The organism is Nonomuraea sp. NPDC049695, assembly GCF_040674955.1.
Taxonomy (GTDB): Bacteria; Actinomycetota; Actinomycetes; order Streptosporangiales; family Streptosporangiaceae; genus Nonomuraea; species Nonomuraea helvata.
The window spans coordinates 1-55,559 of record NZ_JBFANV010000035.1 but is presented as its reverse complement, the minus strand read 5'-3'; the positions used below and the strand labels follow the sequence as shown (position 1 = coordinate 55,559).

The following is a 55,559-nucleotide window of genomic DNA, read 5'->3' as shown; positions in this document are numbered from 1 at the left end:
CCCAGACCGGCTCCTGGGCGACGACCGCCTTCAGGCTGGGCAGCTTGAGGTTGTTGCCCACCAGGCCGGTGACGGCGTCGTACGACTTGCCGTACATGCCGACCTTGCCGGTCGACCACGGCTGGCCGGCCGCCCACTCGACGGCAGCCTTGACGTCGGCCTGCTCACCCGGGCCGACCCAGTCCAGGCACCCGGTGCTGCCGCCGAAGCCGCGCAGGTCGACCATCACGAAGGTGTAGCCGCGCGCCATCAGCTTGGCGCCGTCGACGAAGTCCCGGAAGCGCGCCGACGGCCCGACCCGGTCCCACCCCTCGGGCGACGTCTGCCCCACGTGCGCGAAGTAGGGACCCACCGAGACGATCACCGGCGTCTTCGCCTCAGCCGGCAGGTGTGCCGGCCGCAGCACGTCGGCGTGGAGCTCGACACCGCTGCCGTCCGAGGAGGGGAAGTACGCCTCCGTCCACGCGGCGCCCTCGGGAACCCGTGGGTTCTGCTCGTGCGTGACCGGGCCCTCGGCTGCCGCAGCGGGTAAGCCGCCCGCGGCGAGGGTGGCGGTGGCGACCAGTGCACCGACAGCCACGGCCGTCGATGCCTTACCACGAAGATTCATTTACGCTCCCGTGATCAGTGACTGCCACGGGAAGGGTAACGATTTTCGGTGGATTTGTCGCTACTTTACTTTCAGGTGCGGGCCGGGAATCCCCGTTTGGGAATTTCCGATAAAATATTCAGAATTGTACGGTTATTCGATGATCTCGGACAGCGGGCGGCGGATCGAGTCCTTGTCGTCGAAGGTGACGCCCAGCCTCATGATCATCTGCGGATATTCGCCCGAGCAGAGCTGGAGCCGCAGGAACTCGCGGAGCGGCTCCATCTCCAGCGCCTGCGTGTGGAAGGCGGCGCTGACGCCGTACGCCGAGGCCTCGAGCAGCACGTGCTGCAGCGCCTGGCCCGCGTCGATCCAGTCCTGGCGGCTGTCGCCCCGTGTGGTGAGCAGCGCCACGACCCCGACAGCCGTCGCGCCCCGCTGGTCGGCCTCGCTGCCCCAGCCGTGCTGCCAGGCGTACGCGCGCTGCGGGAACTTCGGGTCGGTACGCGCCGCTTCGCGCGGGTAGCCCTGCGCGGGCACCCCGTCCGTACGGCTGCTGTCGGGTGGCCGCGCCCAGCGGATCATCTCCAGGCTGAAGCGGCGATCCTGCGCCTGTACGCCCTGCGCGGCCTGGGTGAGCCCGGCGATCACCCTGATCGCGTCCGGGGAGCGGACGGGCGTCAGCTTGGCGCACTCCTCCATGGCCGCGAGGACCAGCCGCTCGACCACTGCGTCCGGGACGGGCACGTCGGCGAAGCCCGCCCGGTGCGTGCGCCGGCGTTCGATCTCGCCGCCCAGTGCCTTGATGGTTTCGTCCGCTTGCGCTTCGGCGCCCGGGCGGAGCGTGGCCAGCAGCGAGGGGCGGTCCGGGTCGGGGAGAGTACGCACCACCGGCTCGAAGCCCTCGCACCGCATCGCCGTACGCATGGTGAACAGGGCCGCTCCGCAGCTGATCAGCAGCTCACGGCCCGAGACATCGCTCTCGCGCAGCTTCCTGTCCGGGTCGGCCCGCAGGCCGATCTCCTGCTCGGACACCACGAAGGTCCAGGGCTGCGTGTTGTGCACGGACGGCGCCCAGCGCGCGGCCTCCACTGCGGCTTCCAGCGCGTGCTTCGCGGAAACGACGGTCATGACCACCACCTCCACAGCCCAGCGCATCATGCCGAGGGCGGTCCGGTCAGGGCCGAAGGTCCCATGCTGCCAGGGGCATCGGCCCTCCTTACGCACCCTTGTCCGTGTTGCCCCATCGGCTCACGGCGACGCTCTGCACCCTCCCGTCCGCCGCGATGACGTGACGCTGACGCGTCTTGCCTGCTCCTGCGCGGTAGCGGTCGAACCCGTGCACCGGCAGCGAGCCCAGACCGGCGTTCGCGGACCAGACGAATCCCTCCATCGGCAGCAGGATCCGCGCGGCTCGGGACGGCATGCAGGACCTTGGCCTCTGGCGGGGGCTCGGTGGCTGACGTGCGCTGGAGGTGTCGAACTCCACGGGAGGCCTGTCATGAATCTGCCGGTCGCGATCGTCGTCATCTCCGTGATCCTCGCTGCCGTGATCGTCATCACGACTTTCATCGCACGCCCCCGGAAGTAGCGCGCACCACCGCCACCGGGCAGCGGACGTGGTGCAGGACGCTCCGGCTGACCGAGCCGAGCAGCACCGAGCTCAGCGCGCCGCGCCCGTGTGAGCCCACCACCAGCAGGTCCGCTCGTTCGGACGCGTCGGCGAGCGCGTCGACCGGATGCGCGGATTGCACGTCCTCGACCAGCTTCACCTGCGGATAGTCCCTGCCGAAGATCGCCGTCCGGTCGCGGACGACCTGGTGCTGCGCCGTACGTACCTCGTCCATGTCGTAGGAGGCCTCCGGGGCGAAGGCATGCACCGGCAGCTGCCAGGCGTGTACCACCCGCAGCGCGCTCCCCCGGAGCCTCGCCTGCTCGAAGGCGTAGGCCAGCGCGGGCTCGCATTCCGGCGAGTCGTCGACGCCGACCACGACCTCCCCGTACGCCGGCCGATGTTCGGCCCGGACGACCACGACGGGACAGTTCACGTGGCCGGCGACGTGCATGCTGACGGGGCCCAGCAGCGCGCCGGCGAACCCGCCGAGCCCGCGGCTGCCGACCACGACCTCGGTGGCGTCCTTGGCCTGCGCACGCAGGACCTCGGCCGGCGCGCCCTCGAGGTCCTCGGTCATGACCTCGACGGCGGGCCGCCGCTCGCGCACGAGCGCCTCCGCCTCGTTCAGGATCCTCTGTCCCTCTCGCAGCAGCACGTCCGGAAGGATGGCGTTGGGGTATTTGCCGATCTGGTACGGCGAGCGGTCCACGGCGTGCACGATCCGCAGCGGCACCCGCATGCGGAACGCGTCCTGGGCCGCCCACTCCACCGCGGCTCGCGCGGCCACGGAGCCGTCCACGCCTACGATGATCATGATGTCCTCCTTCGTCACCTCCATCGGACCGCGCTCGGCCCGGTCGCAGCAGGGCCGGAGGTCGGTCACGGCAGGGACGAAGGGCCCTGTCTGCTGCGGAAATACGCGGGTAGCTTCATGGGCACCAGCAGCCAAGGAAGGACGCGCCCATGACCGGCAGTGGTGACTTCGGCCGTCGCATCAGCTATCACCGAGACCGGCTCGGTCTCACCGTCGAGCAGGTCGCCGACCGGGCGGACATGTCCACCGGATACATCCAGTACCTGGAGAGCCATCTGGACATGCCCGACATGGGGACGGTGACCCGCCTGGCCGCCGCTCTGGAGACCACGATCCAGGACCTGCTGGGCGGCGGGCGCGATCGCCCGCCCGGCCCCGGTCCTGCCGCGGCCCATCCTGTGCTGGAGGTCCTCGAACCCGAGGAGTGCCTGCGGCTGGTCGAGCCGGGCGGCATCGGCCGGGTGGCGTTCAACGGCCCGGACGGGCCCACCGTGCTGCCCGTGAACTACAAGCTGCACGAGGGCGCCGTCGTCTTCCGTACGGCCCGCGGCGGCCCCATGGACCAGGACCTGCGCACCGGCCTGCAAGGTGTAGAGATCAAGATCGGCTTCCAGGTGGACCGGATCGACGAGGCCCAGCGGGCCGGCTGGAGCGTGCTCATCCAGGGCCCCGCCCACCACGTACCGGAGGACGAGGTGGAGAAGGTGACCCACGCCGACGTCACCCCATGGGCGGGCGGCGAGCGCCAGCTGTACATCCGCATCGTCCCGCACAAGATCACCGGCCGCCGCATCCACGGTCTCTGACCGATCCACGACCCGGCCCACCGGCCGGTGCCGCACGACTGCGCCCGGCGGGCCGGAGCCCGCCGGGCGCTCACGGAGCAGGCGCCTTCATCGCGCCCCTCTTGGCGAGGGCATCCGGGGCAGGACGGGCTCGAGGTGGAACATCCCGGTGACCACTTCACCGGGCGTCTGGGTGGACCGGACACGACCGGCGACGGCCGCCAGCACGTCACGGGCCGTGACCAGGCCGATCAGTCCGCCCGCGTCGACCACCGGCAGGGCGTCGCATCCGGCGTCGAGCATCGCCGCCGCGACCCGGGCCAACGGGGTGTCCGGGCGGATCACCGGCCTGCGCTCGCCTTGCAGCAACGTCCTGACCTGGCGGCTGGACTGCTCCTGCGGCCCGCCCGACCAGGATGCCGCCACCCGCTCGCGCGTCAGGATGCCCAGCACGTGCCGTCCGTCGAGGACCGGCAGGTGATGCACGTCGGCGCGGCGCATCAGCTCCCAGGCCATCAACGGTGACTCGTCCGGCTTGATGGCCACCAGGACCCGGCTCATGACCTGTTCGGCGGTCAGTGTTTCGATGGTCATGACTCCTCCTTCGCGCGTGGCCGCACGACGGCGACCGGGCAGGCCACGTGGTGCAGTACGCCGTGGCTGACGGAGCCGAGCACCGCCGAGGCGAAGCCGCCGAGGCCGCGCGAGCCCACCACGACCAGATCGGCCGTCCCAGCCGCGTCGATCAGTGCTTTGACCGGGTGCTCGCACGGCTGCTCGTCGGTGATGACGAGATCGGGGTTCCTCTCGCGCCAGGGAATGACGCGCTCCCGCGCCGCGCGGGCCTCCTCCCGCATGAGATCCTCGATCAGGCTGCCGTAGGCGACGGCGTACGGCGAGAACGCCGGAAGCTGCCAGGCGGAAACGGCGTGCAACCGGGCCCCACGGGCTCTGGCCTGCTCGACGGCGTAGGCCATCGCGGCCTCGGAACACTCCGAACCGTCGTAGCCGACGACGACCCTGTCGTGCCGCAACGGGCTGGGAGCCCGGACGATGACGACCGGTCCGGCGGCGTGCCCGGCCACGGCCGTGCCGACCGACCCGAGCACCATCCCGGCGAGCCCGCCGAGCCCTCTGCTGCCCAGCACCAGGCTGTCCGCCGACGCCGACTCCGCGACCAGATCGTTGATCACGTCGCCGCTGAGCAGTTCCGTCGTCACCTTGACATCCCTGGTGAGTTCATGGGCTCGAACCGCGGCGGCCTCCAGCGCACCGGCGCAGTACTCGGCGCTCTCGCTGTGCGGCCGCTGCTGGCACACGTGCACGATCCGCAGGGCCAGGCCGCGGCGCTGCGCGTCGGCGGCGGCCCACTCCACGGCCGCGGTCGCCGGCATGGACCCGTCCACACCGACCACGATGTGACCTGCCATCACGCCCTCACTTTCCTCTGTCCTCTCTCACCTCCACTTTCGCGACAGCGCGCTTGTCGCGCCCGGGGACGAAGTCCCGAATCGGGGGTGACGTTGGTCCTCAACCCGAACGGCTGTGGCGTTGGTCACGGAGAGCGCCCTGCCCGCCACCAGCAGCGTGGGGCCAGGTCAGGACAGCAGCTTGGCATAGCAGCGGCTGAGCGGTTCGTGCTCGTAGGGCGGATAGTTGGGGATGATCGTGTAGCCGGCACGGGTGTACAGCGCGATGGCCTCGGGCTGGCGGACACCGGTCTCCAGGCGGATCTCGGGGTGGCCGTGTGCGGTGGCGATGCGTTCGGCCTCGGCCAGCAACCGTCTGGCGACACCGCGGCCGCGGGCCGCAGCGGTCACATACATGCGCTTGAGCTCGGCGGCACCGTCGGGCAAGGGCTGGATGTTCGGCCACCAACCGCCGGATTCTGGGGTCGTCGCTCGCGGCGACGGTGATGGACACGTCGGCGGTTGTCATGAATGCGCGGTTCCTTCCGGGGTTGCCAGGACCAGATCAAGGTGAGTCGCAAGAACGCGGCGCAGGAGCTCGGGCGGGTAGGCGTCGGGATCGGTCACAGCGTTCAGCGCCAGGCCGTCCAGGCAGGCGACCAGACTGTGGACCCGCTCTTCCAGGTCCGCGGGCTCCGGCCGGCCGAGCGCGGCGCGCATGGCGCCGGTGAGGCGGTGGACCCAGGAGGCGTGAGCGGACGCATGCAGGTGCAGCAGCTCGGCGTCGGTGCGGGCGGCGAGCTGGAAGTGCATCCACACGACGGTCTCCAGACGCCGCTCGGCATCCAGCGGCAATGCCTGCTCGCACACCGACCGCAGTGTCTCCCGGGCGGTGCTCTGGGCGGCGAGTACGTCGGCACGGTGGGCCATGCGGTGGTGCATGACAGATCTGGCGTGGGCCATCAGCGCCTTCTTGTCGCGGAAGTAGTGGGTCACCATGCCCGTCGTGCATCCGGCCGCGTCGGCGACCGCCCGCATGGTCAGCCCGTCCATGCCGCGCTCGGCGACAACCCGCCACACGGCCTCGGACATCGCCTGGCGGCGCTCATCCTGATCGACCTGCTTGGGCACTTGCCCCCCCCGGGATACAGAACGCTTGTTACGTAACGAGCGTTATGGTACACCAGCCGCAGGTCAGGACGGTGACGGGCGCCACTGCGGACCCGCCGGTCAGTCGGGTTCCATCTGAGATCTCTGAAAACGCCACGACACCTTCCGCTCAGGCGGGTGGACGGCGGCCAGCGCACGTGCCAGCGTCTCTTGCGGGGAAGCGCTGGTGTCGATCTCGATCGCGCCCGCCCACGGCGGCATGGCCGCGGTCATGGCGGCGCCGACGGTTTCGTCCGCGTCGGAGAGCTCGGGCCGGCGGGTGGCGAGCCGGGCGGAGGCGATCTGAGGCATGACGGTGCACAGGAGCGCGACCATGTCGCTGGAGGTCCGGCCGGCCACCTCCGCGGCCGTCGCACGATGCCCCTCATCGCTCCAGGAGGCGTCCAGCACGACCGGCTCGCCCTGCCGGAGCAGGAGTTCGGCGCGCGCCAGCAGCTCGGCGTAGGTCCGGGCGGTGTGCGCGGGATCGTAGATCCCCTGCCGGTACGGCGCGCTCGCGGACCGCGCCGGATCGAGACCGGCCAGCTCCTTGCGGATGCGGTCACTGCGCAGCAGCGTGTACCCGAGCCGATCGGCCAACGCGCCGCCCAGCGTCGATTTCCCGCTCGCAGGCGGGCCGCCGACGAGAACCAGCGTGACCGCTCCCGCGTGCAGATGGCGGAGCGCGAGCTCGGCCAGCCGCCGCGCCTCCCACCCGGCGTCCATGTCGCCTTGCCGGTGGCGCAGGCAGGCGACCTTGGCGCGGACGAAAGCGCGATACGCGACATAGTGGTGCCACAGCGCCGTCGGCGCCGGATCGCCGCTGAACTCGACGTACCAGCGCAGGAACAGCTCGGCCAGCCGCGGCGCGCCGAGCCACTCCAGGTCCATGGCGAGGAAGGCGGCGTCGTCCAGGCCGTCCACGAAGCGCAGGCGCTCGTCGAACTCCAGGCAGTCGAGAATCCGCGGCCCGTCGTCCAGGCAGAAGATGTCCTCGGCCAGCAGATCGCCGTGGCCGTCGACGATGCGGCCCTCGGCGATGCGCGCATCGAACAGGGACGCTCTGCCGGACAGGAAGCGCAGCGCGAGGCGCTCGATCTCGTCCAGCACGCCGGGCTCGATCGTGGCGCCGGGCAGGCCGCGTACCTGCCGGAAACTGTCCGTCCAGCGCCCGCGCAGCATCTCACGAGTGCCTTCCCGGTCGATCTGCGGGCCGCGCCGGGCCCTGGCGTGCAGCCCGGCGAGCTGCCGCGCCACCGAGCGCACCTGCTCGTCCACGGGCTTGCCCACCCGAACGAGCGTGGCCAGGCGGCGCTCGTCGGGCATGCGGCGCATCACGACGAGATGCTCGCAGACCGTGCCGTCCGGGCCGAGCACGTCGGCCACGCCCTCGTAGACGTCGGGGGCCAGCCTGCGGTTCAGCTCCACCTCACGGCGGCAGGCCACCTGCCTCGCGCGCACCGTGCGGAAGTCGAGGAAGCCGAGGTCGACGGGCTTCTTCAGCTTGTACGCATGCTCGCCGAGCAGGAACACCACCGCGGCATGCGTCTCCTTGATCTCGGTGAACACGGGCCCACCTTCTTGTCAGGCACCGCCCCACACGGTGAGGTCGGTGACGACGTTGCCTCCCGCACCTGGCTGTGGACGTCATGAGGTCCGGGTACCGGCGCGGTCCTCGCGCTCCTCCTTGTCGGTCGCTTTCATCACAGCTCCGGGCGAAGGCAGGGCATAGGGCCGGAAGTCCCGAGTCGTGGCGGCCGTTGGTCAGGGTTGTCCTCGCCTCTCATGCGTCTGACCTGGTCAGTCCCGGTCCTGAGGACTTTGGGAGCCTAGGGGTGGGACCTTCGGCCCTACTGCGGCCTTTGGCGACCGACCAGCATGGAGTGATCCGGTAAGACGGTCTGCGCCCCGTGGCAGCACTCGACTGGAGGCGGAGATGAAGCGGAAGTTTGTCCATCCAGGCGCGTACAGAAGCCCCTTCGAGCTTTTCAAGCAGGCGGTGAACGGCACGGCGAAGGTCACGGTCTGTGGCGAGGTCGACGTCGCGACGGCGCCACCGCTGGAGGACCTGCTTATCGGTACGATGAACGGCCCGAGCTCGACCATCGAGGTCGACCTGGGCGACGTGTCGTTCATGGACGTGTCGGGACTCACAGCGCTCATCCGTGCCGACGACAGGGCCCGGGACGTCGGCGCACACCTGTACCTGTCCCGCGTCCCCGAACGCGTCGCCCGCCTGTTCAGGATCTTCGATCTGGACCACCGATTCTCCATCCTCGCCTGATCACTGGGATGAAACCCTCCATCCCTCCCCCTCCAGGTCCGGGTCAAAGCGCTGACCGCAATAGGGCAAAGCCTTAGGACCAACCGGTTGTGGCCTCCCCTAGGGCGCTGTGGTCTGCCAAGAGTGGATATGTGAACGAGACAAGGGGCGTGGTGATCGGCTACGACGGCTCCGACCACTCGATGCAGGCCCTGGACTGGGCGATCGACGAGGCCGAGCTCCGAAAGCTGCCCCTCGTCGTCTGCCACGCGTGGCAATGGCCGTACGGCGACGGTGATCCGGCGGCCCGTGACTCGCTGCACCATGCGGCCGAGCACGTGCTGTGGCACGGCGCCGACTGCGCTCGAGCCGGCTCCCCAGGACTGGACGTGCGGCCTGATCTGTACGAGGGCTCGACGACCAGGCGGCTGGAGGAGCTGTCGGCCGAGGCCGGACTGCTCGTGGTCGGCTCGCGTGGACTGGGCGCCGTGGCGCGAGCGGTGACCGGCTCCGTGGCAGCCCATGTCGTGGCCCACGCCCAGTGCCCGGTCATCGTCGTCCGTGGCAGGGGTCCGCTGCCTCGCAGGCCCCACCAGGGACCGATCGTGGCGGGCCTGGCGGACGACGGCAAGGCCGACGCGGTGCTCGCCTTCGCCTGCGCGGAAGCGACCGTACGCGGCCTTCCGCTGCTCGCGGTGCACGCCTGGCACCAGCCTCCGGTGGCCTGGGGAGGGATCGCGTTCCCCGCCCTCGACCCCATGGCCGTCGGAAACGCCGCCGGCACCTGGCTGGCGCAGGTCCTCCGGCCATGGAGGGAGAAGCAGCCGAACGTCATGATCGAGGCGCGTACGACACAGTCACCGGCAGGCGAGGCGCTCGCCGCCGTCACGGACGCGACCCTGGTGGTCGTCGGGAGCCCGCACGGACGGTTCGGCTCCGTGACCGCGGCCATGTTGCGGCATGCGCCCTGCCCGGTCGCGATCGTGCGTTGAAAGGAGCGCGACGCCCGCCTCCGGTGGCCCGTTCTCCTGGGCCGCCGGACCTCACAAAGGGACGTGCCAGCGCAGCCGCGTGCCTGTCCCTTCCGGGCCAGGGCTCTCCAGCTCTGCGGTACCGCCGAGGCGGCCGGCCCGTTCCTCGATGTTGCGCACACCGCTCCGACGTCCGCTCTCCTTCAGGCCGACGCCGTTGTCCGAGACCGTGAGGGTGAGGCCGTCGCTCGCCACCTCGACGGAGACGGCGGCCCGGGTGGCGTGGGAGTGGCGTACCACGTTGGACAGGGCCTCGCGCAGGACGGCCAGCAGGTGCTCGGCGACGGGTTCCGGCACCAGCGTGTCGATCTGCCCTTCCATGCGCAGGCCCGGCATGAAGCCCAGATGGCTGCCGGCGCCCTCCACCAGATCCACGATCTGCGCCCGCAGGCTGGGTGCGGCCTGGTCATGAGAGACCTGCAGGGCGAAGATGGACGAGCGGATCTGCCGGATCGTCTCATCCAGCTCGTCGATGCCGCGCTGCAGCCGTTTGGCCGCCTCCGGATGGTCCACCAGCCGCACCGTGCTCATGAACGTCATCGCGGTCGCGAACAATCGCTGGATCACCACATCGTGCAGGTCCTTGGCGATCCGGTCCCGGTCCTCCAGCAGGCCGAGGCGCTCCGCGTCCCGGCGTGCCTCGGCCAGTTCCAGCGCGATCGCCGCCTGGCCGGCGAAGGCATGCAGCATCTGCTGGTCCGCGGTGCTGAACGGCAGCCGCCCGCTCCGCTTGGCCAGCGCCAGCACCCCATGCACATGCGGCAGGGTGCCCAGCGGAATCATGAGCCCAGGGCCGTAACCCAGCCGCTGCAACGGCGAGTCCGGGTAGGGAGCGCTCTGCAGGTCCGCGTCGGACATCGGCTCCCCCTGCGCGAACACGTCGCCCGCGAGCGTGGCCGACACCTCGAAGGCGGTCCCCAGCACTTCCTCCGCGCCCTCTCCTTCGGCGACCTCCACCCGCAGCGAGTCGCCCGCCGGATTCGGCAGCAGCACCTGGACCAGGTCGGCGTCGCTCATCTGGCGGGCGCGCGCGGCCACCGCGGTGAGCACCTGACCCGGCTCGGCGCCGGACAGCAGGCTCGTGGTGATCTCCGAGGAGGCCTGCAGCCAGGTCTCGCGCCGCCGCGACTCCTCGTACAGGCGGGCGTTCTCGACGGCGACACCCGCCGCGGTGGCCAGCGCGATCACGATGGCCTCATCCTCTTCGTCGAAGTCGCCGCCGCCGCGTTTCTCGGTCAGGTAGAGGTTGCCGAACACCTCGTCGCGCACCCGTACCGGGACACCGAGGAAGGAACCCATCGGCGGGTGGCCGGGCGGGAAGCCGTACGACTCGGGGTGGTCGGAGATGCGGCGCAGCCGCAGCGGCCGGGCGTCCTTGATCAGCAATCCGAGCAGGCCGAGGCCGTGCGGCCAGTGCTCGATGCGAGCGATCTCCTCCTCGCTCAGCCCGACCGGGATGAACTGGAGGAGTGTGCTCTCCAGCCCCACGACACCGAGCGCGCCGTAGCCGGCGTCGACCAGCTTGGTCGCGGTCTCCACGATGCGGCGCAGCACTGTTTCCAGGTCGAGGTCGCTGCCCACGGACACGACGGCTTCGAGGAGCGCGTGCACCCGGTCGCGGGTGGCCAGCACGGCGGTGAGCCGTACCTGTAGTTCTGCCAGCAGCTCATCGAGCCGCATCTGCGGCATCAACGGACGGTGCTCGCTTTCCATGTCGATCAGTCTCGCACCGCGGCGGAACGCCGCCTAGTGAGCCGGTTTTGAGATGCGGTCGCAGTAGCGGCAGATGCGGTCGAGCGGCTCAACCCGGTCATCGTCGTACCGGAGGGCGCCACCACGGTGGACGCCCGGATCCGGGTGACACCCTGCGAGCCGTCGCCCTCGCCGCTGCTGCGGCGGATGCGCTGACGGCCGGGAGCGGACGCCCGCGCCAGGGCGTACCTGTCCCCCGCGGTCGGGACGTTGGTCCTGGTCATCAGGGTCGCATGGCACTGCCCTGCCAGTGCCATGCGCACGCAGACTTGCAGGGTCGGGGAAGAGGACACATGACGCTGGGGGCCGACATGAAACGTCCGGCAACAGCGGCGATCGCGGTCGGGGCGGCATTGGCCGCCGCGGCGGCGGTGACCGGCATCGCCGGCGCCACGGCCGGCACCACGGCCGGCGCCACGCCGCCTGCGGCCGCCGTCTGGCAGCCGACCGCCACGCCGACCGGCTGGGGCCCCATGGGCCCGTGCGGCTGGATGCGCCACATGTACGTCAGCGACGAGGCCGGCTATCTGCGCCAAATGGTGGCCCACCATGAAGAAGCAGTAGCCGCGGCCCGGCAGCTTCAGCGCTCGAACCGGCCCCAGATGCGCGCCCTGGGCGCCTCGATCGTCACGACGCAGAACGCCGAGATCGCCACCATGAAGGAGTGGCTGGCGAACTGGTATCCGGGGCACCCGGCAGCGCGCGACTATCAGCCGATGATGCGCGACCTGTCCGGACTCTCCGGCGATGCGCTCGATGAGGCGTTCCTGCAGGACATGATTCCGCACCACATGGCGGCGATCATGATGTCGCAGCAGCTGCTGGCGTCCGGGCGGGCCGAGCATCCCGAGGTCGCGGAACTCGCCGCGAAGATACGCGACAACCAGCATGCCGAGATGTTCCGGATGCGCCGTTACCTCGCCGACTGGTTCGGTGAACGGGGCAGGCCCTGTGGCAGATGGGACAGGCCGGGCCCACACGGGCCGCGCCACATGATGGGCTGAGCAGCCCTGCCGTCAGCGCCGCCGGCCCGCTCGCGTGCCAGATGCTCCCGGTGCGGGTCAGGCATGGCGGCGGACAACGGCGACCGGGCAGTGAGCGTAGTGCAGCACGCCGTGGCTGACGGAGCCCAGCACCGCGGACGCCATGCCGCCGTACCCCCGGTTGCCCACCACGACCAGGTCGGCGTCCCTGGACGCATCGGTGAGAGCCGCCACCGGATGAACGGAGGTGATGTCCTCGATCACTTTGACCTCGGGGTGCTTGGCCCGCCAAGGGGCGAGGCGATCGCGAAGGAACTCGTACTGGGCTCGTTGGAGCCGGTCCAGGTCGAGCGAGACCGCGTGGACGGGGACAGCGTAGGCGTAGAGGGCGCGCAGCGCCGCCCGGCGCAGGGAGGCCTCGGCGAAGGCATGGGCCAGGGCGGGCTCGCAGGAATCGGTCTCGTCCACGCCCACCACGAGCCGCCCGCGTTCGGCCGCCGCCTCCCGTACCACGACGACCGTGCCGTGGACGTGGCCCGCCACGCCCAGGCTCACCGAGCCGAGCAACGCGCTGGCGAACCCACCGCGCCCGCGGCGGCCGACCACCAGTTCGGCGGCCGACTCCGCCCGCACCCGCAGCTCCGCCACCGCCGATCCGGTCACCACCCTGGCGGCGACCTGGACGTCGGGCCATCCGGCCATGACAGTCCCGACTTTCTCCTCCAGCATCAGCTCGGCGGCCTCCCCAAGCGTCTCCAGCAGGCCGGGGATGGGATAACGCGGAAGATCGTAGGTGCCACGTTCGATCACGTGGACGAGCTCAAGCCGGAGCCCCTTGCGTGCCGCGTCGTCGGCTGCCCAGGTGAGCGCGGCGTCGGCGCCCGGCGAACCGTCGGTCCCCACGACGATGACATCGTTCATGGTCCCGCCTTTCATCAGAAGCCTTCCCCGTGCGTACCTCCTGCCCGGAACGCGACAAAGCCACGGCAAAGGCCCTCAAGACTGCGCCGTGGTCACCGGCCGCCCATGCGTGTCCATGCGTCGCCGTTCCGCTCCCGGCTCAGGCCAGAGGCGGCCTTCTACCACCGCACGTGTGTCCTGACCGGGGAAAACGGGAAGGTCGTCCGTTGCGGACCGTCCCTTTGACACGTTCCGGGCTCTGGCCGACCGGCGTGGCCGACCCGGTCACCGTGGAAAGCCGCCACGGACGCGCCACGCTGAACGCCCGCATCACCGACGAGACCGCGCCCGGCCAGCTCTTCTGCGCGTTCCACTTCCCCGCCAGCGGGGTGAACGCCCTCACCTCGGGCCACGCGGACACGGTCACGTCGTGCCCGGAGTACAAGGTCACCGCCGTACGGCTGTCACCCGGCGGGCCCCCTTAGCCGGCTGCAGCCATCCCGCAGGGCGGCAGCGGCTCGCGCTCCCGTGGGCAGAGTGCTGCCGATGCCTGTGGAGGCGCATCGTGACGAAGGTCAGCGGGTTGCTCACGCGGGCCGGGCGTTCTCGGTCAGGCGGCGAGTGTCGAACCGCGTATGACGAGTTTGGTAGCAAGCTCGATGTGGCGGTATTCGATGTCCTCGCCGGCGGCCAGGCGCAGCGCGGTGCGCAGGGCGACGGCGCCCATTTCGCGCAGCGGCTGGCGTACGGTGGTCAGCTGCGGCGAGGTCATGGTGGCGATCTCAGTGTCGTCGAAGCCGACGACGCTGAGCTCTTCGGGGATGCGCAGGCCGCGGGCCCTGGCCGCCTGTATGGCTCCCATGGCGCTCTCGTCGCCGGCCGCGAAGATGGCCGTCGGCGCGGGGCGCAGGTCGAGCAGGGCGGCTCCTTCTCTCATCCCGTCGGGATAGCCGAAGCCCGGGGTGCGGACGTACTCGGATGGCACGGGCACCCCCGCGGCCTCCATGGCGGCGCGGTAGCCATGCATGCGTGCTTGGTTGGTGGTCGAAGTCGCGGGTCCGCCGAGATAGGCGATGCGGCGGTGGCCGAGCTCCAGCAGATGCTGTGTGGCGGACAGACCGCCGGCGAAGTTGGTGGCTCCGACGCTGGTCACGAGGGTGTCCGGCAGGTTCAACGGATCGATGACCACCACCGGGAGGTGGGCCTTGGACAGCGCGGCGAGCTGGGCCGGGGTCGGCACGCTCATCAGGGTGATCACCGCTCGACGCCCGGCGGCCACGAGGTCGCGCGCCCAGGAGACCCCTTCGCCGGCTCTGTCCTTCGGATAGGTGACGACGACCGCGACGCCCGACTCGGCTCCGGCCTCGACCGTGCCCTTGATGGCCTCGGTGGAGTACGCGCACAGATCGTCCACCCACAGCTCTACCGTGGCCGTACTCCGCGCGTGGGCCTGCCCTGACGAGCGCGGCACGTAGCCCTGTTCCAGCAGCAGAGACTGCACCAGCGAACGAGTGGCCGGCGCGACGTCGTGGCGGCCGTTGAGCACCTTGGACACAGTGGTCACGGACACACCGGCCGAGGCGGCGACGGCGGCCAGCGTGGTACGCCGAGAATTGCTCGGCATCGATTCCTCTCCCAGCAGGCCCAAGTGATCTTTCCGCTCTTCAAATTGCCAGATATGCCGTTTCGTCGCAACGCTTTTAGTCTGAGGTGAAAGGGGCCGGAATTCTCCTGCTCATGGGCAGTCCCGTCACAGGAGCTTGTCCAGGGTGATGGGGAGGTCGCGGATGCGCCTGCCGGTGGCGTTGTGGACGGCGTTCGCCACGGCTGCCGCCGCTCCGACGATGCCGAACTCGCCGATGCCGCGGGCGCCGAGGTCGCTCAGCAAGGTGTCGGGATAATTCAGGAACTCCACATCTATGTGGGGGATGTCGGCGTTCACGGGGACCAGGTAGTCGGCCATCGTGGCGTTGGCGAACCGGCCCGTCTCCGGCTCGATCCGCAGGTCCTCCAGGAGCGCCTGACCGATCCCCATGACGATGCCGCCCACGATCTGGCTGCGGGCCGTCCTGGCGTTGACGATCGTGCCCGCGTCCACCACGCACAGCCACCGCGTGACCCGGGGCTCCCCGGTCCACCGGTTGACCCGTACCTCGCAGAAGTGCGCGCCGAATGACCTGAACGCGTGGTCCTTCACGGGGTTGCGCGGCGAGGTCGCGGTGGCCTCGACGGCGGGCACGCCCAGCAGGGTCAGCAGCTCGCCGAAGGGCATCCCGCGCCCGCCGGCCCTGACCTCCCCGGCCGAGAACGCGACCTCCTGACCGTGGAACGGCGACTTCTCGTGTTCGGTCGCGAGCCTGACCATCGCCTCCTTGGCGGCGTCGGCGGCGAGCCGGACGGCCGGCCCGTTGGTGGAGGTGGAGCCGGAGCCGCCCGCGTTGGCCGCCGGAGGCGTGGCGGAGTCGCCGAGCACCGGCACGACCCTGCCGACCGGGATGCCGAGGGCGTCGGCGGCGAGGAGGGCGAAGACGGTGGACTGTCCTGTGCCCAGGTCGGCCGCGGTGCCCGACACCACGGCGCGGCCGTCGGCGCGCAGCCGAACGTTGATCGAGGCCTGGCCTCGTCCCGCGCCGTAGGTCGCCGTCCCCATGCCGAGGCCGACCAGCCAGTCGCCGTCGATGACCGCGCCGGGCCTGGGACTGCGCCGCGACCAGCCGAACCGCTCGGCGCCCAGGGTGTAGCACTCCGCCAGGTGCTTGCTCGACCAGGGCAGCCCGCTGGCCGGATGGACGGCGGTGTCGTTCTTCATGCGCAGGTCGAGCGGGTCCATGCCGAGCTCGGCGGCCAGCTCGTCCATCGCGCTGTCCAGCGCGAAGGAGCCGTTGGACTCCTGAGGGGCGCGCATGATGGTGGTGACCGGCACGTCCAGAGTGACGACCTTCCTGCTCACGTGCAGGTTGGCCGAGCCGTACAGGGCCAGGGAGAGGTTGGCGACCTGCTCGTAGAAGTCGTTCGATGCCGACTTGCCGGAGACGCCGTCGTTCTTGACGGCGATGAGCGTGCCGTCCCTGGCGGCGCCGAGCGAGACGGTCTGGGCGGTCACCGGCCGATGCCCGACCACGGTGAACACCTGCTCGCGGGTGAGGACGGTCTTGACCGGGCGATCGAGGGCGCGGGCCGCCGCCACGGTCAGCGGGGTGTGCGCCCACATGCCCCACTTGTTGCCGAAGCCGCCCCCGACGTACGGGTTGATGACGCGGATCCGCTCCGGGCCGATGGCGAGCGTCTCCGTCAGCCGGTCCACGACCAGCCGTACGCCCTGGCTCGCTGTGTAGACGGTGAGCTGGTCCCCGGTCCAGAACGCCACGGTGGCGTGCGGCTCCATCGCGACGTGGGTCTCGGCCGGGGTGGTGTACGTGACGGTGACGGTGACGTCGCCGGCCGCCAGCGCCTCGTCGATGGAGGAGACACCGGGGGCCAGCACGTCCACGACGGGCGTGCCGTTGGGCGGCGGGGTGGCGCTCGCCAGGCCGTCGGCGAAGGACGCCCTGGGGCGTTCGGCGTCGTACCGGGTGGTCACCAGCGCCGCGGCATCCCTGGCCTGCTCGAACGTCTCCGCCACGACCAGTCCTATGGCCTGGCCGTAGTAGCGGACGCCGGTGTCCTGCAGCGGCGGGGTGAGCTCGGCGTTCTCCTCCTTGGCGTACGGGTGGAGCTCGAGCGGGTTGAACGGCGTGTAGATCGCGATCACCCCGGGCGCCTTCTCCGCCAGAGAGGTGTCCATGGCGAGGATGGAGCCGCGCGCGATCGTGCTGGTGAGCAGGTAACCGTGGGCGAGCCCGTCCGGATGGTTGTCGGCCGCGTAGACCGCCGCGCCGGTGACCTTGACGGGGCCGTCTTCCCTGTCCACCGACCTCATTACGGGCCTCATCGCGGGCCTGCCAGTTCCGTCAGGGCGCGCAGGATCACGCGCTGCACCAGTGTCACCTTGAAAGCGTTGCCGGCCAGCGGGCGCGCGCCCTCCGCGGCGAGCGCGGCCGCTGTCTCGCGGCTCTGGCCGGCGCGCAGCGCCGCCTCGACGGCGGGCAGCCGCCAGGGCACGGTCCCCACGCCGCCCACCGCGACCCGGGCATCGTGTACGGCGCCGTCGCGGAGATCGACCGCCACGGCGGCCGAGGCCAGCGCGAACTCGTACGACTGACGGTCGCGCACCTTGATGTAGACGGAGTGCCCGGCCCACGGCAGAGGCGGCACGATCACCTCGGTGATGAGCTCGCCGGGTCGCAACCGGTTCTCCACGTGCGGGGTGTCGCCGGGCGGCAGGTAGAAGTCCGCCAGCGGGACCGTCCGCTCGCCGTCGGCGCCGAGCAGCCGTACGGACGCGTCCAGCGCGACCAGCGCCACCGCGACGTCGCTCGCGTGCGTGGCGACGCAGGAGACGCTCGTGCCCAGGACGGCGTGGCCTCTGTTGTCGCCGGTCCGCGCCGGGCAGCCGCTGCCGGGTGCGCGCTTGTTGCACGCCGTCGCCACATCGCGGAAGTAGCCGCAGCGGGTGCGCTGCAGGAGATTGCCGCCGATGCTGGCCATGTTGCGCAGCTGCGGTGACGCGCTGAGGAGCAGCGCCTGCGAGACGAGCGGGTAGTGGGTCGCGACGGCGTCGTGGCGGGCGACGTCCTCCATCCGCTCGAGTGCGCCGATGCGCAGGCCGTCCGGCCCGGACCGGATCCCGTGCAGCGGGAGGCGGTTGATGTCGATGACCTGCTCGGGGGCGAGCACGTCGAGCTTCATCAGATCGACCAGCGTGGTGCCGCCTGCGAGGAAGGCCGAGGCGTCCCCGGCCAGGCTGAGGGCGTCGTCGATGCCGCGGGGCGCGGCGAAGCCGAAGGCGCGCATCAGGCCCGCGCCTGCTGCACGGCCTCGACGATGTACGGGTAGGCGCCGCAGCGGCAGACATTGCCCGACATGGCCTCGCGGATCTCCGCGTCGGTCCGCGCATGCCCCTCCCGCAGCACGGCCACCGCCGACATGATCTGCCCCGACGTGCAGAACCCGCACTGGAAGCCGTCGCGGTCGATGAACGCCCGCTGCACCGGGTGCAGCCGGTCGCCGTCGGCCAGGCCCTCGATCGTGGTGACCTCGTGGCCGTCCATCGTGGCCACGAGGGTCAGGCACGACAGCACCCGCCTGCCGTCCACGTGCACGGTGCAGGCCCCGCACTGCCCGCGGTCGCAGCCCTTCTTCGTGCCGGTCAGCTCCAGCCGCTCCCGCAGGGTGTCGAGCAGCGTCGTCCGCGGGTCCGCGCGGAGCCGCTCGGCGGTGCCGTTCACCGTGAACGCCACCTCGACCAGGCCGTCCGCCGCCTGTCCTGACAACCGCCTCCGGGAGGGATCAGCGTGCTCCATACGGCGGAACGTTAAGCTTTGCCGGCTCGCCGGTCAAGAGCAGACATCGGATGATTCTCGCCTGACAACCGCCCTTCGGTGGAGGAGGCCACGCAGCGAGGGTCTCCTCCTCCGATGACTGGCGACCCGTAGAGATGGCGTCAATATTCCGGCTCTCGCCGTATGAAAGCCGTCGAGAACCACCAAACGCTGGTCAGCCTCATGTCGAACGCCGTCCGCCACAGCCCCGACAATCATCAGGCGCTCGTCACGGCCAGCCGGCACGACGACCTGGCCGAGATCCGCGACAACGGCACCGGCGTGGGCCTGGGACTCGCGCTTTCGCGGGGGTTGACCGAAGCCATGGGCGGCACGCTCGCACCCGAAGAGACCCCCGGCGGAGGTCTCACCATGATTGCTCAACCTCGGCCGGGCATGGGCTACCGCTTCACTCCGTGACGGGCCCGTCCGGGTAGACAGCAGAGCACTCCCACATGCCCGGCAGAGCACTTCGGAGGTTCAGCCGGCGACCACTTCGTAGCCGACCTCTTCCACGACGTTCCTGATCTCGGCGTCGTCGAGCGGGCCGTCCGAGGTGACGGTGACCTGTCCGGTCGCCAGCTCGACAGCCACCGATGAGACCCCGGCGACCTTGCCGATCTCCGCCTGCACCTTGCCGGCGCACCCGCCGCAGGTCATCCCCGACACCTTGTACGTGCTCGTGCTCATCGCCACATCTCCTCTCTCACATACCCCTGCTGGGTATGCAGAGGAGACGGTACGCCGTGATCATCTCCAAGGCAAGGCATACGGCCCAGGGGTATATGAGATCCATGTCACATTGCCGGCAACATACCCCCTAGAGGTATTGTCGCCGGCATGAGAGAACTCAACAAGATCATCGTTGTCGGTGCTTCGCTGGCGGGGCTGCGGGCCGTGCAGACGCTGCGCCGGGAGGGCTTCGAGGGCGAGGTCACGCTGGTCGGAGCCGAGACGCATGTGCCCTACAACCGCCCGCCGCTCTCGAAGAGCGTGCTGCGTGGCGACGACGACGTCACGCTCCCCGGCGCGGAGGAGCTCGGCGACCAGTGGCTGCGCGGGCGGCAGGCCGTACGCCTTGACGTCCGGAGCCGGACGGTCACCCTCGACGACGGCGTTGAGGTCGGCTACGACGGCCTGGTCATCGCCAGCGGCGCGCGCCCGCGCCGGCTCGACGGCGTGCGCACCCTGCGCACCCTCGACGACGCGCTGGCGCTGCGCGCGCAGCTCGAGTCGGGGCACGAGCACGTGCTGGTCATCGGCGGCGGCTTCATCGGGGGCGAGGTGGCCTCCACGGCGCGACAGCTCGGCCGGAAGGTCACCCTGGTCGACTCGGCGCCGTACCCCATGCACGCCGGGCTGGGCGAGGAGGCGTCACGCTGGCTGGCCGCGCACCATGAGCGCAACGGCGTCGAGCTCGTCACGAACGTCCGGGTCACCGCCGTGAACGGCGGCCAGGTACGGCTCAGCGACGGCCGGTCCATCGCCGCGGACCTGGTCATCGGGGGCATGGGCGTGGTGCCGAACACCGAATGGCTGGACGGCAGCGGTCTGTCCGTGGACGACGGCGTGCTGTGCGAGCCGACGCTGTTCGCGACGGAGTCGACCGACGTCGTGGCCGCGGGGGATGTCGCGCGCTGGCCGCACGGCCTCTTCGGCGGGGAGAGGGTGCGCATCGAGCACTGGTCCAACGCCAACGAGCAGGGTGCGGTCGCCGCCCGGAATCTGCTGGCCGGGCCGGAGAACGCGCAACCCTTTGCGGACGTGCCGAACTTCGCCACCCATGTGCACGGCGCCCGCGTCCAGATGGCCGGGCTGCCGCACCTCGCGGACGCGGCGAGCATCGCCGCCGGCTCCCCGGAAGAAGACCGCTTCGCCGTGGCCTTCACCCGGAACGGCGTGCTGGTGGGCGCCGTCGCGGTCAACTCCCCCAAGGACCTGATCAAGCTCAAGCGGGCGATCACGGCACGCGAAACGTTCTGACTACGATCGCCGGTAGCATTGCCGGCATGATGCGGGGTCTCGGCGAGCTCGAATCCACGATCATGGACCGGATGTGGGCCCGGCGCCGGCCCGCCTCCGTACGAGATGTCCTGGAAGACCTTCGCCAGGAGCGGGCCATCGCCTACACCACGGTGATGACCGTGATGGACAAGCTGCACACGAAAGGCCTGCTGAAGCGCCGGCCGGTGGGCCGGGCGTACGTCTACGAGCCGGTCGCCTCCAAGGAGGCCTACACGGCCGACCTGATGCGCAGCGCGCTCGCGGGCAGCGGCAACCAGGCCGCCACGCTGGTGCACTTCCTGGAGCGGCTGACGCCGGAGGAGGCCGCGGCGCTGGAGGCGGCACTGCAGGTGTTCCCGCACCGAGGCGGTCGGGCATGATCGCCGCCATCGTCCTGCTGCTCTACACGGTCATGGCCGCGATCTGGCTGCCCCGGCTGGGCCGCCGGGCGGCGCGCCGGGCCGATCGGGCACCCCGGCTGGCGATCGCGCTCTGGCAGGCGGCGGCCGCTTCGGTGGTCGCCTCGACGGCGCTGGCGGCGCTGGCCTTCGCCGTCCCTCCTGAGATCGTGGGGCACGGCCTGGCCGGGCTGTTCGAGGCCTGCGCCGACATGCTGAACGACGGATCCGGCGTCACACCGGCGGGTGCGGGCGCGCTGCTGGCCGCGGGAGCGGTGCTGGCACGGGTCGCCTATTGCGGTGCGGCCGTCCTGGTCAGAGCCCGCGCCGAACGTCGCGAGCACGCGGCGCTGCTCAGTCTCCTGGGCCGGCGCGACAGCGACCTCGGCGCGGTCGTGATCGAGTACGACGAGCGGCTGGCCTACTGCGTGCCCGGCAGGCACGCCCAGATGGTCATCACCACGGGCGCGCTGCGAAGTCTCGCTCCTGAGCAGGTCGCCGCGGTGCTGGAGCACGAGCGGGCGCACCTCCGGGGACGCCATCACCTGGTGCTCGCCGCCGGCGAGGCTCTGGCCCGGGCTTTCCCGCACGTCCCGCTGTTCGAGCGGGCCAGGACGGAGATCGCCAGGCTGATCGAGCTGCTGGCCGACGACGTCGCCGCGCGCCGCCACCCGCGGGTGCAGATCGCCGCCGCGCTGGTCCGGCTGGCCACCGGCCACGCGCCCGCGTTCACGCTGGGCGCGGGCGGCGAGACGGCGATCACCCGCGTGCGCCGCATGCTCAATCCCGAGGCGCCGCTAGGCCGTCGCGAGCGCCTGACCGGGCTGCTCGCGGTCGCCCTGCTGCTGGGCGGGCCCGCGATGGTCGCGCTGGTGCCCGGCCTCAGCTCCTTCCTGGCACATCACTGCCATTCGCTCTTCACCCTCTGACCCACGAACGCTGATAGTAGAAAGCGTCGAGGGTGGTGGCTCCGGCGGCCCGCGCCGCTTCGGACATGGGGGCCGGCATGCGACTTGATGCCGACATGAACTCACCTGCCGGCATGAGCAGCGGTGAGATCGCGGCGCGGTTCGGCCTCGCGACGCATGTCCTGCGGGCTCCACACGTACGAGCGTGAATCGGACTCCTTGAGGTCGCCATACGACGCCTCAGGACGCAACGTCTACTATGGCTAATGGTAGATCAAGTGCCACCGGACGGGTATGGAGGAGAGCCATGACGACCGGGGAGACCAAGGATCGCAGCACAGCGGTTCTCGACGTGAGCGGGCTGCGGTGGGCCTCCGAGCAGAACGTCGTGCGTGCCGTCCTGAGCCGCCGCCCTGGAGTGATCGAGGTCGAGGTGAACCCGGTCGGGCAGACCGCCACCGTGGTGTTCGACCCGAGGACCACGTCCTTGGCCGAGCTGCGCCGCTGGGTCCAGGAGTGCGGCTATCACTGCGCGGGACAGTCCGTGCCGTCGCACGTCTGCGACCCCATGGCGGAGCCCGACCCGCCAGGCGTCGAGCACGCGGTTCTGGAGCCCGCTGCCGAGCATGAAGCGTCTCCGCACGAGATGATGGGGCACGGGGGCCACGGCGCCATGTCGATGGAGGCCATGGTGGCCGACATGCGCAACCGGTTCCTGGTGGCCGCCGTGCTGTCGGTCCCGATCCTGATCTGGTCGCCGATCGGCCGGGAGGTGCTGGGGCTGGACGTGCCGGTGCCGTTCGGGCTGCGCGAGGACGTGTGGGCGCTGCTGCTCAGCCTGCCGGTGATCTTCTACTCGTCGTGGATCTTCTTCGACGGCGCCGTACGGGCGTTGCGGGCGCGCACGCTGGACATGATGGTGCTGGTCGCCGTGGCGGTCGGGGCGGGCTGGCTGTACTCGCTGTACATCACGCTGACCGGCGGCGGCGAGGTGTTCTACGAGGCCGCGACCGTGCTGGCGGCGTTCGTGCTGCTGGGGCACTGGTTCGAGATGCGGGCCAGAGGCGGCGCCAACGACGCGATCCGGGCGCTGCTCGACCTGGCACCGCCCAAGGCGGTGGTGATCCGCGACGGCGAGCAGGTGGAGGTCCCCACGGCCGAGGTCGTGGTCGGGGACGTGCTGCTGGTCCGTCCCGGCGCGAAGATCGCCGTCGACGGCGAGGTCGTGGAGGGCGAGAGCGAGGTCGACGAGTCGATGGTCACCGGCGAGAGCCTGCCGGTGCACAAAGCCCCGGGCGCCGCGGTCGTCGGCGCGACCATCAACAAGAACGGCACCCTGCGGGTACGGGCCACCAAGGTCGGCGCCGACACCGCGCTGGCCCAGATCGTCAAGCTCGTCCAGCAGGCCCAGAACTCCAGGGCACCAGGGCAGCGCCTGGCCGACCGGGCGGCGTTCTGGCTGGTCCTCGTCGCGCTCATCGGCGGCGGGCTGACGCTGGCGGTCTGGCTCGTGGCGGGCGCGACGGCAGGAACGGCCATGCTGTTCGCCATCACCGTCGTCGTGATCACCTGCCCCGACGCGCTCGGCCTGGCCACCCCCACCGCGATCATGGTGGGCACCGGCCTCGGCGCCAAGCGTGGCGTGCTGTTCAAGAACGCCATGGCGCTGGAGACCTCGGCTCGCATCCAGACCGTGGTCATGGACAAGACCGGCACCCTGACCAGGGGCGAGCCGGAGGTCACCGATGTGATCGCCGACGGGCTGGAGGAGGCCGAACTGCTGCGGCTGGTGGCCGCCGTCGAGCGGGAGTCCGAGCACCCGCTGGCCGAGGCCGTGGTCCGCTACGCCGACGCGCACGCCCCCGGCGTCCCGCGGGCCACCGGCTTCGAGAACGTCCCCGGTCACGGCGCGACGGCCCAGGTGGACGGGCGCCGGGTCGTGGTGGGCAACACGAAACTCATGCAGGCGGAAGGTATCGACCTGGGCACCCTGGCCGTACGGCGTGAGGAACTGGCGGCGGGCGGACGCACCGCGGTCATCGCCGCCGTGGACGGGCGCGCGGCAGGGGTGATCGGCATCGCCGACGCTCCCCGCGACAGCTCAGCGGCCGCGGTGGCCGCGCTGCACGAGGCCGGCGTCGAGGTCGTCATGCTGACCGGCGACAACGAGGCCACCGCCCGGCGGATCGCCGATCAGCTCGGCATCGACACGGTGATCGCCGAGGTGCTGCCAGGTGACAAGGCCGCCAAGATCGCCGCATTGCAGAGCGGCGGGCGCAGGGTCGCGATGGTCGGCGACGGCGTCAACGACGCCCCGGCGCTGGCCCAGGCCGACCTGGGCATCGCGATCGGCGCCGGTACCGATGTCGCCATCGAGACCGCCGACGTGGTGCTCATGCGTTCCGACCCGCTCGACGTCCCGACGGCACTGGCCATCGGCCGCGGCACGCTGCGCAAGATGCGGCAGAACCTGGGCTGGGCGATCGGCTACAACACGATCGCGCTGCCGATCGCGGCCGGTGTCTTCGAGCCCGCCTTCGGCCTGGTGCTGCGACCGGAGATCGCGGCCCTGTCCATGTCCGGATCGAGCTTCATCGTCGCGGTCAACGCGCTCGCCCTCAAGGGGCTCCGCCTGCCCCGCCCTGCCGCGGACTGAGCACCGACTGGGCCGTGATGCTGGGGTGCACGCGATGTGGCCGAAGGCGTTGATCGCCTTCGGCCACAGGGAGCGGTTTCTTACTTGAAGCGGCGTAGCCGCAGGCTGTTGCTCACCACGAAGACGCTGGAGAACGCCATCGCGGCCCCGGCGATCATCGGGTTGAGCAGCCCGAGCGCCGCCAACGGCAACGCGGCCACGTTGTAGGCGAACGCCCAGAACAGATTGCCCTTGATCGTCGACAGCGTACGACGCGACAACCGCAGCGCGTCAGCCGCCACCCGCAGATCACCTCGGACCAGAGTGAGGTCAGAGGCCTCGATGGCGGCATCGGTCCCGGTCCCCATCGCCAGCCCCAGGTCGGCCTGGGCCAGCGCGGCGGCGTCGTTGACCCCGTCGCCCACCATGGCCACGACCTTGCCCTCGCCCTGCAGCTTCTTGACCACGTCCACCTTGTCGGCGGGCAGCACCTCGGCGATCACCTCGTCGATGCCCACCTCTGCCGCCACGGTCCTGGCGACCGCCTCGTTGTCGCCGGTCAGCAGCACCGGGGTCAGGCCCAGTGCCCTGAGATCGGCGATCGCCTGCTTACTGGTGGGCTTGACCACGTCGGCCACCACCAGCACCGCACGCGCCTGGCCGTCCCAGCCGACCGCCACCGCCGTACGGCCCGCCGCCTGCTCCTCGCCCAGCTTGCGTTCGAGGTCGGCGGGCAGGTGCTGAGACCATTCGGCCAGCAGCCGAGGCCGGCCGACCAGCACCGCGTGGCCGTCCACGATCCCCTGCACGCCGAGCCCTTCGACGTTGGCGAAGTCCTCGACGGTCGCGTCGGAGCCGGCTTCGCGGGCGATGGCCTGGGCGATCGGGTGCTCCGAGGCGTGCTCCAGCGCGCCCGCCAGCCGCAGCACCTCTTGCCGGCTCTCGCCCTCGGCCAGGTGCACGGCGACCAGGGTCATCTTGCCTTCGGTGACCGTGCCGGTCTTGTCCAGGACGACGGTGTCGACCTTACGGGTGGACTCCAGCACCTCCGGACCCTTGATCAGGATGCCGAGCTGGGCGCCCCTGCCGGTGCCGACCAGCAGCGCCGTCGGGGTGGCCAGGCCCAGCGCGCACGGGCAGGCGATGATCAGCACCGCGACCGCAGCGGTGAACGCGGCGCCCACACCGTTGCCGGTCCCGAGCCAGAACCCGAGTGTCCCGACGGCCAGCGCGATCACGATCGGCACGAACACCCCGGAGATCCGGTCGGCCAGCCGCTGCACGGCGGCCTTGCCGGTCTGCGCCTCCTCCACCAGCTTGGCCATCTGGGCGAGCTGGGTGTCGGCGCCGACCCGCGTGGCGCGGACGATCAGGCGGCCGCCCGCGTTCACCGTCGCCCCGGTCACCGCATCACCCGGCCGCACCTCCACCGGCACCGACTCACCGGTCAGCATGGAGGCGTCGACCGCGGAGGTGCCCTCGAGGATCACACCGTCCGTGGCGATCTTCTCTCCCGGCCGGACCACGAAGGTGTCACCGACCTGCAGGTGCTCGATGGGGACTCGGCGGCCGTCGGCCAGCTCCACCTCCTTGGCGCCCAGCTCCAGCAGCGTCCGCAACGCCGCACCCGCACGCCGCTTGGCACGCGACTCGAAGTAGCGCCCGGCCAGGATGAACGCGGTCACCGCCGCCGCGGTCTCGAGGTAGATGTTGCCCGAGCCGTCGGTGCGCTCGATGGAGAACTCGAACGGGTGCGTCATCCCGGGTGTGCCCGCGGTGCCGAAGAACAGCGCCCACAGCGACCAGCCGAGCGCGGCCAGCGTGCCGACCGAGATCAACGTGTCCATCGTGGCGGCGCCGTGCCGCAGGTTGGTCCAGGCCGCCTTGTGGAACGGCCAGCCCGCGTACACCACCACCGGCGCGGCCAGCGCCAGCGACAGCCACTGCCAGTTCGTGAACTGCAACGCCGGGATCATCGCCATCGCCACCACCGGCACGCTGAGCACGACGGCGGTGGTCAGCCGCTGCCGCAGGGGCCGCAGCTCGTCGGCGGGCTCCTGCTCGGCCTCGGTCCCCGGCGCGGCGGGCGGGGTGGGCAGCGCGGCGGTGTAGCCGGCCTTCTCCACCTCGGCGATCAACTGCCCCGGATCCACGCCCTCGGGGAAGGTGACCTTCGCCTTCTCCGTCGCGTAGTTGACGGTCGCGCTCACGCCTTCGAGCTTGTTGAGCTTGCGTTCGATCCGGTTGGCGCAGGACGCGCAGGTCATGCCGCCGATCGACAGCTCGACAGCCCTGCTTTCAGTCAGGGACGACATCACGTCTCCTTTCTTCCGTGTCCTGCGATCAGTGCGCGTGGGTGCCGTGGGACGGGCCGGCGCTCGGCTCTGCCGTGGGTCCGGGCTGCCCGGCCCCGGCTCGGGCGGTGAAGTCCGCGGTGCGGACCTTGCCGTCGTGCTGGAAGTCCAGGAACAGCCGGTAGTCGCCGCCGCTGGGAACCTCGGCGTAGAAGGTGATCTCCGGTCCGGCCGCCGTCTTGCCGTCGCCCGGCTCGCCGTCCGGGTGGACGTGCAGGTAGGCCAGGTCACGGGCCCGCAGTGCGACCAGATGTCCGTACGCTCCCAGGTACGGCTGCAGATCCGTGACCGGCTTGCCGTCCTTGCTCACGCTCAGCGTGAGCTTGCCGGCCTGGCCTGGCACGAGATCACCCGTCAGGGCGACCGTGTAGCCGTCCACCTGGGCCGTCCTGACCGCCTGGGGCAGGGGCTGTGGCTTGTAGTCACCCGCGACCAGCAGATCCGTACCAAGAGTCAAGCCGCTGCCACCGGTGGGAGCGAAGTCGGCGAAGGCCCGGTAGGCGCCCGGGTCGTCCAGCGTCAGCTTCACCGACCACACACCGTCGGGGGCCATGTCCGGATGTACGTGCTGGAACGTCGCCAGATCCCGCGACACCACGATGAAGTGGAGCTTCTTGTCGTGCTGGACCTGATAGTCGGTCACCGGCTTGCCGTCGGATCCCGTCACGGTGAAGCGGAAGTCCGTGGGCTCGCCGGCCTTGATCGTCGTCAACGGGTTGAGGGTGTAGCCGTTCTGGGACACTTGGAGCCCCCCGGGGGTATTGTCCTGCGCTGTTGCGGTGGTCTCCTCATGGCCGTCGTGGCCGTCGGCGGCGGGAGCCGGATGGGCCGTCCCGTGGTCGGGCTTGGCCGGTGCCGGGCCGACGTCGCCCACCGCGTTCCCGACGCCCAGGGCGCCGCCGAAGACGACGGCCAGCCCCAGCACGTAGGCACCCAGTTTGGTCGCCGCGTTCATGCCGGATTCGCCACCTCGTAGCCCGCTTCCTCCACGGCCGCGACGATCGTCGCCGTGTCCACGGGGCTGTCGCTCTCGACGGTCAGCAGGCCGCTGGCCAGGTCAACCTCCACCGAGGTGATCCCGGCGACCTCGCCGACCTCTTCTTTCACCGAGCTCACGCAGTGGCCGCAGGTCATGCCCTTGACGGTGTAGGTGGCGGTAGCCATATCGATCAACCCTTTCCGGTGTGTTCGGTGCTGTCAGGAGCGGACGAGCCGCGCGATGGCGTCGGAAGCCTCTTTGACCTTGGCCTGAGCCTCGGGACCGCCCTTGGCGGTGGCCTCGGCCACACAGTGGGCCAGGTGATCCTCCAGCAAGGAGATGGCGACCGACTGCAGGGCGCTGGTGGCCGCCGACACCTGTGTCAGGACGTCGATGCAGTACTTGTCGTCCTCGATCATCCGCTGCAACCCGCGCACCTGACCTTCGATGCGACGCAACCGGCGCAGCTGGTCCTGCTTGCTGTCGCTGTATCCGACCATGTCTCCCCCTTCCGACACTCTCACCATACTATACCCCCCCACCGTATTTCAAACCCGAGCCGGACCCGTGCGGCGCGGCGCCGGTCCGTGCCCGGCGACCCCCAAATCTTTTACCGAGTCCTGCATCCCTTACAGGCACGGCACTTCAGTGCCGTCCAGCGACCGGCAGCGGCCAATCCGATTTGCCCTACTTGCACTATCTATGCCTATATGTCTATCTTTTGCCTAATCGCGACATAGATGTGACGACCTTTCACCGCATCGTTGCCGCTTGGTTGACCGGACCGTGCGCTGCCCTCCAGGGCAGTGTCCGGCCGCCGAATCCGCGTCTCGCGGAGCCGGGGACCCACCTTCTCGGGGTGAATCGGACGCCAGCCCAGCCTGCGCCCGTAGGGCACTTCCAAGCCCGAACCCGTCAGCTAACCCGGTAGGCGGCATGGAAGCAAGGAGTCAATGCCGTCATGCCCGAGCCTCGGCTTGCCGCAATCGCCCGTATTTCCCTCAAGAATCGCCTCAATCCCCTCACCCAGCGCGTCAGCTTCGCCGTCGCGGGTGCGATCCTCGCCGGAACGACCGCCATCGCCGGCGTGGCCACCATGACGCTCGCAGCGCCCACCAGCCACGTCCCGACGTACGAGGCCCAGCCTGAGACCGGGTCCCTCACCTACGGCCTGGACATCTCGAACTACGAGCCCCTGTACGACTGGAACGCCAGCGAGGCCCAGTTCGGCATCATCAAGGCCACGGAAGGCACGAGCTTCCGCGACGCCTCCTTCGCCAGGCACTGGCTCCAGTTGGGCAAGAAGGGCATCGTGCGCGGCGCCTACCACTACGGCCACCCCGGCAACGACCCCGTCGCGGAGGCCGAGCACTTCCTGTCCGTGGTGAACGCGCAGCCCGCCGAGCCCGGCGACCTGCTGGTCCTCGACCTGGAGACCACCGACGGCAAGTCCGTGGCCGAGGTCAACGCCTGGGCCAAGGCGTGGCTGTCGTACGTGAAGGCCAAGACGGGAATCACCCCGATGTTCTACAGCGGCTGGAACTTCGCGGACACCTACGGCAAGGGCCTGGCCGAATACCCCCTATGGGTGGCCCACTACAGCAAGGCCAAGGGAGCGGTCACCCCGCCCGCCGACTGGAAGTCCTGGACCATCCACCAGTACACCGAGTCCCCCATCGACCAGAACGTCTCCGCGCTGACCGTCGACCAGCTGCGCGGCCTGGGCCGCCGCGCAGCCTGAGCAGAGCAGCGGCCGCCAGAAGCCGGCGGGCTCGGCATGAGTCAGCTTGATGCCTCGGTTCACTCGCTGACGTACTGGTCGGCGTAAGCCTTCGAGGGCGCGATGGGCGTGATGACATCGATCAGGACGCCGTTGGGGTCGGCCACGATGAAGTGCCGCTGCCCGAAGTCCTCGCTGCGCAGTTCGAGCTCAGGTCGCAGCCCTTCACCGGCGACGAGCCGTTCCCACTCGGCATCGACGTCCTCCACCTCGAAGTTGAGCAGCAGCCCCTGCACCGGCACGCGATATCCCTCGGGCAGCGTCGGGTGGGTGTGGTCGAGCAGCGCCAGTTCGTACGCCGGCGGCCCCGGCCACCGCAGGCTCACGTACCAGGCCGCCTCGAAGGTCGTCTCGAAGCCGAACAGCCGGGTGTAGAAGTCGTGGGACTCGGTCAACCGCGACGTGCCGATGACCGGATAGAAGCTGGTCAGTATCACAGAACTCCCTTTCACATACCGACGGTATGCGAAGGTACGGTATTGACGTACCATCGGTATGTCAACGTGAAGGGAACGCCATGACCGACGGGGCAAGGGCCCGCCAGCGCGAGCAGACCAAGCGCACCCTGCTGCGGGTAGGCCGGCGGCTGTTCGCGACCCATGGCTACGCAGCGGTCGGCCTGGCGGAGATCGTGCACACCGCCGGCGTCACCAAGGGCGCGCTGTACCACCACTTCGCGGGCAAGGCCGACCTGTTCCGCGCGGTCCTCGAACACGTACAGCAGGAGGTCGCCCAGAAGGTGGCCGCGACCGCCGACGCCGAGGACGATCCCTGGGAGCAACTGACGGCGGGATGCCGGGCCTTCCTCACGGCGAGCACCGACCCGGACGTCCAGCAGATCATGCTCATCGACGGCCCCGCCGTGCTGGGGTGGAGCGAGTGGCGCGCACTGGATGAGGCCGCTTCGGCCCGCCACCTGGCCGAAGCGCTCACCACCCTCGTCGAAGAGGGCATCATCACGCCGCAACCGGTCGAACCGCTCACCCACCTGCTGTCCGGCGCCATGAACGAGGCGGCACTGTGGCTGGCCAGGTCGACCGACCCCGGCGACCTGGACGACACCTGGATCGCGCTCTCCCAGATGCTCCAGGCACTACGCCTCGAGCCGGCCCAGGCGGCCGCCGCGACGGATTGATCGCCGCACACCGCACTCCACTCTCCGGCCGCCTGATCGAAGAGGCCCGCAGGTCACCGATTCGGTGATCTCCGTTTCCAGGCAGGTGCGCACCTGCCCCAACCTGCGCGTGCAGCGTTTGTCCCTGACGCGCGGCTGCGACCCGTGATCCGGGCCGTCTACCTGCGGAGATCACACCTATCCCTGCCGGGCCACTCTCTCCCACCTGCGGAAACAGGGGTTGGAACCTGCTCACTCCGGAAAGGAGGAGGGGAGCGAGGCGACGGGGGGAGCCGCGAAATGCAGATCGTTGTAGACCTCACGCGCTGCCAGGGCTATGCGCAGTGCGTTTTCCTCGCACCGCAGGTGTTCGAGCTCCACGAGGAAGAGGGGTTGCTGTACACCCCAGCCGTCCCAGCCGACCAGGTCGAGCGCGTGCGCCAGGCTGCGGTGGCGTGCCCGGTCCGGGCCATCCTCGTGGGCGAGGAGGTGAGCGCCGGTGCCCGGTGATCTGCGGGACGGCCGCATCGTCATCGTCGGCGCGTCGCTTGCCGGGTTGAGGGCCGCCGAGACGCTGCGTGAGGAGGGCTTCACCGGCTCACTGACCGTGGTGGGGGATGAGCCCTACCCGCCCTACGACCGGCCACCGCTGTCCAAGCAGGTTCTGCTCGGCAAGGCGCCGGCGGACACCACGGGGCTGCCGATGCGCCGGGACCCGGAGGCCGACTGGCGGCTGGGAGTGGCCGCCACCGGCCTGGACCCTCTCGGAAAACGGGTGATGCTGGCCGACGGCGAGTCGCTGCCCTACGACCGGCTGCTGATCGCCACCGGGACCCGGGCGCGGCCCTGGCCCGACCCGGAGGAGGCCGCCCTGGACGGGGTGTTCACCCTGCGCACCCGCGACGACGCCGGGGAACTGGCCGAGCGGCTGGCCGCCGGGCCGAGGCGGGTGCTGGTGATCGGCGGCGGTTTCACCGGCTCGGAGATCGCCTCGGCCTGCCGGGAACGAGGGTTGGACGTCACGGTCGCCGAACGCGGTCCTGCACCCCTGGTCGGGGCGCTCGGCGGGACGCTGTCGAAGCTTGCGGCCGTCATGCAACGCAACCACGGCGTGGATCTGCGCTGCGGGGTGACGGTCACCGCCCTGCACGGGGACGGGCGCGGCCGGTTCACCGGTGCGGACCTGTCCGACGGCAGTCGTGTCGACGCGGACGTGTGCGTCGTGGCGTTGGGAGCGGTCCGCAACGTCCAGTGGCTGACCGAGTCCGGGCTGGCAGCGGGCCCGCGCGGGATCGCCTGCGACGCCGGGTGCCGGGCCTTCACCATGTACGGGATCGTCACCGACGACGTCTTCGTCGCCGGTGATGTCTCCCGGTTTCCGCACCCGCTGTTCGCGTACCAGATGCTCTCCCTGGAGCACTGGGGCAATGCGGTCGCGCAGGCCGAGGTGGCGGCCTACAACATGGTCAATCCGGGGCCCCTGCGGCGCCCGCACCTTGCCATCCCGACGTTCTGGTCGAGCCAGTTCGGGCTCAACATCAAATCGGTGGGCGTGCCCACCTTCTCCGACCATGTGGTCATCGCCCAGGGCTCTTTGGAGGCGCGCCGTCTGGCGATGGTCTACGGCTACCAGGGTAGGGTCACCGCCGCGGTCACCGTCGACATGGCCAAGTCGCTCGAGTACTACCAGCACCTGATCGAGACCGCGGCTCCGTTCCCGCCCCCGCCCGGCGCGGCGGACCGTGCGATCGCCGCTGACGTCCCGATTCCGTCCGACGTGCCGGATCCGAGGGGGCTGTACCACGGCCCCACCGTGGCGCTCACCGGTCACCTACCCGATCGCCGGCTGACGGTGGTGCAGCCCACCGGCTGACCCACGTCCCGCCTGACCACGAGGAACCGCCATGAATTCCGACACCTTGCTGGCACGGATCACTGACTACGTGAACCGCCCCAACCCCTACCCGCTGTACGCGGAACTCCGCGAGGCCGGTCCCGTGGTGCGGCAGGCAGACGGCCGCTATCTGGTCGGCACCTACCACGAGATCACCACTTTGCTCCACGATCCGCGGATCAGCACCGATCCCCGAAGTCGTCCGGCCCCGCCCAGCGGTCCGTCGGAGGAAGTGCCGCCCCTGCCCTTCCTGCGGCTCGACGACCCCGAGCATCACCGACTGCGCACCCTGGCCATGCGGCCGTTCGGCCCACCGCACAGCCCCGGCCGCATCGACGCCATGCGCGGCCAGATCGCCGACATCACCAAGGAACTGCTCGAGGCGCTCCTGGACCGCGAGCAAATCGACATCGTCGACGACTTCGCCTACCCGCTGCCCGTCACGGTCATCTGCCGACTGCTCGGTGTGCCACGCCAGGACGAACCGCTGTTCCGGCAGTGGTCCGACGCGATCGTCGCAGCTGCCGACGTCAGGCCCGAAGAGGACACCACCGAGCCTGACCGGGCGGGCCGCCAGGCACGGGCTGAGATGGGCCGGTACCTGGTGGATCTCGCCGACCAGCGCCGGGGCCATCCGAGCGACGACATGCTCTCCGCCTTCATCAACGAACCCGACCCGGCCATGCGGCTCACCCGCGAGGAACTCGCGGAAACCGCCGTACTGCTGCTGATCGCCGGACACGAGACCACGGTCAATCTGATCGCCAACGGGGTCCTCACCCTGCTGCGCCAACCAGACCAGCTGGAGCGGCTGCGCCGCGACCCCGATCTGTTGCCCAGCGCTGTGGAGGAACTACTGCGCTACGAACCCCCGGTCCACATGCGGGAACGTATCTCGCTCGCCGACGTCGACATCGCGGGCACCACCATTCCCAAGGGCACCTCCGTCGTGCTGGCGCTGGCCTCGGGCAACCGCGATCCCAAGCGGTTTCACGACCCCGACCGATTCGATCCCGCGCGCCCGGACAACCAGCACCTGGGCTTCGGCAGCGGCATCCACCTCTGCTACGGCGCACCACTCGCCCGCATCGAAGCTCAGATCGCACTCGGCGCACTGATCCCCCACCTCAACACGGCGACCCTGGTCCAGGACTCACCCCCCTACCGGCAGAACGCTATGCTCCGCGGACCCCGTCACCTTCTCATCGCGATCCGACAGCCCGCCTGACTCCGTCCCGGACACCGCGCCGGGCCGTCCGGCCTCCATCACGCTCGGCCGCGATGAGGATCTCGGAGGCGCATCCCCGCGGCGCGCATCGCGACCGCCGTCGCCGATGTGGGTGGCTTCCCTTGATCAGCACGGAGCAGGCGCGCCTCGCGGGCGCGATATCGCGCGAGGCCGCCTGCTCCGTCGAAGTGCTGATCCGTCAGAGGAGGCCGCGGGAGGCGAAGGCCTCGCGGACCGCGGTGGCGGCGGTGGCACCGCCGTGGCGTTGCGCCGCGGCCACCGTCGCCGCGGCGGCGGCGCGGAACGTGGTGTCCTTGGCGAAGTCGAACTGGGCGTCGATGATGATCGTGCTGCCCAGGCCGTCGCCCAGGCGGGAGCGGATGTCGTACAGGGCCGCCGACCAGATCTCACCGTCGCGGTGGACCTCGCCCACCACGTCCTCCGGATAGTGCCTGGTGCCGTCGAGTCGGCGCAGACAGTGCGGGGCGGAGGAGGTATAGGGCACCGAGTCCCAGTCGGCGACGCAGGCCTCCGGCGTGTTCGCGGGCACGCCGGTCTTCCAGCTCGTCACAGCGACGGCGAGATAGTCGCCGAAGCCCTCACCGATCGCACCGGATTCCAACGTGGTGCCGAAGCCGGGCACCTGGCCGTCCTGCACCGAGTGACCGTACTCGTGGACGATCACCTCGGCGTCCTCCGCGTCGTCCACACCACCCTTGCCGAGCGTGATGTTGGCCTTGTCCTCGCGGAAGAAGGAGTTGTCGCTGCCGTACTGGTTGATCCGCAGCTCGATCTGGCGCTGGTTGACCGGGCGCAACCGCGACCCGAAGCCGAGGGACTGAAGGTAGTGCTGGGCGGTGGTGACCCAGTAGTACCCCATCACCTGCTCGAACTGGTCGGTGTCGCGGTGGAAGGAGAACGTGCCGTTCACCGGCTTGCCCGTCTCGCTCTTGACCCGGACGTACCGCCCGGTGAGATTGCCGGAGCCGTCCAGGTCGGTGAGAGTGACGGTGCGGTAGGCGAGAGCGAAGGCGGTGCTGTCACGGTCCTTGTCGTCGGTCAGCGACTGGTCGCCGAGCGTCTGGACCGGGTTGGGGTAGAAGACCGTCGCGGTGGGCTCGGTGCCGGCGTCGGCGGCGCCGGGGACGAGCAACGCGGCGGCGGTTGCGAGGGCGAGGCAGGCGGTGGTTCGGTGGTGCCGGGGGGTGAACACGAACATTCTCCTCGTAACGGGGATCACCGCGCGAATGTACGGCTCAGAGTGGCCAGCTGTCACCTCCTGTGCCGAAATGGACCACATTGGGAGGTTCTCCACCACGGTGCCCCCTTCTGTGTGCCGCTCCGGGGACGCACAGAAGTCATCGCGCTGCACGAACACTGGGATTTGGCGGCCGATGTCTCGACCCGGTCTCAGGGGTTCTGGAAGGCGACTTCGGGGTTGGTGGAGGTCGGGCCGTCCAGCAACGGCTGCTGTTCGCCGTGCAGGTGCTGGTCGAAGAAGGCGCCCACGTACGACCTGGTGATCTCACCTGACCGCTTTCCCGGCAGCGGCGCGGTGGGGTCGGTGATCCCGGCCTGCTCGCCGAGGATGGGCAGGTCGATGAAGGTGAAGTGGCCGGAGCCGGCCACGGTCAGCCAGCGCTTCCAGCCGTCCAGGCGGCGCCAGTCCCGTAGCCAGGTGGTGTCCGTGGAGTCGGGCGAGTGCTGGGCCTTGGTGCCGAGCATGAGGAAGGGTCGTTCGCCGAGGCCGGAGGCCGGGACCGGTGCGAAGAACGTGCCGTCCATGTTCACCCCGGCGCGAACGCGGTGGTCGGCGGCCATGACGCTCGCTGCGGCGTTGCCGCCGAGCGAGTGGCCTGCGGCGCCGATCCGGCGGGGGTCGATCATCTTCCAGCGCTTCCAGGCGGGGGCGGGCCTGGCAGGATGGGTCAGCCGGCCGATGACGAAGGAGATGTCGGCTGCCCGGTTGGCGGCGGCCTTGGCCAGCAGCTTCTTCTCCTCCTCGTCGGAGGGAGCCTTCTCCACCGTCTCGCAGGCGAGGCAGGTCAGGGTGCGGCCGCCCGGGAAAGTCGTGCCGAACGACTCGTAGGCGTGATCCACGAGTGCGACGACGTAGCCCTTCGAGGCGAGTTCTTCGGCGAGCGTGGTCAGGGTGGCGCGGTTGAGGGTGAAACCTGGGGAGAGCACCACCAGGGGATGCTTGCCGCTGGCGGGGCGGGCGCCGACGTGGGCGTTCGTGCCGACGCCGGCGAGTTGTTCGGCCTTGAGAACGGTGTCGAGCTTCTGCCCTTTGAGGAGGAGACGAGCCTCGTCGAGGGTCATGTATGGCGCGGCACTTCCGCCGGCGCGGGCCGGGTAGTACATCGACACCATCAGCTCGCGCGCGCCGGCCGTGGGCATCCACAGGTCGCGGCGATTGCCGTCGACCAGATGCAGGGTATCGCGCCCGACTTCGTACTGCCCGGTGGGGCGAGGGATCGCGAAGCTCACATCGGAGATGTCCGTGGCGGCCGCGGTGGCGGAGGACGACGTCGAGGCGGCCGCCGCGGCCGACATCGGCAGGGTCAGCGTCAGGGTGAGGAGGACGACCGCGACGTTACGGCGAGTTCTGATCATGAGCAGCACTGTAGGAACGGCACCGCCATGCCTGACATGCCCGAAAGGCAGGCTCACGCCCTTACTTTCGTCAGTGTCCGCAGAGCGCGGTGGTCACGCACGCCGGTCACGAACAGCGCGGCGACCAGCAAGTAGAAGACCATCTCATACGACAACGTCCACATGGTGTTCAGCACGCCTGCCGCCCCGACGGCGTCCATCAGCATCGTCGCGTGCGCGGCCACCGAGGAAGCGTCCCTGGGCACCTCCTCGCGTACGGGGATCCACCACGACAGAGCCAGCACCACGCCGATGACCGCGAGGTAGAGCGGATAGAGGCGGAAGAGCCGGCCGATCCAGAAGGCCCGCACGCCGCCCTGCCGTTCCAGTGAGGCCGGGATGATGTACCCGCTGACCAGGAAGAAGACCAAGACGCCGTACACGCCCAGGTTGAACGAAGTGGGGCGTAACCAGGGCATCGCCCAGGTCGTCAGGTGCTCGCCCACGACCGCGAGCGCCCCGACGCCACGCAACGCATCCAGCCACGCCAGTCGGGTTGGCGCGGTGTGCGCGGCTTGAGGAGCTTGGGGAGGGGCCGTCACCACACGCCAAACGTATCGGAGCGATGATCCGCGGGCCGGCACATCGTCATCGCCGGCCTCTCGAACGCAACGCGGGCGCGTTCTGGACCGCGGCTCTCGCCTTTCTGGTGGTGCCTTTCGTCCTCAGCTACTCCTGACCCAACGCCGCCCGCACGCCCGGCTCGACGGCCGCGCGGAGGGCGGCATCCAGCTCGACGGGTGTAGCGGCGGTCTCGCCGTCCACCCACGCCCGCAGCAGCCCCATGAACGCGCCGACCACGCACACCACCAGCAGATCGAGCGAGACCGGCGTCCGCGCGCCCGCGGCCACGAGCTCGTTCCTGACCACGGTGGCGAGGAGCTGCTCGCCACGAGCGTGCACGTGACCGCCGCCGCGCCGCCTTCACCCGCGTGGCGACGGCGGCGAGACCACGGGCCGGGGACCGGGTCTTGGACGTCGGCTGCGGCACCGGATACCTCAGCCGCATCCTCGCCCCGGTGGTCACCACCAGCGGCCGCGTCGCCGGCATCGACCCGTCCCCCGCGATGATCGACTACGCCACCGGGCACGCCCCCGGCAACTGCACCTATGTGCAGGGCGAAGACGAGAACCTGCCGTTCCCCGATGACTCGTTCGACCTGGTGATCTCCAGCCTCGCCGTCCACCACATCCCCACCGATGCCCGGCCCGAGGCGCTACGCCAGATGTTCCGCGTCCTCCGGCCTTGTGGCCGCCTGCTCATCGCCGAGTTCCGCTCGCCCGCCAACCCCCTGGCCAGACACCTCATCGGTGCCCTCAGCGGTCCCGCCATGCAGCACGACCCACGCGACCTGCTGGGCATCATGATCCCCGACGCCGGTTTCCAGGTGGAGTCCGAAGGCGACCTGCCGCACCTGCTCTACTACGTCCGCGCCACACGACCATAGAACGCGCCTCGGACATCGTGACGATCCTACAGAAACATTCTACGTTCGCCATCTATTTAACGTTGGACGTTGGACGTAGGATGTCCCCCCAGTAAACGTCTCCTGTCAGGAAGGGCGTGGACATGCACGATGGCCATCCCCCGGAGGGCCGTGCCGGGCGTCGCTCCCGGCGCCGCCGGGCGGGCGCCGTAGTGGTGCTCGCCGGCCTACTCGTCAGCGCGTTCGGCGTGCCGGCGACCGCGGAAACCCTCGAGGCCGGCGCGACCGCCGACACCGCACCGTTCGTGGACGAGCAGGTGCTCTACAAGCAGGGCGACTTCGGATACGGCTGCTTCCGGATCCCCGCCGTGGTGCGGGCCACGAACGGCATGCTCCTCGCGTTCGCCGAAGGACGGGTGAAGGACTGCGGCGACGACGAGGACATCGACCTCGTGCTGCGCCGTTCCGCCGACGGCGGGCGGACCTGGGGCCCGCTGCAGGTGGTCTCGGAGGGCAACGGCACGACCCACGGCAACCCGGTACCGATCGTCGACGAGCGTACCGGGCGGGTCGTGCTGGTGAGCACCCACAACGGTCCGGAGCCGTGCCCGAACGGCTGCGACCGCGACCCCTGGGTGCAGTTCAGTGACGACCACGGGGCGACCTGGTCGGCCGCCAGGGAGATGACCGAGGGCAAGCGTCCGGAGTGGAATTTCTGGTACGCCACCGGCCCGATGCACGGTATCCAGCTCACGCGGGGCCCGCACGCCGGGCGGCTGGTCGTCGGGGCGAATTTCGAGAGCTGGGACCGGGTCGGCAAGCACGTCTACGGCACGCACCTGCTCTACAGCGACGACAGCGGGGCGACGTGGAACATCGGCGCCGAGACGTCCCGCGATGACGGCACGGTCATCGCCCAGGAGGTCACCGTCGTCGAGCTGACCGACGGGCGGATCTACGCCTCGGCCCGTGAGCGCGGCACCGACGAGGGCAGCCGGGCGTACGCGACCAGCAGCGACAGCGGCCAGACGTGGGACGCTCCGTTCCGCACGATGCCGGCGCTCGCGACGACCGACGTCCAGGCGGCGCTGCTGCGGTTCAGCGACGGGCGCATCCTCTTCTCCTCGCCGATGCACCCGGGCGCCCGGGAAGCGATGGGAATCCGGTCGTCCTACGACGAGGGACGCCACTTCGAGACCTGGGACGAGGGCAAGGTCTTCTCCTGGGGGCCGTCGGCGTACTCGGACATGGTGCGTCTGGACGGCGACGAAGCGGCCCTGATGTACGAGGCCGGCACCATCACGCCGTACGAGCAGATCCGCTTCGCACGGTTCAACGAGGCGTACCTGGAGACGCCGAACGGCACCCCGCCCGGCATCCCCGGCCCCCCTGCGCCCGGCCCGACGACGCCGGACAAGTCGCCGTACCGCAACCAGGCGTACGTTCGCGGTGGTGCGCAGACCACCGACGGGCGGTTCGGCAACGGGCTGGCTCTGGACCGGGTGGACGACCGGGTGGAGGTGCCGTTCAACGACTCCATCGACCTCGGCGCGAAGGACTTCACACTGACCTCCTGGATCCGGTACTCGGAAAAGGCCGGCGCGCACACGATCCTCTGGTTCCACCGGGTGAACAGGGGCACCAACCCGCCGGCACTGTGGCTGCGGGCCGAACCGGCCAGCAACCGCATCCGGGCGGTCCTGTCCGTCGACCGGTTCAACGTGACCGTACAGTCGCCGAGCGCGTACAACGACGGGCAGTGGCACTTCGTGGTGCTCCAGCGGGTACGCGGTGAGCTGCGGCTCCTGGTGGACGGCGTGCAGGTCTCGTCGGCGGCGGCGCCGGCCGGTTCGCTGACCCTCGGCAAGGAGTTCGGGCTCGAGGGAATCCACATCGGGCAGCGGATGGACGGTGTGGACCGCTTCCGCGGGACGCTGGACGAGGTACGCGTCTACCGGCGCGCCCTCGCCGATGCCGAGCTGGACCTGATCCGGCAGTGGAACCTCCCGATCGGCGGTCAGCTCGGGCTGCGGCTGCCGTTCGATCACGTCGGTTAAAGGGACTACCGGTTGGCGATGGCGCTCGCGGGCCCCGGCGGGCGCCATCGCCTTGCCTTGACGGTGTCTGACGCAGAGGGGCTGCGAAGGACGTCCTACGTCCGGTGGGGGCGTGCTACTCCCCTGGGAAGAGCTCAGGCAGTTGTGCCCGGGCCAGTGGCCTGAGCCGTACGGCGAGCGAGGCGTCGACCGACTCGTACGGCCACCGGACTCGAGTGCCGATGTCGGCCCAGCCACCGAGGTGGGCCAGGAACTTGTCCAGCGCGGGGTTGGCGTAACCGCTGTGCTGGAGCCGATGAACATGCGCGGCGAAGAACTCGTGGATTCGTCGTTCCCCATCGAGCGCGGCATCGGGTCGCGCGACGATCATCCGCTGCCATGCCATGGCGCCGGCCGGGCTGAGGGCGGCGATGTTCGAGTAGGAGCCGGCGGCGCCGTGCCGCCAGCCGGTCGCCAGGCTATGGCCGGCGACGAAGACGGCGAGGCCGGCCGCGTGACGCCGCAGCTCCGCGTACCACCGCGCGTCGCCGCCTGCCACCTTGATCCCGATGACCGCGGGAACCTCGCGGCGGATCACCGGATACAGGTCGGCCGGCACCTGCGTCTTGGCGTGCGGCGGGTTGTACAGCACGAGCGGCACCGGGTCGGCGGCGGCGACGAGCACGTCCAGCGCCGCCTCAAGGCGCGTCCAGTCGATCGAGTCGTCGTCCCGGATGGGCAGTAGGACCGTGCCCCACGTGCCACCGAGCGACCCCCGCGTCAATGCCTCCACGGCCCCCCGTCATCCGTTCGGGTAGACGTAGAACATCCTATGTCCTGGATGAGCGCGCGAACAGGTCATGTCCGTCCGGGGGGTCATCTGTGTCGTCGGCGTAAACTTTCCAGTACCGGGCTGGCCTTCCGGTACCAAGAGGTGGGATGTTCGACGCGAGGCCTTCGACGAGCCTGGGGGTGGCATGCGTACACGTGACGACGCGTCACTTCAGGAGCGCATCGTCGCCCTGATTCACGAGCGCGGGCTCGCCCCTGGGTCACCGATGCCGACCGAAGTGCAATTGATGGAGCTGCTCGGGACGAGCCGCAACAGCGTCCGCGAGGCCGTGCGGGCCCTGCAGGCGTTGGGCATCGTCGAGATCCGGCACGGACATGGGACGTTCGTCGGGCACGCGTCGCTCGACGCGCTGACTCCGTCGTTTGCCTTCCGGGTACGTTCGGGGCCGGGCGGGATCCGCGCGCTGCACGATCTGGTCGAAGTCCGCGAGCTACTCGAGACCGGGCTGATCGGCCAGGTGGCTCAGAGCACCAGCGCCCCCCGGCTCGCCGCGTTGGAGGCCCTGGCCAATGGCATGGATCGGGACCGGGAAGCCGATCGGGCGTTCCATGCGCTGCTGTACGACTCGTGCGGCAACGAACTGGTGCTGCAGCTGATCGGCCTGTTCTGGGACGTCTACCACGAGGTCGAGCCGACGCTCGGCCCGCCGGAGGAGCGGACCGAGGAGATCGCCGTCAACCACCGCCGGATCGTGGCGGCGCTACGCGCTCGGGACGCCGAAGCCGCGCGGGAGGCGATGCGGCTGCACTTCCGCGACGTCAAGGCGCGCATCGCGTGGGCGGAGGCCCGGCCAGTACCCGCGCCGACCTGAGAGATCAAGGCGCGCCAGCCCGGCCGGGTTTTCAGATGCCCAATCGGTTGATCACCGTATTGATCGCTTTAGCCTGCATGCCTCATGTCTACCCGCGCCGCGTTCGTCGGATCGTCGTGCCGGATAAGCATGGGCCAGGGGGCCGGTCCAGTGCCACACCACCCGGTTCCGCCTGTGCGCTCCCTTGCCAAGGTCCTCGATGTTCCCAACGCGGCTGACCGCGATAGGCTCCCCGAATCGGCCAGCCGGCTTGTTGGCCATCGATCAGCGGGTGCGGGCGGACCCGAACATGTGCTTCCCGGCCGAGGCTCGCAGTGGTGGTCGGCCCACATGGCCGCTGGGCCGCGCAGCGTGCGCCGGCGTCGCAGGAAGGAAGACGTGCGGCAAAAGTTCAGGGTGCCGCCCCAGGGATTCGAACCCTGAACCTCCGCCTCCTGAGGGCGGCGCCTCTTGCCGTTGGGCTAGAGCGGCTGGGCCCCGGGCTTGGCTGGCGTGGGCCGGCCCGGGGCGTGGGCCGGGTCCGGCCGAGGGGCGCCAATCCCGTCGGCCAGGCCGTGGCCCGCGGCCCTTTCCCTTCAGGGCCGCCGTCCGAGTGGCAGGATTCGAACCTGCGGTGCTCCTGCTCCCAAGGCAGGCGGGCTGACCAAACTGCCCCACACTCGGTCGTCAAAAAATAAGCCGCCCCGGGGAATCCGAGACGGCTCTCCGAAACAATTCGAGGATTATCCGGAAAGCCTCTGCGACGGCTCGGGGAGGGCCAGGTGCGTGCTCACTTCGCCGCCTTTCTTCGTGCTGCTGGACAATGTCCACGGTAAAGGCTTGATCGGCCCCGCGCCACGTATTTAATGGCGCAGGCGGGATTCCGGGGTGTCCACGCGGAAGCGGGGCAGCGAGTCCGGGTAGTTGTCCCTGACGTAGTTGACCAGGAACTCGCGTACGTCGCACTTGAGGTCCCATGCGGACGGCGAGTCCGCGGCGCTCATCAGGGCGCGCAGTTCCACCAGTCCGTTCGTGAGCACGTCGGTGACCTGGAGCGTCCAGTCCTTCTGGTCCCACAGCGGGTTGCCCTGCAGGAACTCGTAGAGCGCGTCCCGCAGTTTCGGGACCGGCACCGACCAGTCCACGCGCAGGAGGACGACGGCGAGGACCCGGCTGCCGTGCCGGGTCCAGTTCTCGAACGGGTTCTGCGTGAAGTAGGACACCGGCAGGACCAGGCGGCGCTCGTCCCACAGGCGCACGACGACGTACGTGAGCGTCAGCTCCTCGATCCTGCCCCATTCGTCCTCCACCACGACCACGTCGTCGAGCCGGAGCGCGTCGCTGAAGGCGAGCTGGAGGCCGGCCAGGGCGTTGCCGATGGTCGGCTGGGCGGCGATGCCGACGATGGCGCCCGCGATACCCGCCGAGGCCAGGATGCCCGCTCCGAGCGCGCGGACCTGGGGGAAGGAGAAGAGCATGGCGCCGATCGCGATCACGATGATGACCGCGGCGGCGATGCGGCGGACCAGCGCGATCTGCGTCCTGATCCGCCGCGCCCTGCGGTTGCGCTCCCCTTCGACCAGCACGAGCCGCTCGAGTACGACGTCCGTCAGGGCGTACGAGACCTGCACGATCAGCCAGGTGACCGCGCCGATCGTCGCCAGGCCGAGCGCCCGCTGCACCGTCGCCGCGACGCCCGGCTCCCCCGGGCCGGAGCCGAACATCCCCGGCTCGAAGACGAGGTTGCAGGCCACGACGACCGCCACCGCGAACGCCGGCCACGTGCAGTGCTCCACCAGGTGCCGGGCGAGCGACCATTTGCGCCCGACCCTGTTCAGCGCCCTCCGCACCAGCTCAACCAGGAGGATCGATCCGATCACCGAGATTACGAGAATCGGCCAGTCCGCCGGAGACTGCACGCCTATGCCCCCAATGTCTAGAAAGTCTCGTCAAAGGTCACATTGCCCTCAACTGCCACTTGATACGCAGAGACCCGACGTTCGAAGAAGTTCGCCAGCTCCTGGACGTCCTGCAACTCCATGAACGCGAACGGGTTCGCCGAGCCGTACCTCTTGGGCAGTCCCAGCCGGACCAGCCGCTGATCGGCGACGTATTCGAGGTACTGGCGCATCTGCCCGACCCCCATGCCGGGCATGCCGTCCCCGCACAGGTCCTCGGCGAAGGCCAGCTCGGCCGCCACGGCCTCCTCCAGCATGAGGGTAACCTGTTTGGCCAAATCATCGCCAAAGAGCTCCGGTTCCTCCGCCCGCACGGTGTCCACCACGCTGAAGGCGAACTCCATGTGCATGGACTCGTCGCGGAAGACCCAGTTCGTCCCGGTGGCCAGGCCTCCGAGCAGCCCACGGGAGCGGAACCAGTACACGTACGCGAAGGCGCCGTAGAAGAACAGGCCCTCGATGCAGGCGGCGAAGCAGATCAGGTTCAGGAGGAAGCGCCGGCGGTCGTCCCGGCTCTCCAGGCGCTGCAACTCGTTGATCGAGTCGATCCACTTGAAGCAGAATTCCGCCTTGTCGCGGATCGAGGGGATGTGGTCGATCGCGGCGAAGGCCTTCACCCGCTCGGCAGGATCCGGAAGGTACGTGTCCAGCAGGGTCAGGTAGAACTGGACGTGCACGGCCTCCTCGAACAGCTGCCTGCTGAGATAGAGACGCGCCTCGGGGGCGTTGACGTGCTGGTAGAGGTTGAGCACGAGGTTGTTGGCCACGATGGAGTCGCCGGTGGCGAAGAACGCGACCAGCCGGTTGATCAGGTGCCGCTCCTGGGGCGTCATCCTGGCCAGGTCGGCGAGGTCGGTGTGGAGGTCCACCTCCTCGACGGTCCACGTGTTGCGGATGGCCGCGCGATACCGTTCGTAGAAGTCGGGGTAGCGCATGGGCCGGAGCGTGAGGTCCATTCCCGGGTCGAGCAGCATGGCAGGTCTCCTTACTGGCAGGCCTCGCAGGTCTCCGGGTTCTCCAAGGAGCACACCGGAGCCGCGACGGTGGTCTGGGCGATGCGGGTGGCGGGGCGCGAGCGCAGGTAGTACGTGGTCTTCAGGCCCTGCTTCCAGGCGTAGGCGTACATCGACGAGAGCTTGCCGATGGTCGGGCTGGCCATGAAGAGGTTCAGGGACTGCGACTGGTCGATGTACGGCTGGCGCGCGGCGGCCAGGTCGATCAGCGCCTTCTGCGGCAGCTCCCAGGCCGTGCGGTAGAGCTGCTTGAGGTCATCCGGAATGCCGGAGACCTCCTGGACCGAGCCGTCGGCCCGCTTGATGGCGTCGCGCATCTCCTGCGTCCACAGCCCGCGCGCCTGCAGGTCGGCCACCAGATACCGGTTGACCTGCAGGAACTCCCCGGACAGGGTCTCGCGCTTGAACACGTTGGACACCTGCGGCTCGATGCACTCGTAGCAGCCGGCGATGGAGGCGATCGTGGCGGTCGGCGCGATGGCGATCATGAGCGAGTTGCGCAGGCCGGTCACCGCGACCTTCTCCCGCAGCGCCGCCCAGCGCGGCGAGGTCCCGGCGCCGTAGTGGTCCGGGTGCAGCACTCCCCCGGCCGCCCGCGTGTCGGCGTACGACGGGTGCCGGCCGCGCTCGGCCGCGAGGTCGGCCGAGGTGTCGTACGCGGCCAGCGCGATCTCCTCCGCTATCCGCGTGGACAGCTCCAGGGCGCGCGGCGAGTCGAACGGCAGCCGCAGCGCGAAGAACACGTCGGCCAGGCCCATCACGCCGAGCCCGATCGGCCGCCAGCGCCTGTTGGCCGCCTCGGCCTCGGAGGTGGGGTAGAAGCCCAGGTCGATGGTCCTGTCCAGGAAGCGCACGGCGGTGCGCACGGTGCCGCGCAGCCGCTCCCAGTCCATGTCACCACCGGCGAGATGGGCGGCGAGGTTGATCGAGCCGAGGTTGCAGACCGCGGTCTCCCCGTCGCTGGTGACCTCCAGGATCTCGGTGCACAGGTTCGACAGGTGGATGACGTTCTCGGGGCGGGCGGTCTGGTTGGAGGTGCGGTTGGCGGCGTCCTTGAACGTCATCCAGCCGTTGCCGGTCTGGGCGAGCGTGCGCATCATCCGGCCGTACAACGTCCTCGCCGGGATCTGCCGGACATATCGCCCCGCGGCCTCATAGGCGCGGTACGCCGCCGTGAACGCCTCCCCGTACAGGTCGGTCAGGTCGGGCACCTCCTTCGGGTCGAACAGCGACCAGACCTCGTCCGCCTCGACCCGGCGCATGAACTCGTCGGGCACCCAGTTGGCCAGGTTGAGGTTGTGGGTGCGGCGGGCGTCCTCGCCGGTGTTGTCGCGCAGCTCCAGGAACTCCTCGATGTCGGCGTGCCAGGTCTCGAGATAGACGCAGGCCGCGCCCTTGCGCCGCCCGCCCTGGTTGACCGCCGAGACGGAGGCGTCGAGCGTGCGCAGCCAGGGGACGATGCCGTTGGAGTGGCCATTCGTGCCCCGGATCAGCGAGCCGCGCGAGCGCACCCGGGTCCAGGAGATGCCGATGCCTCCCGCGTACTTGGACAGCCGGGCCACCTGCCCGTACCTGTCGTAGATCGCCTCCAGCTCGTCGCGCGGCGAGTCGAGCAGGAAGCACGACGACAGCTGCGGCCGGCGCGCGCCCGCGTTGAACAGCGTGGGCGAGCTGGGCAGGTACGACAGCGTGGACATGAGCGCGTAGAGCTCGGCGGCCTCCTCGACCGACTCCGACAGCCCGCAGGCCACGCGGAGGAAGAAGTGCTGCGGCCGCTCCAGCACCGCCCGCGTCTCGGGGTGGCGCAGCAGGTAACGGTCATAGACGGTGCGCAACCCGAAATACTCGAACCGGTCATCCGCCTCGGCGGCGACCAGCGCGTCCAGCTCCGCCGCGTGCGCGGCGACGAACTCCGCCAGCCCGTCCTGGATCAGCCCGGCTGCGTGGGTGGCGGCGATGGACTCGGAGAACGACCGCACCCCGTGCGTGGCCGCCTCGTCGGCGATCTCCTCGGCCAGCAGCCGGGCGGCGACCCGGGAGTTGGCCGGATCGGCGATGACCCGGGCGGCGGCCTCCTCGATGGCCAGCCGGCGGTCGATCCCGATGATCTGCGTCACGTGCTCTCTCCTCGCGAGCTCGTCCCCTGTGAGGGCACGCGAGAGCACGGCGGCAGGCAGCACCCGCCGCGGTTCGCTCCCCGGCCCTCCCTCGAGGCCATGGTCACTTCATGCCGGACGGGCAGCCCGGCACACCGCTGGCAGGTCTTCGGGCTCGCGGGCGCACCATCGTTTCCTACTGGCCGTCGCTTCCCAGATCACTCCAGTGCGTATGACGGCGGTCGTTCCCGCTCACCGCTGCGGGGCAGCCCCGGAATCGCACCGGGTTCCCTTTTGCTCCGCCTCCGTGGAGGCGAACCAGCGACGAGGAGGATCCTACATCTAGTAGCCGTTCCCGCAACTGACCCAGGATGTTGTGGCTCAGGGCTTGTCGAGCAGTCCGAGATCCCGCAGTACGGCGCGCGTGCGCTCGACCTCGGTGCTCAGCCAGAGCTCGAAGTCCTCGCCGCTCAGCGGGATCGAGATCCACCCTTCGGAACGGCAGGCCGCGTCCCAGGCCGGCGAGCCGGTGACGTCGTCGCACATGCGGATGGCCGCCTCGCGGGCCCCGTCCGGCATGGCCTCGGGGCCGAAGGCCGCCACCCAGTCCGCGAAGTCCACCCGTACGCCGGACTCCAGCAGCGTCGGAGCGTCCAGTTCCGGCACCCGCCTGGCCGAGGAGACGGCGAGCGCCCTGACCCGGCCCGCGCCGATGCCGGCGCGCCAGTCGGCGAGCAGGCCCGCGGCGGCCGTGGCCTTGCCGGACAGCAGCGCGGTGGCGGCCTCCTCGCTGCTGGGATACCCGGTGTAGTCCATCCGCCTGGTGTCCGCGCCGAGCCCCTTGGCGATGAGGCCGAACAGCAGGTGGTCGGGCTCGCCCTGCGGCCCGCCCACCAGCGGCGTCTGGCCCGGCTTGGCGGCCAGGTGGGCGCCGAAGTCCTCGAAGTCCCTGAAGCGGGATTTGCCGGACACGACCACGACTTCGACCTCGCCGCTGAGCCGCGCCAGCGGGGTCGTCGTGGTGAGCAGGGCCTGGCGGCCGTTCACCTCGGCGGCGGCCAGGGCCGGCAGGCCGCTCAGGGTGACCTTCGTGCCGGCGCCGATCTGGTACCCCGCCGCGCGGACCGCACCGGCGAACACCTGCCCGACGCGCGCCCACCGGCGCCCCTCCGGGTTGATCGAGAATCGGGCACGCAGGGCCGCCGCGCCTCCGGGGGCGCGCTCCGTACCGCAGCCGACCGCGCACACGGCCACGGCCAGCCCTCCTGCGAAGAACCGTCGACGGCGCATGTGCCTCTCCCCCGAGCAATCACTTACAGGGAGTTATTGGCAATTTACGCAGAGATACACATTTCTCTCAGAGTGGCTTCTTGCCGACTCCGGCCATGAGCGACGACGGGAGCGACCAGTCGCCGACCAGCTTGGGCCGGTCGGGACGCCAGTCGACAGCCTGTACGAGCCCCGGCGGCTCCAGCGGGAAGCCGCCGAAGAACGCGCGGATCTCGGCGGGCGCGCGGTCGGTGCCGGCACCCGGCTCCTCCGTGGAGGCGCCCCGGTATCGCCGCTCGTCCTCCAGGCGGCCCATCGACGTGGCATGGGTGATCACGAGGTGGCTGCCCGGCGCCAGCCTCTCGCGCAGGCGGGCCACCGCCCGCTGCGGCCCCGCCGAGTCCGGCAGGAAGTGCAGGATCGACACCAGCAGCACCCCGACCGGCCTGCGCAGATCCAGGAACGCGCCCGCCTTGGCCAGCACCGCGTCGGCGTCCAGGAGGTCCGCCTGAACGAAGGCGGCCCTGCTCGAACGTCCGAGCAGGGCCTTGGCGTGGGCGGCGACGACCGGATCGTGATCGACATAGACGACCCTGGCCTCCGGCGCCACCTCGTGCGCGCTGCCCTGGGTCGGCAGCCCGCTGCCCAGGTCGAGGAACTGGCGTACCCCGGCGGCGGCGACGTAGCGCACGGCACGCTGGAGGAACGCCCGGTTCGCGCGGGCCAGCGGGACCGCCGCCGGGATCAGCTCGGCGAGCTGCTCGATGGCCTGGCGGTCGACCGCGAAGTTGTCCTTCCCGCCGAGCATGTAGTCGTACATGCGTGCGAGATTGGGCGTCTCATGGTCGAACTGCCGCACGTATCGAATTTATGCCGTCCGCAGCGAGATAACGAGGTTTGAGGCCAAATTGGCCTCTTTATTCGACCGTGACACTCTTGGCTAGATTGCGCGGCTTGTCCACATCGCGGCCGAGCGCCACCGCGGCATGGTACGCGAGCAGCTGCAACGGGATCGTGAGCAGGATCGGGTCGAGCTCGATCTCGTTCTTGGGGATCACGATCACGTCGTCGGCCAGCTTGGCGTCGGGCTCGCGGTGGCCGACCATGACCACCTGGCCGCCGCGCGCGCGGATCTCGCCGAGCGTGGTGAGGTTCTTGTCGAGCAGCTCGTCGTCGGGGACGATCGCGACCGTCGGCATCTCGGGGCCGATCAGCGCGAGCGGCCCGTGCTTGAGCTCGCTGGCCGGGTACGCCTCGGCGTGCACGTACGAGATCTCCTTGAGCTTCTGCGCGCCTTCCCTGGCCACCGGGTAGCCGCGCACGCGGCCCACGAACATCATGCTCGGGTGCTTGGCGTACTTCTGCGCCAGCTCGGCGATCTTGTCGCCCTGCGCGAGGATCTCCTCGATCTGCCCCGGCAGCCGGCGCAGGCCCTCCACGATGCGCCGCCCGTCGGCGGGCGACAGGTCACGCACCCTGCCCAGGTGGAGCGCGAGCAGCGCGAACGCCACCGACGTCGAGGTGAACGCCTTGGTCGAGGCCACCGACACCTCGGGCCCCGCGTGCAGGTAGATGCCGCCGTCGACCTCGCGGGCGATGGCGCTGCCGACCGCGTTGACGATGCCGATGACGCGGCCGCCCTTGCGCTTGAGCTCCTGCACGGCGGCGAGCGTGTCGTACGTCTCCCCCGACTGGCTGATCGCGACGTAGAGCGTGTCGGGGTCGACGACCGGGTTGCGGTAGCGGAACTCGCTGGCGGGCTCGGCGTCGGCGGGGATCCTGGCCAGCTCCTCGATGAGCTGCGCGCCGATCTGCCCCGAGTAGTACGCCGACCCGCAGCCGATGATCTTCACCCGGCGGAAGGAGCGGGTCTCGCGGGCGTCCATGTTCAGGCCGCCGAGGTGGGCCACGTGGAAGCGCTCGTCGAGCCGGCCGCTCATCGTGCGGGTCATCGTCTCGGGCTGCTCGGAGATCTCCTTGAGCAGGTAGTGCTCGTAGCCGCCGGTGTCGTAGTGCCCGGCGTCCCAGTCGACGGTCAGCGGCTCCTTGGCCGTCTCGCGGGCGTCGCTGGCGAAGGTGTGGAAGCCGTCGGCCTTGAGCACGGCCAGCTCGCCGTCCTCCAGGTGGACGACCTGACGGGTGTAGCGGACGAGCGCGGCCACGTCGGACGCGGCGAACATCTCCTTCTCGCCGATGCCCAGCACGATCGGGCTGCCGTTGCGCGCCACGACCACCTCGCCGGGCCGGTCGCGGTCGATGACCGCGATGCCGTACGTGCCGACGATGCTCTTGAGCGTCTTCCTGACCGCCTCCTCGAGGGTGTCGTTCTCGTCGACGGCGCGGGCGATCAGGTGCGCGAGCACCTCGGTGTCGGTGTCGGAGGCGAACGCCACGCCGTCGGCCTGCAGCTTGGCGCGCAGCTCGCCGGCGTTCTCGATGATGCCGTTGTGCACGACGGCGATGCGCTCGTCGGCGGACAGGTGCGGATGCGCGTTCTCGTCGCTCGGCACGCCGTGCGTGGCCCACCGGGTGTGGCCGATGCCGAGGGTGCCCTTGAACCTCGCCGGCATCACCTTGGCCAGGTCGGCCACGCGGCCCTTGACCTTGCGCACCTTGAGCCCTCGGTTGGACACCACGACCCCGGCCGAGTCATAGCCTCGGTACTCCAGCCGCTGCATGCCCTCCAGCAGGATGGGTGCCGCCTCCCTCGGACCGACGTAGGCCACGATTCCGCACATAGAGGTCTCCTCTTTTATCCGTAAATGATCCTGCGCAGCTGCCGCAGGGACAGCTCGGGTGCCGCTACTCGGCGACCGCGTAAGTCGCGGGCGATCCTCGGGAAGATCTCGTCGTTGGTGTGACCGCGCGACTTCAGCTCTCCGTGACGGCGGCGGACGTACTCCTCGACGGACTCGGAGAAGTACGACAGCACGTCGGCGACCACGCGCGCGGCCTCGCCCGGACTCAAGGGGCTCGTCTCGGTGAGGTGGGCGATGAGATCTTCGTAGGGATGCCGTGCGGTGGACACAGAGGAGGACACTACGCATCTGGAACGAGACACGCCATCATCCTGCCCGAAATCGGGCAGGATTTAACTCCGGCAGCCCTCTAGAGGAGGCTGTCGCGGCCCCAACCTTTACCGAAGCGCCACCAGGCGAAGGCACCGGCGGCGAGGCCGAGCCCGACGAGGACGGCCGCCGGACCGGCCGTGCCCGCGACGTCGCCCCTGACGGCGGCCTGGAGCATGGTGGTCGCCCAGTACCCGGGCGAGATCGGCGCGATCGCCTGCGCCCAGGAGGGCATCATCGAGTACGGCACGAGCGCGCCGCCGAGCGCGCTGACCGACAGCGCCGCGATGTTGCAGAGCGTGCTCAGCTCACCCTGGCTGCGCACCACCCCGGCCAGCGCCGTGCCCACGCCGAGCAGCGCGAAGCACCACGCCGCCACGGCCAGTGCCAGCGGCCACACCGGCCCGGCGGGCCGCATGCCCACCGCGACGATTCCGTACGCGAGCAGCACGGACTGCTGCAGGACCAGCACGGCGAAGACCGGCAGGGCCTTGCCGAGCATGATCTCCGGTACGCCGGCCCTGGTGGCCTTGAGGCGGTCCCAGGTGTGCCAGGTGCGCTCGGCGAGGCTGGCCCCGGCCACGTCGGCCATCGACAGGACCGAGAACATGACCAGCAGGCCCGTGACGACCTGGACGGGCTCGCCCAGCATGGACTTGAAGACCAGCATGAGGACCATGGGCATGACCAGGTAGCTGACCAGGTGGGCGGGGTCGCGCCTGCGCAGCAGCACGTTGTGGGCGGCCAGCACGGCGATCCGGTGCAGGGCGTCACTCGGCATGGGCCGGCTCCTTGTAGAGGTCATGCGGCATCGGCCGGCTCCCGGTAGAGGTCACGCGGCATCGGCCGGCTCCCGGCAGAGGTCACGCGGCATGGGCCAGCTCCCGGTAGAGGTCGTCGAGCGACGGCTGGCGGATGTCGATGCCGCGCACCGGGCGGTCCAGGTCACGCAGCAGGGCGGCCAGGGTGGCGGTGGGATCGGTGGTGGAGACCGTGATCTCGTCGTCGTCCAGCGTGACGCGCACCTCGCCCGGCAGCCCCTTGAGCAGTTCGGCGCCCGTGCCCCGCGCGATGACCCGCCCGTCCCTCGCGACGGCGATCGTGGCCGCCAGCTCGGTGAGCTCGGGAAGGTAGTGGGTGCAGTAGACGACCGCCGCGCCGCCGTCCGCCCTGCGGCGCACCGCCGCCAGGAGCGCGGCGCGGGTCTCGGGGTCGGCGCCCACCGTGGGCTCGTCGAGGAGGAGGACGCCGGGGTCCGCCATGAGGGCGGTGGCGGCCTGCGTGCGGCGCTGCTGGCCGCCGGAGAGCACGCTCAGGCGCCGGTCGAGCACCCCGGTCAGCGCCATCTCCTCCGCCGTGACGTCGATGGCCCTGACCAGGGCCTGCCGCCGCAGCCCGGCGAGCCCGCCGAACAGCCGCAGCGTCTCCCGCACGGTGACGCTGGGGTAGAGGGCGAGCTGCTGGGGCGCCATCCCCACCTCGCCCCGCGCCACGACGCTCCCGGCGTCCGCCCGCACCAGGCCCGCGGCGATCTCGAAGAACGTCGTCTTGCCGGCGCCGTTGTGCCCGACCAGACCCGCGATCTCCCCCGGCTCCACCCGCAGGTCGAAGCCGTCCAGGGCGGTGACGTCGCCGTACCGCTTGACCAGCCCGTTCGCGTTCAGCATGACGCCTCCTTCGTAGTCTACGGCGTAGACTGCTCTACACCGTAGACTGTTCGCGTGCGGAAGCTCAAGACCTCCCGGCAGCCGGAAATCCTCGACGCGGCCCTCGCGATCGCCGACGAACGCGGCCTCGAAGCCCTGTCCATGCGGGCCGTCGCCGAGCGGGTCGGGGTGACCCCCATGGCCCTGTACGGCTATTTCCGGAACAAGGATGAGCTGCTCGACGGCCTGGTCGGCCGCCTGCTCGGCGAGCTCGTGCCCGACGACCCCGGACAGACGTGGCAGGAGCGCCTCGGCGCGATCGCGTGGGCGATCCGGCGCCTGGCCCGTGAGCACCCGGCGGTCTTCCCGCTCCTGCTGCTGCGCACCTCGGTGACGCCCGACGGGGTCAAGCTGGTCGACCTGGCCTATCAGGCGCTGCTCGACGCGGGGGTGCCGGAGGCCGACGTTCCCCGGGTCGAGCGGCTGATGAGCACGTTCGTGCTGGGCTTCGCGCTGTCCGAGGTGAGCGGGCGCTTCTCCCACGCCTCCAAAGACATCAGGCGCCGCCGGGGGACCGACATGCCCGCCCACCAGCGGCTGGCCGGCCACCTCACGCCCGATGACTGGGATGCCGAATTCGCTGATGATCTCGCTGATCTCATGCGTATCATCCGACCCGTCTGACACATCCCTTTCGGGGAATGGCTACGGTGAGTAGTTGCATCGTGACGTTCCCGAGGGGTGCTCATGCACATCCGGCTCACCGCCACCTTGATCGCCGGCACGCTCACCTCGCCTGCCGCCGTGCCCCCTGTCGTGTCCACGTCGGGACGGCAGGCCGACTTCGCCGCCGCCGCCCGGGAGTACGGCGTGCCGGAGAGCGTGCTGCTCGGCGTCTCGTACCTGGAGTCCCGCTGGGACACCAACGGCGGGTCGCCCAGTACGGCGGGCGGCTACGGGCCGATGCACCTGGTGGACGCGTCGCCCGCCACCCGCCCCCACGACCGGGCACTGTCGGCGCTGCGCATGGCCGACCCGCCCGCCTCGCTCCCCCAGGCCGGGCTCCTCATCGGCGCCGATCCCGCCACGCTGCGGCAGGACCCCGCCGCCAACATCAGGGCCGGCGCCGCCCTCCTCGCCTCCTACCAGGACCGCCCGAGCGCCGATCCCTCCGCCTGGTACGAGGCCGTCGCCCACTATTCGGGCGCCGTGGACGCGGCAGCGGCCCAGCAGTTCGCCGACGAGGTCTTCTCGGTGATGCGGGAGGGCGTGGAGCGCCGCACCGACGACGGCTTCCTGGTGCGGCTCGCCCCCGTACCGGCCCTGTCGTCCCCCGGCGAGCAAGCCGAGAACGCCGACGTGGAGTGCCCCGCCTCCCTCGCCTGCGAATGGATGCCCGCCGCGTACAGACGCTTCGGCAAGAAGAGCAACCGGGACTACGGCAACCACGACCACCTGAGCCGGACCAGGACCGTCGACTACATCGTCATCCACGACACCGAGGGCTCGTACAAGGGCATCCCGTCCATGATCAACGACCCGAAGTACGTGAGCTGGCACTACACGATCCGCTCCGGCGACGGGCATGTCGCCCAGCACGTGCCGACGAACGACATCGCCTGGCACGCGGGCAACTGGGACGTCAACACCCGTTCGATAGGGATCGAGCACGAGGGCCGCCTGGCTCAAGGGGGCACCTGGTACACGGAGGCGATGTACCGCTCGTCGGCCAAGCTGGTCAAATATCTGGCCGACAAGTACGACATCCCGCTCAACCGCGCCCACATCCTCGGCCACGACAACGTGCCCGGCCCCACCCCGAAGGCTGTTCCCGGCATGCACGGCGACCCCGGGCCGTACTGGGATTGGGCCCACTATTTCGACCTGATGGGCAAGCCACTCAAAGAAGCCAAGAACGGCGATTCCATCATGATCCGCCCGTCGTACGGCGAGAACCAGTCCCGCTTCACCGGCTGCGCCGGCGGCAAACCGGCCAAGGACTGCCCGAAGCACGGCGCCGCCACGGTCTGGCTGCACACGCAGCCGAGTGAGTCGTCTCCCCTGGTCAGCGACCCCGGCAAGCATCCGGGCACGCCCGGCACGTACAGCGTGTACGACCAGAGCGCCCGCGCCTCCACCGGCCAGCGCTACGCCGTGGCCGCCCGGCAGGGCGACTGGACGGCCATCTGGTATCTGGGCCAGAAGGCCTGGTTCCACAACCCGCCCTCGAACCCCACCGCCGTCCCCGCCAAGGGCCCTGTGGTCACGCCGCTCAAGGCCGGCACCAAGGTGTACGGCCGCGCGTACCCGGAGAAGTCCGCCTACAAGCTGGCGTCCTACCAGCCGCTGGCGCCGCTCCCGTACAAGATCGGGCCTGGTCAGCAGTACACGGTGGGTGGCACGATCACCGGCTCCTACTACGCCGCCGGCGCCTTCAGCCCGGCCAAACACGTCACCACCACCGGCGATCTCCGCTATTACCAGATCCAGCTCGGCCACCGGGTGATGTTCGTGATGGCCAAGGACGTCCGCCTGATCGAGTGAATTTGGCTCCGGGAGCCTCCTGCTGCGCACGGGCACTCCGGGAAGGCGATATGGTTTTCCCGTAGCCCGGCGCACGTCGCCCGGGGTTCACGCGGAAGTGGCTCAGTGGTAGAGCATCACCTTGCCAAGGTGAGGGTCGCGGGTTCGAATCCCGTCTTCCGCTCGGAGCAAGACTCCTGGTGGAGTGGCCGAGAGGCGAG

The 55,559-nt window shown here is 70.1% G+C and carries 55 protein-coding genes, 3 tRNA genes and 2 riboswitches (1 of these 60 running past the window's edge); of the genes, 21 read left to right on the top strand and 37 right to left on the bottom strand.

Annotated elements, in window-relative coordinates:
• From AB0J64_RS28040 to AB0J64_RS28025, 4 genes are all read right to left on the bottom strand, one after another.
• Window positions 1-580, bottom strand: partial view of a CocE/NonD family hydrolase gene (locus tag AB0J64_RS28040; RefSeq protein WP_364032837.1) — the start only. The gene continues 1,181 nt to the left of window position 1, outside the view; only the first 580 of its 1,761 coding nucleotides appear in the window; the start codon lies at window positions 578-580; its stop codon lies off the left edge, out of view.
• 162 nt (window positions 581-742) lie between these two features.
• On the bottom strand, window positions 743-1,720 hold the full coding sequence (locus tag AB0J64_RS28035) for a nitroreductase family protein (protein WP_364032834.1): 978 nt from the start codon (window positions 1,718-1,720) through the stop codon (window positions 743-745).
• An 88-nt stretch (window positions 1,721-1,808) separates the two neighbouring features.
• Entirely contained in the window at window positions 1,809-2,015 is a 207-nt protein-coding gene (locus tag AB0J64_RS28030) for a hypothetical protein (RefSeq protein ID WP_364032831.1), read from the bottom strand.
• A gap of 142 nt (window positions 2,016-2,157) precedes the next feature.
• A complete protein-coding gene (locus tag AB0J64_RS28025) occupies window positions 2,158-3,018 on the bottom strand; it encodes a universal stress protein (protein WP_364032828.1) in 861 nt (286 codons plus the stop codon).
• 149 nt (window positions 3,019-3,167) lie between these two features.
• Between AB0J64_RS28025 and AB0J64_RS28020 the strand changes: the two genes are divergently transcribed.
• Window positions 3,168-3,824, top strand: coding sequence for a pyridoxamine 5'-phosphate oxidase family protein (locus AB0J64_RS28020; protein WP_364032825.1), 657 nt, complete (start codon window positions 3,168-3,170; stop codon window positions 3,822-3,824).
• 87 nt (window positions 3,825-3,911) lie between these two features.
• Here the strand turns inward: AB0J64_RS28020 and AB0J64_RS28015 are convergent, their stop codons facing one another.
• The 5 genes from AB0J64_RS28015 to AB0J64_RS27995 all read right to left on the bottom strand — a co-directional run bounded on the left by AB0J64_RS28015 (window position 3,912) and on the right by AB0J64_RS27995 (window position 7,930).
• Window positions 3,912-4,397, bottom strand: coding sequence for a CBS domain-containing protein (locus AB0J64_RS28015; protein ID WP_364032822.1), 486 nt, complete (start codon window positions 4,395-4,397; stop codon window positions 3,912-3,914).
• Complete coding sequence (locus AB0J64_RS28010) at window positions 4,394-5,233, bottom strand: universal stress protein (protein WP_364032819.1); 840 nt, start codon at window positions 5,231-5,233, stop codon at window positions 4,394-4,396. Before AB0J64_RS28010 ends, AB0J64_RS28015 begins: the two co-directional genes overlap by 4 nt.
• A gap of 168 nt (window positions 5,234-5,401) precedes the next feature.
• Window positions 5,402-5,659, bottom strand: coding sequence for a GNAT family N-acetyltransferase (locus AB0J64_RS28005; protein ID WP_364032816.1), 258 nt, complete (start codon window positions 5,657-5,659; stop codon window positions 5,402-5,404).
• 78 nt (window positions 5,660-5,737) lie between these two features.
• On the bottom strand, window positions 5,738-6,343 hold the full coding sequence (locus AB0J64_RS28000) for a TetR/AcrR family transcriptional regulator (RefSeq protein ID WP_364032813.1): 606 nt from the start codon (window positions 6,341-6,343) through the stop codon (window positions 5,738-5,740).
• 99 nt (window positions 6,344-6,442) lie between these two features.
• Window positions 6,443-7,930, bottom strand: a complete 1,488-nt coding sequence (locus tag AB0J64_RS27995; protein WP_364032810.1) for an AAA family ATPase — start codon at window positions 7,928-7,930, stop codon at window positions 6,443-6,445.
• A gap of 367 nt (window positions 7,931-8,297) precedes the next feature.
• Between AB0J64_RS27995 and AB0J64_RS27990 the strand changes: the two genes are divergently transcribed.
• Together AB0J64_RS27990 and AB0J64_RS27985 are read left to right on the top strand one after the other, a co-directional pair.
• Complete coding sequence (locus AB0J64_RS27990) at window positions 8,298-8,645, top strand: STAS domain-containing protein (RefSeq protein WP_364032807.1); 348 nt, start codon at window positions 8,298-8,300, stop codon at window positions 8,643-8,645.
• A gap of 131 nt (window positions 8,646-8,776) precedes the next feature.
• Window positions 8,777-9,616 carry a universal stress protein gene (locus tag AB0J64_RS27985; protein WP_364032804.1) on the top strand — a complete coding sequence of 280 codons (840 nt, stop codon included), beginning with the start codon at window positions 8,777-8,779 and terminating at the stop codon, window positions 9,614-9,616.
• 51 nt (window positions 9,617-9,667) lie between these two features.
• On the opposite strand, the gene AB0J64_RS27980 is transcribed toward AB0J64_RS27985, so the two are convergent.
• A complete protein-coding gene (locus AB0J64_RS27980; protein WP_364032802.1) occupies window positions 9,668-11,368 on the bottom strand; it encodes a GAF domain-containing protein in 1,701 nt (566 codons plus the stop codon).
• 332 nt (window positions 11,369-11,700) lie between these two features.
• On the opposite strand from AB0J64_RS27980, the gene AB0J64_RS27975 reads away from it, so the two are divergent.
• The gene (locus tag AB0J64_RS27975; RefSeq protein ID WP_364032799.1) at window positions 11,701-12,411 is read left to right on the top strand and encodes a DUF305 domain-containing protein; all 711 of its coding nucleotides are present in this window, start codon (window positions 11,701-11,703) and stop codon (window positions 12,409-12,411) included.
• Window positions 12,412-12,468: 57 nt separating this feature from the next.
• Here the strand turns inward: AB0J64_RS27975 and AB0J64_RS27970 are convergent, their stop codons facing one another.
• Window positions 12,469-13,311 carry a universal stress protein gene (locus AB0J64_RS27970; RefSeq protein WP_364032796.1) on the bottom strand — a complete coding sequence of 281 codons (843 nt, stop codon included), beginning with the start codon at window positions 13,309-13,311 and terminating at the stop codon, window positions 12,469-12,471.
• A 206-nt stretch (window positions 13,312-13,517) separates the two neighbouring features.
• Here AB0J64_RS27970 and AB0J64_RS27965 point away from each other — a divergent pair, with 206 nt between their 5' ends.
• Window positions 13,518-13,775, top strand: a complete 258-nt coding sequence (locus AB0J64_RS27965; RefSeq protein ID WP_364032793.1) for a molybdopterin dinucleotide binding domain-containing protein — start codon at window positions 13,518-13,520, stop codon at window positions 13,773-13,775.
• Window positions 13,776-13,900: 125 nt separating this feature from the next.
• Here AB0J64_RS27965 and AB0J64_RS27960 read toward each other — a convergent pair whose 3' ends face one another.
• The 4 genes from AB0J64_RS27960 to AB0J64_RS27945 all read right to left on the bottom strand — a co-directional run bounded on the left by AB0J64_RS27960 (window position 13,901) and on the right by AB0J64_RS27945 (window position 18,692).
• Window positions 13,901-14,914: a substrate-binding domain-containing protein gene (locus AB0J64_RS27960; RefSeq protein ID WP_364032790.1), complete on the bottom strand. Its 1,014-nt coding sequence runs from the start codon at window positions 14,912-14,914 to the stop codon at window positions 13,901-13,903.
• A 126-nt stretch (window positions 14,915-15,040) separates the two neighbouring features.
• The gene (locus AB0J64_RS27955; RefSeq protein ID WP_364032787.1) at window positions 15,041-17,200 is read right to left on the bottom strand and encodes a xanthine dehydrogenase family protein molybdopterin-binding subunit; all 2,160 of its coding nucleotides are present in this window, start codon (window positions 17,198-17,200) and stop codon (window positions 15,041-15,043) included.
• A gap of 17 nt (window positions 17,201-17,217) precedes the next feature.
• On the bottom strand, window positions 17,218-18,183 hold the full coding sequence (locus AB0J64_RS27950; RefSeq protein WP_364032784.1) for a xanthine dehydrogenase family protein subunit M: 966 nt from the start codon (window positions 18,181-18,183) through the stop codon (window positions 17,218-17,220).
• A complete protein-coding gene (locus tag AB0J64_RS27945) occupies window positions 18,183-18,692 on the bottom strand; it encodes a (2Fe-2S)-binding protein (protein WP_364032781.1) in 510 nt (169 codons plus the stop codon). Before AB0J64_RS27945 ends, AB0J64_RS27950 begins: the two co-directional genes overlap by 1 nt.
• Before the next feature lie 162 nt (window positions 18,693-18,854).
• On the opposite strand from AB0J64_RS27945, the gene AB0J64_RS27940 reads away from it, so the two are divergent.
• The gene (locus tag AB0J64_RS27940) at window positions 18,855-19,130 is read left to right on the top strand and encodes an ATP-binding protein (protein WP_364032779.1); all 276 of its coding nucleotides are present in this window, start codon (window positions 18,855-18,857) and stop codon (window positions 19,128-19,130) included.
• A 60-nt stretch (window positions 19,131-19,190) separates the two neighbouring features.
• Here the strand turns inward: AB0J64_RS27940 and AB0J64_RS27935 are convergent, their stop codons facing one another.
• Window positions 19,191-19,400 (bottom strand): heavy-metal-associated domain-containing protein, encoded by a 210-nt coding sequence (locus AB0J64_RS27935; protein ID WP_364032776.1) that lies wholly within the window; start codon window positions 19,398-19,400, stop codon window positions 19,191-19,193.
• 150 nt (window positions 19,401-19,550) lie between these two features.
• Here AB0J64_RS27935 and AB0J64_RS27930 point away from each other — a divergent pair, with 150 nt between their 5' ends.
• The 4 genes from AB0J64_RS27930 (at window position 19,551) to AB0J64_RS27915 (ending at window position 24,676) form a co-directional block, all read left to right on the top strand.
• On the top strand, window positions 19,551-20,693 hold the full coding sequence (locus AB0J64_RS27930; protein ID WP_364032773.1) for an FAD-dependent oxidoreductase: 1,143 nt from the start codon (window positions 19,551-19,553) through the stop codon (window positions 20,691-20,693).
• Between the two features lie 26 nt (window positions 20,694-20,719).
• Window positions 20,720-21,094: a BlaI/MecI/CopY family transcriptional regulator gene (locus tag AB0J64_RS27925; RefSeq protein WP_364032770.1), complete on the top strand. Its 375-nt coding sequence runs from the start codon at window positions 20,720-20,722 to the stop codon at window positions 21,092-21,094.
• Window positions 21,091-22,041 (top strand): M56 family metallopeptidase, encoded by a 951-nt coding sequence (locus AB0J64_RS27920; protein WP_364032767.1) that lies wholly within the window; start codon window positions 21,091-21,093, stop codon window positions 22,039-22,041. Before AB0J64_RS27925 ends, AB0J64_RS27920 begins: the two co-directional genes overlap by 4 nt.
• A 286-nt stretch (window positions 22,042-22,327) precedes the next feature.
• Entirely contained in the window at window positions 22,328-24,676 is a 2,349-nt protein-coding gene (locus AB0J64_RS27915) for a heavy metal translocating P-type ATPase (protein WP_364032764.1), read from the top strand.
• 80 nt (window positions 24,677-24,756) lie between these two features.
• Here the strand turns inward: AB0J64_RS27915 and AB0J64_RS27910 are convergent, their stop codons facing one another.
• From AB0J64_RS27910 to AB0J64_RS27895, 4 genes are read right to left on the bottom strand one after another with little or no spacing between them, the layout of a single operon-like run.
• Window positions 24,757-26,970: a heavy metal translocating P-type ATPase gene (locus AB0J64_RS27910; RefSeq protein WP_364032761.1), complete on the bottom strand. Its 2,214-nt coding sequence runs from the start codon at window positions 26,968-26,970 to the stop codon at window positions 24,757-24,759.
• Window positions 26,971-26,998: 28 nt separating this feature from the next.
• Window positions 26,999-27,964: a hypothetical protein gene (locus AB0J64_RS27905; protein WP_364032758.1), complete on the bottom strand. Its 966-nt coding sequence runs from the start codon at window positions 27,962-27,964 to the stop codon at window positions 26,999-27,001.
• On the bottom strand, window positions 27,961-28,173 hold the full coding sequence (locus AB0J64_RS27900; RefSeq protein WP_364032755.1) for a copper ion binding protein: 213 nt from the start codon (window positions 28,171-28,173) through the stop codon (window positions 27,961-27,963). The genes AB0J64_RS27905 and AB0J64_RS27900 overlap by 4 nt, the downstream gene beginning before the upstream one ends.
• A gap of 33 nt (window positions 28,174-28,206) precedes the next feature.
• On the bottom strand, window positions 28,207-28,488 hold the full coding sequence (locus AB0J64_RS27895) for a metal-sensitive transcriptional regulator (protein ID WP_364032752.1): 282 nt from the start codon (window positions 28,486-28,488) through the stop codon (window positions 28,207-28,209).
• A gap of 305 nt (window positions 28,489-28,793) precedes the next feature.
• Window positions 28,794-28,937, top strand: a riboswitch (cyclic di-AMP (ydaO/yuaA leader).
• A 12-nt stretch (window positions 28,938-28,949) separates the two neighbouring features.
• On the opposite strand from AB0J64_RS27895, the gene AB0J64_RS27890 reads away from it, so the two are divergent.
• Window positions 28,950-29,729, top strand: coding sequence for a GH25 family lysozyme (locus AB0J64_RS27890; RefSeq protein ID WP_364032749.1), 780 nt, complete (start codon window positions 28,950-28,952; stop codon window positions 29,727-29,729).
• Window positions 29,730-29,788: 59 nt separating this feature from the next.
• On the opposite strand, the gene AB0J64_RS27885 is transcribed toward AB0J64_RS27890, so the two are convergent.
• A complete protein-coding gene (locus AB0J64_RS27885) occupies window positions 29,789-30,205 on the bottom strand; it encodes a VOC family protein (protein WP_364032746.1) in 417 nt (138 codons plus the stop codon).
• Window positions 30,206-30,285: 80 nt separating this feature from the next.
• On the opposite strand from AB0J64_RS27885, the gene AB0J64_RS27880 reads away from it, so the two are divergent.
• The 4 genes from AB0J64_RS27880 (at window position 30,286) to AB0J64_RS27865 (ending at window position 34,004) form a co-directional block, all read left to right on the top strand.
• Window positions 30,286-30,903, top strand: a complete 618-nt coding sequence (locus AB0J64_RS27880; RefSeq protein ID WP_364032743.1) for a TetR/AcrR family transcriptional regulator — start codon at window positions 30,286-30,288, stop codon at window positions 30,901-30,903.
• Window positions 30,904-31,182: 279 nt separating this feature from the next.
• Window positions 31,183-31,392 carry a ferredoxin gene (locus AB0J64_RS27875; RefSeq protein WP_364032740.1) on the top strand — a complete coding sequence of 70 codons (210 nt, stop codon included), beginning with the start codon at window positions 31,183-31,185 and terminating at the stop codon, window positions 31,390-31,392.
• Entirely contained in the window at window positions 31,382-32,755 is a 1,374-nt protein-coding gene (locus AB0J64_RS27870; RefSeq protein WP_364032737.1) for an FAD-dependent oxidoreductase, read from the top strand. The genes AB0J64_RS27875 and AB0J64_RS27870 overlap by 11 nt, the downstream gene beginning before the upstream one ends.
• Window positions 32,756-32,786: 31 nt before the next feature.
• Window positions 32,787-34,004: a cytochrome P450 gene (locus tag AB0J64_RS27865; RefSeq protein WP_364032734.1), complete on the top strand. Its 1,218-nt coding sequence runs from the start codon at window positions 32,787-32,789 to the stop codon at window positions 34,002-34,004.
• Between the two features lie 199 nt (window positions 34,005-34,203).
• On the opposite strand, the gene AB0J64_RS27860 is transcribed toward AB0J64_RS27865, so the two are convergent.
• From AB0J64_RS27860 to AB0J64_RS27845, 4 genes are all read right to left on the bottom strand, one after another.
• A complete protein-coding gene (locus tag AB0J64_RS27860; protein WP_364032731.1) occupies window positions 34,204-35,217 on the bottom strand; it encodes a M36 family metallopeptidase in 1,014 nt (337 codons plus the stop codon).
• Window positions 35,218-35,414: 197 nt separating this feature from the next.
• Entirely contained in the window at window positions 35,415-36,620 is a 1,206-nt protein-coding gene (locus tag AB0J64_RS27855; protein WP_364032728.1) for an alpha/beta hydrolase, read from the bottom strand.
• Between the two features lie 53 nt (window positions 36,621-36,673).
• Complete coding sequence (locus AB0J64_RS27850; RefSeq protein ID WP_364032980.1) at window positions 36,674-37,201, bottom strand: acyltransferase; 528 nt, start codon at window positions 37,199-37,201, stop codon at window positions 36,674-36,676.
• A 127-nt stretch (window positions 37,202-37,328) separates the two neighbouring features.
• Complete coding sequence (locus AB0J64_RS27845) at window positions 37,329-37,562, bottom strand: hypothetical protein (RefSeq protein WP_364032725.1); 234 nt, start codon at window positions 37,560-37,562, stop codon at window positions 37,329-37,331.
• Between the two features lie 29 nt (window positions 37,563-37,591).
• Between AB0J64_RS27845 and AB0J64_RS27840 the strand changes: the two genes are divergently transcribed.
• Together AB0J64_RS27840 and AB0J64_RS27835 are read left to right on the top strand one after the other, a co-directional pair.
• Window positions 37,592-38,107 carry a methyltransferase domain-containing protein gene (locus AB0J64_RS27840; protein WP_364032723.1) on the top strand — a complete coding sequence of 172 codons (516 nt, stop codon included), beginning with the start codon at window positions 37,592-37,594 and terminating at the stop codon, window positions 38,105-38,107.
• Between the two features lie 122 nt (window positions 38,108-38,229).
• On the top strand, window positions 38,230-40,143 hold the full coding sequence (locus AB0J64_RS27835) for a sialidase family protein (RefSeq protein WP_364032977.1): 1,914 nt from the start codon (window positions 38,230-38,232) through the stop codon (window positions 40,141-40,143).
• 115 nt (window positions 40,144-40,258) lie between these two features.
• Here AB0J64_RS27835 and AB0J64_RS27830 read toward each other — a convergent pair whose 3' ends face one another.
• Window positions 40,259-40,915 carry a hypothetical protein gene (locus tag AB0J64_RS27830; RefSeq protein WP_364032720.1) on the bottom strand — a complete coding sequence of 219 codons (657 nt, stop codon included), beginning with the start codon at window positions 40,913-40,915 and terminating at the stop codon, window positions 40,259-40,261.
• Between the two features lie 184 nt (window positions 40,916-41,099).
• On the opposite strand from AB0J64_RS27830, the gene AB0J64_RS27825 reads away from it, so the two are divergent.
• Window positions 41,100-41,786, top strand: a complete 687-nt coding sequence (locus tag AB0J64_RS27825) for an FCD domain-containing protein (protein WP_364032717.1) — start codon at window positions 41,100-41,102, stop codon at window positions 41,784-41,786.
• Between the two features lie 397 nt (window positions 41,787-42,183).
• On the opposite strand, the gene AB0J64_RS27820 is transcribed toward AB0J64_RS27825, so the two are convergent.
• The 11 genes from AB0J64_RS27820 to AB0J64_RS27770 form a co-directional block, all read right to left on the bottom strand.
• Window positions 42,184-42,257, bottom strand: a tRNA-Leu gene (locus AB0J64_RS27820).
• Between the two features lie 116 nt (window positions 42,258-42,373).
• Window positions 42,374-42,449 (bottom strand) — tRNA-Pro (locus tag AB0J64_RS27815).
• Between the two features lie 179 nt (window positions 42,450-42,628).
• Window positions 42,629-43,645 (bottom strand): mechanosensitive ion channel domain-containing protein, encoded by a 1,017-nt coding sequence (locus AB0J64_RS27810; protein ID WP_364032714.1) that lies wholly within the window; start codon window positions 43,643-43,645, stop codon window positions 42,629-42,631.
• A gap of 56 nt (window positions 43,646-43,701) precedes the next feature.
• Entirely contained in the window at window positions 43,702-44,697 is a 996-nt protein-coding gene (locus tag AB0J64_RS27805) for a ribonucleotide-diphosphate reductase subunit beta (RefSeq protein ID WP_364032711.1), read from the bottom strand.
• Between the two features lie 11 nt (window positions 44,698-44,708).
• Window positions 44,709-46,853, bottom strand: coding sequence for a ribonucleoside-diphosphate reductase subunit alpha (locus tag AB0J64_RS27800; RefSeq protein WP_364032708.1), 2,145 nt, complete (start codon window positions 46,851-46,853; stop codon window positions 44,709-44,711).
• A gap of 121 nt (window positions 46,854-46,974) precedes the next feature.
• Window positions 46,975-47,170, bottom strand: a riboswitch (cobalamin riboswitch).
• A gap of 43 nt (window positions 47,171-47,213) precedes the next feature.
• Entirely contained in the window at window positions 47,214-48,122 is a 909-nt protein-coding gene (locus AB0J64_RS27795) for a tripartite tricarboxylate transporter substrate-binding protein (RefSeq protein ID WP_364032705.1), read from the bottom strand.
• Window positions 48,123-48,189: 67 nt separating this feature from the next.
• Entirely contained in the window at window positions 48,190-48,960 is a 771-nt protein-coding gene (locus AB0J64_RS27790) for an SAM-dependent methyltransferase (protein ID WP_364032702.1), read from the bottom strand.
• A gap of 58 nt (window positions 48,961-49,018) precedes the next feature.
• Window positions 49,019-50,839 (bottom strand): glutamine--fructose-6-phosphate transaminase (isomerizing), encoded by a 1,821-nt coding sequence (gene glmS, locus AB0J64_RS27785; RefSeq protein WP_364032699.1) that lies wholly within the window; start codon window positions 50,837-50,839, stop codon window positions 49,019-49,021.
• Window positions 50,840-50,853: 14 nt separating this feature from the next.
• Window positions 50,854-51,129, bottom strand: a complete 276-nt coding sequence (locus tag AB0J64_RS27780; RefSeq protein ID WP_364032696.1) for a hypothetical protein — start codon at window positions 51,127-51,129, stop codon at window positions 50,854-50,856.
• 80 nt (window positions 51,130-51,209) lie between these two features.
• Window positions 51,210-51,950 (bottom strand): ABC transporter permease, encoded by a 741-nt coding sequence (locus AB0J64_RS27775; protein WP_364032693.1) that lies wholly within the window; start codon window positions 51,948-51,950, stop codon window positions 51,210-51,212.
• 82 nt (window positions 51,951-52,032) lie between these two features.
• Window positions 52,033-52,836: an ABC transporter ATP-binding protein gene (locus AB0J64_RS27770; protein ID WP_364032690.1), complete on the bottom strand. Its 804-nt coding sequence runs from the start codon at window positions 52,834-52,836 to the stop codon at window positions 52,033-52,035.
• A 54-nt stretch (window positions 52,837-52,890) separates the two neighbouring features.
• Here AB0J64_RS27770 and AB0J64_RS27765 point away from each other — a divergent pair, with 54 nt between their 5' ends.
• The 3 genes from AB0J64_RS27765 (at window position 52,891) to AB0J64_RS27755 (ending at window position 55,522) form a co-directional block, all read left to right on the top strand.
• Entirely contained in the window at window positions 52,891-53,499 is a 609-nt protein-coding gene (locus AB0J64_RS27765; protein WP_364032687.1) for a TetR/AcrR family transcriptional regulator, read from the top strand.
• Window positions 53,500-53,562: 63 nt separating this feature from the next.
• On the top strand, window positions 53,563-55,359 hold the full coding sequence (locus AB0J64_RS27760) for an N-acetylmuramoyl-L-alanine amidase (protein ID WP_364032684.1): 1,797 nt from the start codon (window positions 53,563-53,565) through the stop codon (window positions 55,357-55,359).
• A 91-nt stretch (window positions 55,360-55,450) separates the two neighbouring features.
• Window positions 55,451-55,522 (top strand) — tRNA-Gly (locus AB0J64_RS27755).
• Window positions 55,523-55,559: the final 37 nt, after the last annotated feature.

Excerpts from the sequence above, each read along its gene's own strand:
- AB0J64_RS27990 (WP_364032807.1), top strand. The coding sequence starts at position 8,298 with ATGAAGCGGAAGTTTGTCCATCCAGGCGCGTACAGAAGCCCCTTCGAG.
- AB0J64_RS27880 (WP_364032743.1), top strand. The coding sequence starts at position 30,286 with ATGACCGACGGGGCAAGGGCCCGCCAGCGCGAGCAGACCAAGCGCACC.
- AB0J64_RS27935 (WP_364032776.1), bottom strand. The coding sequence starts at position 19,400 with ATGAGCACGAGCACGTACAAGGTGTCGGGGATGACCTGCGGCGGGTGC.
- AB0J64_RS27925 (WP_364032770.1), top strand. The coding sequence starts at position 20,720 with ATGATGCGGGGTCTCGGCGAGCTCGAATCCACGATCATGGACCGGATG.
- AB0J64_RS27805 (WP_364032711.1), bottom strand. The coding sequence starts at position 44,697 with ATGCTGCTCGACCCGGGAATGGACCTCACGCTCCGGCCCATGCGCTAC.
- AB0J64_RS27835 (WP_364032977.1), top strand. The coding sequence starts at position 38,230 with ATGCACGATGGCCATCCCCCGGAGGGCCGTGCCGGGCGTCGCTCCCGG.
- AB0J64_RS28020 (WP_364032825.1), top strand. The coding sequence starts at position 3,168 with ATGACCGGCAGTGGTGACTTCGGCCGTCGCATCAGCTATCACCGAGAC.
- AB0J64_RS27960 (WP_364032790.1), bottom strand. The coding sequence starts at position 14,914 with ATGCCGAGCAATTCTCGGCGTACCACGCTGGCCGCCGTCGCCGCCTCG.
- AB0J64_RS27875 (WP_364032740.1), top strand. The coding sequence starts at position 31,183 with ATGCAGATCGTTGTAGACCTCACGCGCTGCCAGGGCTATGCGCAGTGC.
- AB0J64_RS27905 (WP_364032758.1), bottom strand. The coding sequence starts at position 27,964 with ATGAACGCGGCGACCAAACTGGGTGCCTACGTGCTGGGGCTGGCCGTC.
- AB0J64_RS27760 (WP_364032684.1), top strand. The coding sequence starts at position 53,563 with ATGCACATCCGGCTCACCGCCACCTTGATCGCCGGCACGCTCACCTCG.
- AB0J64_RS28030 (WP_364032831.1), bottom strand. The coding sequence starts at position 2,015 with ATGCCGTCCCGAGCCGCGCGGATCCTGCTGCCGATGGAGGGATTCGTC.
- AB0J64_RS28035 (WP_364032834.1), bottom strand. The coding sequence starts at position 1,720 with ATGACCGTCGTTTCCGCGAAGCACGCGCTGGAAGCCGCAGTGGAGGCC.
- AB0J64_RS27855 (WP_364032728.1), bottom strand. The coding sequence starts at position 36,620 with ATGATCAGAACTCGCCGTAACGTCGCGGTCGTCCTCCTCACCCTGACG.
- AB0J64_RS27920 (WP_364032767.1), top strand. The coding sequence starts at position 21,091 with ATGATCGCCGCCATCGTCCTGCTGCTCTACACGGTCATGGCCGCGATC.
- AB0J64_RS27915 (WP_364032764.1), top strand. The coding sequence starts at position 22,328 with ATGACGACCGGGGAGACCAAGGATCGCAGCACAGCGGTTCTCGACGTG.
- AB0J64_RS27770 (WP_364032690.1), bottom strand. The coding sequence starts at position 52,836 with ATGCTGAACGCGAACGGGCTGGTCAAGCGGTACGGCGACGTCACCGCC.
- AB0J64_RS27940 (WP_364032779.1), top strand. The coding sequence starts at position 18,855 with ATGAAAGCCGTCGAGAACCACCAAACGCTGGTCAGCCTCATGTCGAAC.
- glmS (WP_364032699.1), bottom strand. The coding sequence starts at position 50,839 with ATGTGCGGAATCGTGGCCTACGTCGGTCCGAGGGAGGCGGCACCCATC.
- AB0J64_RS27910 (WP_364032761.1), bottom strand. The coding sequence starts at position 26,970 with ATGTCGTCCCTGACTGAAAGCAGGGCTGTCGAGCTGTCGATCGGCGGC.
- AB0J64_RS27950 (WP_364032784.1), bottom strand. The coding sequence starts at position 18,183 with ATGCGCGCCTTCGGCTTCGCCGCGCCCCGCGGCATCGACGACGCCCTC.
- AB0J64_RS27775 (WP_364032693.1), bottom strand. The coding sequence starts at position 51,950 with ATGCCGAGTGACGCCCTGCACCGGATCGCCGTGCTGGCCGCCCACAAC.
- AB0J64_RS27795 (WP_364032705.1), bottom strand. The coding sequence starts at position 48,122 with ATGCGCCGTCGACGGTTCTTCGCAGGAGGGCTGGCCGTGGCCGTGTGC.
- AB0J64_RS28015 (WP_364032822.1), bottom strand. The coding sequence starts at position 4,397 with ATGACCATCGAAACACTGACCGCCGAACAGGTCATGAGCCGGGTCCTG.
- AB0J64_RS28010 (WP_364032819.1), bottom strand. The coding sequence starts at position 5,233 with ATGGCAGGTCACATCGTGGTCGGTGTGGACGGGTCCATGCCGGCGACC.
- AB0J64_RS28025 (WP_364032828.1), bottom strand. The coding sequence starts at position 3,018 with ATGATCATCGTAGGCGTGGACGGCTCCGTGGCCGCGCGAGCCGCGGTG.
- AB0J64_RS27865 (WP_364032734.1), top strand. The coding sequence starts at position 32,787 with ATGAATTCCGACACCTTGCTGGCACGGATCACTGACTACGTGAACCGC.
- AB0J64_RS27975 (WP_364032799.1), top strand. The coding sequence starts at position 11,701 with ATGACGCTGGGGGCCGACATGAAACGTCCGGCAACAGCGGCGATCGCG.
- AB0J64_RS27890 (WP_364032749.1), top strand. The coding sequence starts at position 28,950 with ATGCCCGAGCCTCGGCTTGCCGCAATCGCCCGTATTTCCCTCAAGAAT.
- AB0J64_RS27895 (WP_364032752.1), bottom strand. The coding sequence starts at position 28,488 with ATGGTCGGATACAGCGACAGCAAGCAGGACCAGCTGCGCCGGTTGCGT.
- AB0J64_RS27980 (WP_364032802.1), bottom strand. The coding sequence starts at position 11,368 with ATGGAAAGCGAGCACCGTCCGTTGATGCCGCAGATGCGGCTCGATGAG.
- AB0J64_RS27945 (WP_364032781.1), bottom strand. The coding sequence starts at position 18,692 with ATGGAGCACGCTGATCCCTCCCGGAGGCGGTTGTCAGGACAGGCGGCG.
- AB0J64_RS27825 (WP_364032717.1), top strand. The coding sequence starts at position 41,100 with ATGCGTACACGTGACGACGCGTCACTTCAGGAGCGCATCGTCGCCCTG.
- AB0J64_RS27900 (WP_364032755.1), bottom strand. The coding sequence starts at position 28,173 with ATGGCTACCGCCACCTACACCGTCAAGGGCATGACCTGCGGCCACTGC.
- AB0J64_RS27930 (WP_364032773.1), top strand. The coding sequence starts at position 19,551 with ATGAGAGAACTCAACAAGATCATCGTTGTCGGTGCTTCGCTGGCGGGG.
- AB0J64_RS27970 (WP_364032796.1), bottom strand. The coding sequence starts at position 13,311 with ATGAACGATGTCATCGTCGTGGGGACCGACGGTTCGCCGGGCGCCGAC.